This is a genomic window from Pseudomonas triticifolii, assembly GCF_014358015.1.
GTDB classification, from domain to species: Bacteria; Pseudomonadota; Gammaproteobacteria; order Pseudomonadales; family Pseudomonadaceae; genus Aquipseudomonas; species Aquipseudomonas triticifolii.
Genome location: NZ_JACONV010000005.1, coordinates 171,831 through 229,501, shown reverse-complemented (window position 1 = coordinate 229,501; position 57,671 = coordinate 171,831). Strand labels below are relative to the sequence as shown.

Genomic DNA, 57,671 nt, shown 5'->3' with positions numbered 1-57,671 from the left:
CTGGAACAGCTTGACCCGCAGCAGCGTGTCGCTCAGCAGGTCAAATGGCGTTTGTAGCTCCGCATGCACCTGCGCGTCGATCTGTTCTGCCTCGACGCTGACACACGCCAGGGCAACGCTGCCCTGCGCCAGGATTTGCTGATGATATTCGCCGTCTTCGCAGACAAAACGGGTACGCAGGGTTTCGTGGCGCTGCACCAGCTGGTCGAGCGCTTCGGCAAGTGCTTGCGGGTTCAGCGGACCGTTGAGGCGCACCGCCAGCGGCACGTTGTAAGCGATGCTGTGTGGCTCCAGTTGCCAGAGAAACACCATGCGTTGCTGCGCATACGACAGCGGAATGCGAGCCAGGTCATGGCGGGTCACGGCAATCGGCAGTAACCGGAAGCTCTGCCCGGTCTCGTTCATCTTGCCGAGGATCTGGCGACGCTGTTCGACGGGCAAACCGACGAAACGCTGGGCGATACGCGCTGCTGCAGACTTGTCCATGTCAGATACCCGCCATTTCGTTCATCATTTTCTCGATATCGGACAAGCCGTCCTCGGTCAGCGACAGACCGCTGTGGGCCAAGGCCTGGATAAATTCGTTCAATTGCGGTTTCTCGAAAATCAGGCGCAACGGGATGTCGATACCCAGGCCGGTGTGGATTCTGGAAATAAGCTGGGTGGCCAACAGTGAATGACCGCCCAGTTCGAAAAAGTCGTCAGTCAGACCCACACGCTTGACGCTCAGAACCTCGGCCCAGATCGCCGCCAGTTGCTGTTCCTGCTCGGTGACCGGTGCCACGTAAAGGCGCTGCAACTGGCTCGCATCCGGCTTCGGCAACACCTTGCGGTCCAGCTTGCCGTTGGGGGTCAGCGGCAGTTGCGCCAGCCAGATGAAATGGCTGGGCACCATGTAGTCCGGCATGCCTTGCTTGAGAAGCGCCTTGAGTTCGTCGCGCAGCGTGTGGGTGTCGCGGGCCGGATCGCTGGCCACCAGGTAGGCGACCAGTTGCTGGCCGGAAGGCCCGTCGATGTCGATGACCACCGCGTCCTGGACACTGTCCTGTGCCAGCAGCACCGCTTCGATTTCGCCCGGTTCGATACGGAAACCGCGAATCTTCACCTGATGATCGAGACGGCCTGCGTATTCGATCACCCCGTCGGCGTGATAGCGCGCCAGGTCGCCGGTGCGATACAGGCGGCTGCCATCGGCGGCAAACGGATCAGGAATGAAGCGCTCGGCGGTCAAGGCTGCGCGGTTGTGATAACCCCGTGCCAGCCCGTCGCCGCCGATCAGCAATTCACCCCGCACGCCCACAGGCAGCAGATCGATGGCGTCGCTGACAATGTGCAGACGGGTGTTGGCCAGTGGACGTCCCAGCCAAATGTCGTCGCTGTCGGTCAGGTAATGACGGGCCGACCAGACCGTGGTTTCGGTCGGTCCGTAGACATTCCACACGTGCCCGGCCTGCGCGATCAGGCGTTGCGCCAGCTCGACGCTCAACGCCTCACCGCCGCACAGCACGGTCTTGCCGCGCAACGCGTTGGCCGGTGCGATGTCCAGCAACATGCGCCAGGTCGAGGGCGTGGCCTGAATGACACTCACCGCCTGCTGTTCGATGACCTTGAGCAACGCCTGGGGGTCCTTGTTCTGGTCGGGTTGCAACAGCACCACCGTGGCACCGCGCATCAGCGGCAGGTACAGCTCAAGCCCCGCGATGTCGAACGACAGCGAGGTTAGCGACAACACCTTGTCATCCGCGCTCAGGCCGGGCTTTTCGGCCATGCTGGACAGGAAGTTCACCAGCGCGTCATGACGAACCGTAACCCCCTTGGGCTGCCCGGTGGAGCCCGAGGTGTAGATGACGTACGCCAGGTTTTGCGGGTGCAGATTGCCCGGCAGATTGTCCTCGTTGTAGTCGGTGAGCCAGTCATCGGCGCGGTCCACGCACAGGCTCTGCACATTGGCTGGAATCGGCAGGCTGAGCAGCAGATCGGTGCGGGTCAGCAACAGGCTCAGGCCACTGTCCTGAATCATGTAGGCCAGCCGGTCCTGCGGGAAATCCGGATCCAGCGGGACGTAGGCACCACCGGCCTTGAGGATCGCCAACAGCGCGACGACCATGTCCAGGCTGCGCGGCACGGCGACACCGACCAGCACGTCCGGGCCGACACCCAGTTCGCGTAGGCGATGAGCCAGCTGATTGGCGCGGGCGTTAAGCTGGTGGTAGGTCAGGTGTTCACGCTCCAGCACCAGCGCTGTGGCGTGCGGCGTGGCCTGCACCTGCGCCTCGATCAGCGCGGGCAGGCACTGGGTCGGGTAAGCCGACGGCGCAGGGTTCCACTCATGGACAATCTGCTGACGCTCGGCAGCGTTGAGCATCGGCAACTGCGCCACACGGCACTCGGCATTGACACAGATCGCTCGCAACAGCGCTTGCCATTGCTGCGCGATGCGCTCGATGGTGCTGCGTTCGAACAACGCGGTGGCGTAGGTCATCCCTGCACTCAGTCCGCCGGCGTGCTCAGCGGTGTTAAGGGTCAGGTCGAACTGCGCCGGATGGCTGTCGAATTCCACGGGCTCAACCTGCAGACCGGACACCGCACGCACCTCTGCGCTGGCTTGACTCTGGTGGTTGAACATCACCTGAAACAACGGGCTGTGACTCAGGCTGCGCTGCGGTTGCAGGGCTTCGACCAGTTGTTCGAACGGCAGCTCCTGATGCGCCTGGGCCTGCAACGCTGTGTGTTTGACCTGTTGCAGCAGTTCGCTGAAGGTCGTATGCAGATCGAACTCGGCGCGCAGCACCTGGGTGTTGACGAAGAACCCGATCAGCCCTTCGGTTTGCGTGCGGGTGCGGTTGGCAATCGGCACGCCGACGCGAATGTCAGGCTGCCCGCTGTGGCGATGCAACAGGCTCTGGAACGAGGCCAGCAACAGCATGAACAGGGTCACGCCCTGCTGACGTGCGACGTTTTTGAGGTTGTCGATCAGCGCCGCGTCCAGTTCGATGGCGAGGCGCGCACCGGCATGGCTTTGCAGCGCCGGACGTGGTCGATCGGCGGGCAGCTCCAGAATCGGCTGCTCGTCACCCAGTTGCTGTTTCCAGTAAGCCAGTTGCCGCGCCTGCTCACCCGCTTCCATCCATTTGCGCTGCCACAGTGCGTAATCGGCGTACTGCATGCTTAATTCCGCCAGTTGCACGTCACGGCCCTGGCTGAAGCCTTCGTACAGGCGTACCAGCTCATCGACCATGATCGGCATCGACCAGCCATCGGAGACGATGTGATGCTGAGTCAACACCAGCACATGCTCGTCGCGGCCCGGATTCAACAGCCTGACGCGCAGCAACGGCCCTTGCTCCAGATCGAACGGACGCTGCACGTCCTGCTGCACGATGGCCTCAAGACGTTGCTCGCCTGACACCTGTTCGACCGTCAGGGTAAAGGCGCGCGGCGGATGAATGATCTGCACAGCCTGCTCGCCGTCCTGGCGGAAGGTGGTACGCAGGGTCTCATGACGGGCGATCAGTGCACTGAAGCTGCTTTCCAGCGCGGCGATGTCCAGCGCGCCGCTCAGGCGCAACACGGCAGGCATGGTGTAAGCGGTACTGTGCGGGTCGAGTTGCCAGAGGAACCATTGCCGTTGCTGGGCGTAGGACAGGCCCAACGGCTGACTGCGGTCGGCTTTGACGAACGAGGGCTCGCTCTCGGTCTGGCCCTGATCTGCAAGCTGCGCGAATGCGGCCAGATCTGCGGCTTCGAACAGGTGACGCAGGGACAGCTCCACGCTGAGCTGCTGACGAATGCGCGAAATGACCTGTGTGGCCAGCAACGAGTGCCCGCCCAGCTCGAAGAAATTGTCGGTGCGACCGACCTGCTCGACCTTAAGCACTTCCGCCCAGATCGACGCCAGTTGCTGCTCCAATTCGCCTTCGGGCGCAACGTACCGGTTCTGCAATTGACTGGCGTGCGGCGCAGGCAGGGCCTTGCGGTCCAGCTTGCCGTTGGCGGTCAGCGGCAGGGCGTCCAGCAACACGAAATGGGTCGGGACCATGTAATCCGGCAGTTGGGCTTTCAGCTCGGCTTTGAGCGTTTCACGCAGGGCCTGCTGATCCTGCGCAGGGTCGCTCGGCACCAGATACGCCGCCAGTTGCCCGTCCAGGGCGAGCACCACCGCTTCGCGCACCTGGGGCTGAGCCAGCAAACGCGCCTCGATCTCGCCCAGTTCGATGCGGTGGCCACGGATTTTCACCTGATGGTCGATCCGCCCGGCGTACTCAATTACACCGGCAGCGCGATACCGGGCCAGGTCGCCGGTGCGGTACAGACGCCCGCCGTTCGTTGAAAACGGATCGGGCACAAAGCGCTCGGCGGTCAGCGCCGCGCGGTTGTGATAACCCCGCGCCAGACCGGCATGGCCGATGTGCAACTCGCCGCTGCAACCCTGGGCAACGGGGTTGAAATCAGCGTCCAGCACGTACCACGACAGGTCCGGTATCGCCTCGCCAATCGGGCTGGCCAGGCTCTGCGTGTCGGCCTGGGTGATCGGCCGGTAGGTCACGTGAACCGTGGTTTCGGTGATGCCGTACATGTTGGTCAGTTGCGGTGATTGATCGCCGAAACGTTCGAACCACGGCGTCAGGCTGGTCACGTCCAGCGCCTCTCCGCCGAAGATCACCGAACGCAGCGCCAGCGGTTGCGGGCTGTCGCAGGCAACGTGCATCAATTGCTTGAAGGCCGAAGGCGTCTGGTTGAGTACCGTGACCTGTTGCTCGATCAGCAAGGCGTGGAAATCTTCCGGCGAGCGGCTGGTGTCACGTGGCACGATTACCAGTCGGCCGCCGTGCAGCAACGCGCCGAAGATTTCCCAGACCGAAAAGTCGAACGCGAAGGAATGAAACAGCGTCCAGACGTCCTGTTCGTCGAAGGCGAACCACTCATCGGTGGCCGCAAACAGGCGCATCAGGTTGTGGTGGGCGAGCAACGCGCCCTTGGGCTTGCCGGTCGAGCCCGAGGTGTAGATGACGTACGCCAGGTTGTCCGGCGTGGTGTGGTTGATCGGGTTTTCCGTGCTGTAGCCGTCCAGCGACGTGTCGAGCAGCAGGCACTGTACGTGCGCTGGAACCGGCAGCCTGTCCAGTACAGCGGCTTGAGTCAGCAGCAGCTCAATGCCGCTGTCCTGCATCAGAAAACTCAACCGGTCCTGTGGGTAATCCGGGTCCAGCGGCACATAAGCGCCACCGGCTTTCAGAATCGCCAGCAGGCCGACGATCATGTCCAGACTGCGCTCGGCCGCCAGACCCACACGCACGTCCGGGCCGACACCCTGCTCACGCAGTTTATGGGCCAGTGGGTTGGCGCGACGATTGAGGTGCTCGTAGCTCAGTTGCTCAGCACCCAGACTCAGGGCGATGGCCTGAGGGGTTTGGGCAGCCTGGGCCTCGAAGCGTTGATGAGCGCATTGCCCGGTCGGGTAAGCTTTCAGACCGGCATTCCAGCCCTGCACTGTCGCCTCTCGCTCATCGGCGCTCAGCAACGGTAGATCGGCAATGCGTTGCTGGACATTGCCCTTCATGGCGTGCAGCAGGTTGCGCCAATGGCCAGCCATGCGCTCGATGGTCGAGGCGTCGAACAGGTCGGTGGCGTAGATCAGGGATGCACCCAGCCCGTTCTGGCGCTCGCAGGTGTCCAGCGTCAGGTCGAACTGTGCGGTGTGTTTGTCGGACAGCTGATATTCAAGACGCAGACCGGCCAGCTCGCGAGCTTCATTGCGGGCTTCGGTCTGATGGTTGTAGGCGACCTGGAACAGCGGGCTGCGACTCGGATCACGCGCCGGCTGCAAGGCCTCGACCAATTGCTCGAACGGCAGGTCCTGATGGGCCTGGGCCTGCACAGCGGTGTGTTTGATCTGTTGCAGCAGGTCGGCCACGGTGGTCTGCGCCGAGAACTCGGCCTTGAGCACCTGGGTGTTGACGAAGAAGCCGATCAAGCCTTCGGTTTCGCTGCGGTTACGGTTGGCAATCGGCACGCCGACGCGCACATCGTCCTGGCCGCTGTAGCGATGCAACAGGGTCTGGAACGAGGCCAGCAACAGCATGAACAGGGTGATGCCCTGCTGACGCGCCAGCGCTTTCAGGCTGTCCAGCAGCGCGGCGTCCAGTTCGATATTCAAGCGTGCGCCATGAGGGTTGCGCGTAGCCGGACGTGGCCGGTCGGTGGGCAGTTCCAGCACTGGCGACTGATCGCCGAGCTGGTGTTTCCAGTACTCCAGCTGCCGCGCCTGCTCGCCCATTTCCAGCCAGTTGCGCTGCCAGAGGGCGTAGTCGGCGTATTGAATCGGCAACGGTTCACGTTCGATGTCGCGACCCTGGCTGATCGCCTGATAACCCTGCAGCAATTCCTCGACCATGATCGGCATCGACCAGCCATCGGAGACGATGTGGTGCTGGGTCAACACCAGCACATGTTCATCATCGGCAACGTTAAGCAGCCTGACGCGCAGCAGTGGCCCGTGTTGCAGATCGAACGGCTGCTGCACTTCGTGATCGACGCAGGCCTGAACCGACTGGCCGTCGGCGAGCCGTTCCACATTCAGCACAAAGGGCGATGCCGGATGCACGACCTGAAGCGCCTCGTCACCCTGTTGCTCGAAGGTCGTGCGCAGGGTTTCGTGACGCTCGATCAACGCCTCGATGCTGCGACGCAGCGCTTCGATGTTCAAAGAACCATGCAGCCGCAACGCCAGCGGAATGTTGTACGCCGCGCTGTGCGGTTCCAGTTGCCAGAGAATCCATTGCCGCTGCTGCGCGAAGGACAATACGGACGGCGCCTGCGTCTCCCTTGGGAAGATCGGCGTGACCCCGTAAAGATTCACCCCCTGACGCTTGAGCAGAACCGCCAGGGCCTTGCGTTCACGGGCGGACAGCGATTTAACGGAGTCAAGCAACTGTTGCACGGGTGTTTCTCCTAAACAACTGAAATGAAGCAGTCCTGAGGGAACCGGCGCTGTGCCTGACACAACGCTATCTCGCGGCAGATAGATAATCGGTGGGAGATAATCCGTGGGAGCGGACTTGTCCGCGAATACCGCGCTTCAGTCGCTGAATATTCGTCGAACTTACTGGCCTTTTCGCGGACAAGTCCGCTCCCACAAGTGTGCTGCGCGACAGCGCTGTGTCAGGGGCGAAAAATGCCCCTCCACCCTGCAAAACCATCACGCCAGCAAATTATCAATTTCCTCCGCTGATAAACGTTTGAGTGCCTCCAGTGATTTAGTCAATTCGTCCTGTGCGTGGTCACTTTCGCCGTTTTTCTGCTGAATCGTGGCGCTGAAGTCGGCCAGTGTGGGTTGTTCGAACAGGTCCTTGAGACTGGCCTCATGCTGCAGTTGCTCGCGAACGCGCACCAGCATCTGCACCGCCAGCAGCGAGTGCCCGCCCAGTTCGAAGAAATTGTCGGTACGACCGACCCGTTCGACCTTGAGTACGTCGGCCCAGATCGACGCCAGTTGCTGCTCCAATTCGCCTTCGGGCGCAACGTATTGGCTCTGCAATTGACTGGCGTGCGGCGCAGGCAGGGCCTTGCGGTCCAGCTTGCCGTTGGCGGTCAGCGGCAGGGCGTCCAGCAGCACGAAATGGGTCGGGACCATGTAGTCCGGCAACTGGGCTTTCAGCTGTGCTTTCAAGGCGTCGCGCAGGGTCTGCGGGTCGTGCGCGGGGTCGGTCGGCATCAGATACGCCGCCAGTTGCCCGTCCAGGGCGAGCACCACCGCTTCGCGCACCTCGGCCTGAGCCTGCAACCGCGCTTCGATCTCGCCCAATTCGATGCGGTGGCCACGGATTTTCACCTGATGGTCGATCCGCCCGGCGTACTCAATTACACCGGCAGCGCGATAACGGGCCAGGTCGCCGGTGCGGTACAGACGCCCGCCGTCCGTTGAAAACGGATCGGGCACGAAACGCTCGGCGGTCAGCGCCGCGCGGTTGTGATAACCCCGCGCCAGACCGGCATGGCCGATGTGCAACTCGCCGCTGCAACCCTGGGCAACGGGGTTGAAATCAGCGTCCAGCACGTACCACGACAGGTCCGGTATCGCCTCGCCAATCGGGCTGGCCAGGCTCTGCGTGTCGGCCTGGGTGATCGGCCGGTAGGTCACGTGAACCGTGGTTTCGGTGATGCCGTACATGTTGGTCAGTTGCGGTGATTGATCGCCGAAACGTTCGAACCACGGCGTCAGGCTGGTCACGTCCAGCGCCTCTCCGCCGAAGATCACCGAACGCAGCGCCAGCGGTTGCGGGCTGTCGCAGGCAACGTGCATCAATTGCTTGAAGGCCGAAGGCGTCTGGTTGAGTACCGTGACCTGTTGCTCGATCAGCAAGGCGTGGAAATCTTCCGGCGAGCGGCTGGTGTCACGTGGCACGATTACCAGTCGGCCGCCGTGCAGCAACGCGCCGAAGATTTCCCAGACCGAAAAGTCGAACGCGAAGGAATGAAACAGCGTCCAGACGTCCTGTTCGTCGAAGGCGAACCACTCATCGGTGGCCGCAAACAGGCGCATCAGGTTGTGGTGGGCGAGCAACGCGCCCTTGGGCTTGCCGGTCGAGCCCGAGGTGTAGATGACGTACGCCAGGTTGTCCGGCGTGGTGTGGTTGATCGGGTTTTCCGTGCTGTAGCCGTCCAGCGACGTGTCGAGCAGCAGGCACTGTACGTGCGCTGGAACCGGCAGCCTGTCCAGTACAGCGGCTTGAGTCAGCAGCAGCTCAATGCCGCTGTCCTGCATCAGAAAACTCAACCGGTCCTGTGGGTAATCCGGGTCCAGCGGCACATAAGCGCCACCGGCTTTCAGAATCGCCAGCAGGCCGACGATCATGTCCAGACTGCGCTCGGCCGCCAGACCCACACGCACGTCCGGGCCGACACCCTGCTCGCGCAGTTTATGGGCCAGTGAGTTGGCGCGACGATTGAGGTGCTCGTAGCTCAGTTGCTCAGCGCCCAGACTCAGGGCGATGGCCTGAGGGGTTCGGGCAGCCTGGGCCTCGAAGCGTTGATGCGCGCATTGCTCCGTCGGCCAGACCTGTACGGCCTGAGTCCAGCCTACCGGCAACGACAACTGCCCCAGACAGGCCAAAGGTTCGGCACTCAGGCTGTGCAGCAGGTAATCGAAGTGTGCGGCCAGTTGCGCGACCGCTTCGGCGTTGAAGTGCTGACGGTCGTAACTGAAGCGCACCGACAGCACGTCGGCAGCCTCGACCACCAGGGTCAGCGGGTAATGCGCCTGTTCCTGATTGCGCAGCTCGCTGAAGGTCAGGCCGTCCGGCGCACGTTGCAGCGCTTCGGACATCGGGTAGTTCTCGAACACCAGAATGTTGTCGAACAGCGCTTCGCCGCCGGTACGCGCCCAACGCTGAATGTCGTACAGCGGCGTGTGTTCATGCTCACGCAGGGCAAGGTTTTTCGCCTGAACCTGCTGCACCCAGTCAGCCACCGTCTGCTCCGGACGCGGGCTGGCGATGACCGGCAAGGTATTGATGAACAGACCAAGTTGCTCCTCGACACCCGGCAGATCCGCCGGACGTCCGGCCACGGTCGCGCCAAAAGTCACGCTGGACTGGCCGGTGTAGCGTTGCAGCACCAGCAGCCACGCCGACTGCACCAGTGTGTTGAGGGTCACGCGTTGCTCGCGGGCGAATTCGCTCAGGCGTCGTGTGCCGTCGGCATCGATCAAATGCATATAATCGGCGTGGCCCTGCCCGCTCGCTGACGACTTGAGCGCGTGCACCAGCCGGGTGGGTTCGTCCAGCCCGGCCAGTTGCGCGGTCCAGAAACGCTCACTGAGGTCGGCATCCTGAGCGCTCAGCCACTCGATGTAGTCGCGATAACGCCCGGCCTGTTTCGCCTGCGTCTGGCCGCTGTAGCTTTGCAGCACTTCACCCAGCAGGCGCGAGCTGCTCCAGCCGTCCATGAGGATGTGATGGCTGGTGTAGATCAGTTGGTAAGCGTCTTCACCCGTCTGCAACAACGCCACCCGCAACAGCGGACCCTTTGCCAGATCAAAGCCCTGCTGCCGGTCGTCGTTGGCCCAATCATCCAGCCAGTGATCCGGTTTGCCGCGCGCATCCAGTACCAGGAAAGGCACATCAGCCTGGCGCTGCACCACTTGCAGCGACTGCTCGGCGTGGCTGACAAAATGGCTGCGCAGCACATCGTGCGCATCCACGGCAGACTGCCAGGCAGCCTTGAAGCGCGGCACGTCCAGCCCATTCACGGTCACGCGAAGCTGATTGATGTAGTTGCCCGCCTCCTGCTCGAACAAGGAGTGAAACAGCATGCCCTGCTGCATCGGCGCCAGCGGGTAGATGTCTTGAATCTTTCCGGCAGGGATCGGCAACCGGTCGAGCTGCGGCTGACTCAGGCGCGCCAGCGGGAAGTCCGATGGCGTCACGCCCTGATGCCCGGCCAGGCAATGCTCGATCAGCGTGGTCAAGGCCTGCTCGTAACGCCGCGCCAGGGCATCGATGGTCGAAGGCAGGTATTGCTCGCGGCTGAAGGTCCAGTTCATCTGCAACTGGCCGTCGAACACCTGACCGTTAAGACTCAACGCGCTGGCCAGCGGACCGTCTTCATCCAGTGCGACACCGGCGCTGTCTGCGCTCGGCAGCCACAAGGCGCTCTGGCTGTCAAAACTGCCGTCGAACTGCCCCAGATAGTTGAACGTAACCTGCGCCTCGGGCAACGCGGCCAGTTGACGGGCGAACGACGGCTCGCCCAGGTAACGCAGCACGCCATAACCGATGCCTTTGTTCGGCACGGCGCGCAGTTGCTCCTTGATACCGCACAGGCTTGCTCCCAGCGCCGTTTGCGGCGTAAGCCGGACCGGAAACAGGCTGCTGAACCAGCCGACCGTGCGGCTGAGGTCCATGTCGTCGAACAGGTCTTCGCGGCCGTGGCCTTCCAGCTGGATCAGCACCGAAGGCTGTCGGCTCCACTCGCAGAGCACTTGCGCCAGCGCCGTCAGCAGCAGGTCATTGACCTGGGTGCGATAGGCCGCAGGCGCGACCTTGAGCAACTGATGCGTCAGGTCCTTGCTCAGCCAGGACGAGGCGTGAGCGGCATCGCGGTTGCGCTGCGTGCCTTTCGGGTTATCGAGTGGCAGCGGTTGCGCGCCGGTCTGCAACGTGCTCAGCCAGTAGTCGCGCTCGGCAGCCAGAGCATCGCTGGTCGCGTAACGCTGCAACTGCTCGGCCCAGCGCTGCAGCGCGGTGGTTTTCGCAGGCAGCGCCAAGGGCTGACCGGCCGCCAGCGCTTGATAGAGGTGTTGCAAGTCTTCCAGCAGCACACGCCACGATACGCCGTCGACGACCAGGTGATGAATGATCAGCAGCAGGCGTTGCTCGCCTTGCGGCAGGTTGACCAGCACAGCGCGCAGCAGTGGGCCGTTCTGCACATCCAGGCTGCGCTGGGTTTTGTCCGCCAGTGCCGTCAACTGCTCGCGATCGTCCAGTTCATGGACCGACAGCAGAGTGCGCGTATCAGATACGGCGAAGCTCGCCTGCCACTGACCGTTATGCTGAGCGAAGCGTGCGCGCAGTGCATCGTGCTGTTCGATCAGCGCATCCAGTGCGCCTTGCAGCAGCGTCGCATCAAGTGCCGTTTGCGGCGTGAGCATCACGGACTGATTCCAGTGCTGACGCTCGGCAATCGCCAGTTCAAAGAAACGTGCCTGAATCGGCAGCAGGGGCAACGAGCCGCTGCTCTGCTCCACCGTCGCCACGGGCTTTTTCTGAATCAGCTTTGCCACCGAAGCCAACTGGCCAATGGTCTGCTTTTCGAACAATTGCTTGGGGCTGAGCTTGATGCCCTGGCGTTTGGCGCGGGCGATAATTTGCAGACTAAGGATTGAGTCGCCGCCCAGCTCGAAGAAGTTGTCGGTGCTGCCGACCTGTTCCAGCTTGAGCACGTCAGCCCAGACAGCGGCGAGCGTTTCCTCGATCTCGCCGACCGGCGCGGTGTAGCACTGCTGGACCACGCCCGGTTTGGGCAAGGCGCGTTTATCGAGTTTGCCGTTGGCGGTCAGCGGCAAACGGTCGATCAGCACAATCTGCGCGGGCACCATGTAGTCCGGCAGCCTTGTCGCCAGCTGTTCGCGCAACGCTTCTGCGCCGACAGACGCCACGCAGTACGCCACCAGTTGCAGGCGCGACGCGTCGCCTTCCATCGGCAGCGGCAGCACGCAGGCCTCGTTCACCGACTCAAGCGCCAGCAGCACCCGTGCCACTTCGGCAGGCTCGACCCGATAGCCGCGCACCTTGACCTGATCGTCGGCGCGGCCGATAAACTCCAGCAAGCCTTGGTGACTGCGACGCATGCGGTCGCCGCTGCGATAAACCCGAGCGCCATTCTGCGCAAACGGATCCGGTACAAAGCGTTCGGCGGTCAGCCCGGGCTGGCCGAGGTAGCCCAGCGCCACGCTGTCGCCACCGATGTACAGCTCGCCCGCCACCTGCGTACCCGCCAGGTTCAGCACATCATCCAGCACATACGCCTGCGCGCCCGGCAACGGCGCACCCACCGGCACACAGCGGACCGGATCGACCGCCAGCACTTCGTGGGTCAGCACCCCGACCGTGGTTTCGCTCGGGCCATAGTGGTTGATCACCCGGCAACCCGGTTTGAGCTGACGAACCTGCTCGACCAGCGCCGGCGAACAAGCTTCGCCACCGACGATCAACGCCTGCTGCGGCAATGCATCGGCAGGTCGGCTGGCCTGCATCAGGGCCGTCAGATGACCGGGGACGATCTTCAGCACGCCGACCTGATGCTCGGCCATGTAACGGGCAAAACCGTCCGGGTCGAAACCCAGGGTTTCAGGCAACACGTGCAAGGTACGCCCGGAACACAGCGCGCCGAACAGCACGGTGTGGCCCAGATCGGCGGCGATGGTCGAGATCAGCGCCATGCTCGCATCAGGCGTCAGTTGCAGTTGATCCAGCAAACCGCGCACGTAACTGGCGAGCGCGCCATGACTCACCAGCACACCCTTGGGCTGGCCAGTGGAGCCCGAGGTGTGAATGACGTAGGCAGGCGCTTCGGCGACCAGGGTCGGTTCGACGACGCTGGTTGGCAGGTCCTGCCACAGCGCAGGCGTCCAGGTGACGCCCTGACAGCCTTCGACCGCGAGCGATTCAGCCCGCGTGTCGCCTTCAGCACACAACAGTACGCTGGCCTGTGCGTTGGACAGCATCTGGTGCAGGCGCGCATCCGGCGCTTTGACGTCCAGCGGCATGTACACGCCGCCCGATTTGAGAATGGCCAGGACCGAGGTCAGCCATTCCAGCGAGCGCTCCATCAGCACCGCGACGGGCTGACCTTGCTTTACACCCAGGCGGGTCAGATGACGGGCCAGTTGATTGGCCGCCTGATCCAGCGCCAGGGTGCTCAACGCACTGTCAAGATATCGGGCCGCCAGCGCGTGGGGCTGCTGCGCAACCTGATGATTCCACTGTTGCAGAACGCCGCGCGCAGGCTCAAGCGGGCGCGGTGGCGGCTCGACCGCCAGCGCGCCGAGGCTGAACAACGGCGCGTCGGGTGCCGCCAGCAAGGTCTGGAACAGGGCCAGTAATTCAGGCACGAAGCGCTCGACGGTCGAACGGCGATAAAGGTCGCTGGCAAAGGCCATGTCGCCATGAATCAGCGTGCCGTCGTCGGTGATGTCCAGCGCCAGATCAAAGTGCGCACCCTGCTTGTCGAAAGCGTATTCGCTGACTTCCAGACCCGGCAGTCTGAGCGCGGTCTTCTGCTTGAGCACCACGTTCTGGTTGAACTTGGCCTGGAACAGCGGGTTGTGACCCAGATTGCGTTCCGGTGCCAGATGATCGACCAGTTGCTCGAACGGCACGTCCTGATGCGCCTGCGCGCCAAAGGAGGTGTCGCGAATCTGTGCCAGGAGATCGAGGTAGCTCAGGCGTTCGTCCACCTGACAACGCAGCACCTGGGTGTTGATGAAGAAGCCGATCAGCCCTTCCGTCTCGGCCCTGCCCCGATTGGCGTTCGGTACACCGATGCGGATATCGCGCTGTCCGGCCTTGCGTGACAGAAACAGCGAGAACCCGGCCAGCACCAGCATGAACAGGCTCATGCCCTGACTGCGGGCGAAGGCGTTGAGCTGCTGTGAGAGGTCCGCACCGAAATCGAAGCGCAGGTGCTCGCCCTGATAGCTCTGCACGGCAGGGCGCGGGAAGTCTTGCGCGGCATTGAGCAGCGGCTGTTCGTCGCCCAACTGGTCGCGCCAGTAAGCCAACTGACGCTCGCCCTCGCCCGCCTCCAGCCAGCTGCGCTGCCAGATCGCATAGTCGGCGTATTGCAGCGGCAGTTCCGGCAGACTCGGCTCGCGGCCTTCGCTGTAAGCCTGATAGGCATGCACGAATTCCTGAATCATCACGTCCATCGACCAGCCGTCGGACACGATGTGGTGCATGCACACCACCAGCACATGCTCATCGTCGGCAAGGCGCAACAGGTGAGCACGCAGCAATGGACCGCTGCGCAGGTCGAACGGCTGATCGGTGACGGTCGCCACCAGCAAGGCCAGTTCAGCCTCGCGCTGTTCGGTGCCCAGCGCGGACAGATCAATACGTGTCAGTGCCACGTGCTGATCGTGCAGCACCACTTGCAGCGGCTGGTCGCCGTCGGTCTGGAACACGGTGCGCAGCACTTCGTGACGCTCGATCAGGCAGTCGAATGCGCGGGTCAACGCCACCTCATTCAGTGTGCCGTTCAGACGCAAGCCGGTGGTCATCTTGTAGGCATCGCTCGATGGGTCGAGCTGCCAGAGGAACAACAGGCGCTGCTGAGCGAAGGACAGCGGGATCGCGGTGAAGTCATGACGACTGACCGGCACGGGCAGCAGGCTAAAGTCCTTGCCGTCCTGGCGCAGCCGGGCGAGAAACTGTTGGCGCTGTTCCAGCGACAGGCCGACAAAACGTTTCGCGATACGTGCAGCTGTGGTCCCGGTCATGCTTCAAATTCCTCCAGCGAATCCATGAACTGGTCCATATCGCTCCAGTCGTTGTCAGGGGTGTTGGCGGTCAGCAGCGTCACCTCAGCCGCAAGATCGCCCAGCACCGGCTTTTCGAACAGCACGCGCAACGGCAGGCTGACGCCCAGTTGCGTCTTGATCCGGGCAATGACCTGCGCGGCCAGCAGTGAATGGCCGCCCAGCTCGAAGAAGTGATCGTCCAGCCCGACCCGAGGCGCGTGCAGCACGTCCTGCCAGATGGCGGCGAGGCAGGTTTCGACCTCGCTGTGCGGCGCGCGATAACGCGCCTGTAACTGGCCGGGATCCGGCGCGGGCAAGGCCTTGCGGTCCAGCTTGCCGCTGGGCGTAAGCGGCAGGTTTGGCAGCAACAAAAGATGCGTCGGCACCATGTAGTCCGGCAGGTCGGCTTGCAGCTCGGCCTTGATCCGTTGGCGCACAGCCAGTTGCTCGGCGTCGCCTGGGGTTGCGGCGCGCGGCATAACGTAAGCCACCAGTTGCGTGCTGCCGGCCAAAGCAAGGGCCAGCACGACCGCTTCGCGCACGTCGCGGCACTGCTGCAGGCGCGATTCGATTTCACCCAGTTCGATACGGAAGCCGCGAATCTTGACCTGATGATCGACCCGGCCGATGTACTCGATGGCACCGTCCAGACGCTGTCGGGCGCGGTCGCCCGTGCGGTACAGGCGCTCGCCCGCGACGAACGGATCGGCGACGAAGCGCTCGGCACTCAGGCCCGGCTGGCCGTGATACCCCCGCGCCAGACCCGGCCCGCCAATGAACAACTCCCCCACTGCGCCTTGCGGCAACAGGTTGAGGTCATCGTCGAGCACGTACAGACGTCGCCCGGCGAGCGCATGGCCTATCGGCACGCCACGCCAGGACACCGCCTGTGGTGTCAACGCGCTGCAATCGTAAAGGCTCGACACCACCGTGGCCTCGGTCGGGCCGTAGGTGTTGAGCAGGCGAACATGGTCCAACCCCGCATCGCGCCACAAACGCAGGCCTTCGATGGCCATGGCCTCGCCGCCCACATGAATCTGTCGCAGCGCGCCGTAATGCGCAGGCCGGTGGGCGGCGAAGTCCTGAACCAGCGTGAGCCAATAGGCGGCGGGCAAATCGGCAAGGGTCACGCCGTGTTCGACAACCGCCTGATGGAAGGTGGCGCTGTCCCACAAACGCTCGTCACGCAGCACCACGGCGGCACCCCGGCACAGCGGCGGGTAGAACTGTTCGACGAAGCCGTCGAAGCTGTGGGTTGCGAACTGCAACACCCGGTCACCGTCGCGCAGATCGCTGTAATCGGCACCCAGGATCACGAACTCGGCCAGCGCGCCATGACTGATCGCCACACCCTTGGGCCGCCCGGTGGAGCCCGAGGTATAGATGACGTAAGCGAGGCTGGATGCATCGACCGCAACATCCAGATCCTGCTGATCGGCAGTCATGCTGTCGGGCTGATCGATACACAGACACTCGATATCAGCCAGCCCTTGCAACGCGTTCACACGGTCGCTGTGGGTCAGCAGCAGTGTGAGGCCGCTGTCGTGCAGCACGTGGCGCAAACGCTCGCTCGGCACCGACAGGTCGAGCGGTACGTAAGCGCCACCGGCCTTGAGCACCGCCAGCAGCGCGACGGGCATGTCCAGCGACCGGCCCAGTGCCACGCCGACCAGCACGTCCGGCCCAACGCCCCGCTCGCGCAGGCGATGGGCCCATTCGTTGCTGCGTGCGTTCAACTCGGCGTAAGTCAGACTTGGCGAATCGCTGGCCTGGGCGAGGATCACTGCGATGGCATTGGGCGTGTGCCTGGCCTGCGCCTCGAACTGTCGGTGTGCGGGCGTGCTGCTATCAGCCTTGATGACGTTGTCGACATCCAGCAACTGAGCGCGCTCATCCGCCGCCAGCATGGACAGTTGCGACACCGTTTGCAGCGGGTCGGCGCAGACCGAAGCCAACAGGTTGCGCCAGTGCGCGGCCAGTCGGGCGATGGTCGGCTCGTCGAAAATGTCGGTGGCGTAGGTGAAGGCGGCGTGCAACTGCTCGCCTTCGCCGCTGGTCGCCAGCATCAGGTCACTGGCCGCAGCGTGGGAACGCTGCGCCAGCGCCTGCTGTTCGGCAGGCAGGTTGGCCACACGCAGGCCGCAGGCCAGTTGCTTGTCGAGCAGATCGGCGACTACCGGCTGGTGATTGAACATCACCTGAAACAGTGGGTTATGGCTCTGGCTACGCTCGGGTTGCAGGGCGTCAATCACCGCATCGAAGGGCAGCTCCTGATGCGATTGTGCGCCGGTCGAGGCTTTGGCGACGCTTTGCAACAGATCGGCAAAACGCGTCTGCGCGGTCACTTCGCTGCGCAACACCTGGGTATTGATGAAGCAGCCGATCAACCCTTCGGTTTCACTGCGCGTGCGGTTGGCGATCAGCCCGCCGACGCGAATGTCGGTCTGCCCGCTGTAGCGATGCAGCAGGCTTTTGAAGGTCGCCAGCAGCACCACGAACAGGGTCACGCCCTGACCATGGGCCAGGGCTTTCAGGTTGCGCAACAGCGCCGGCTCCAGCGCCAGTTCCAGGCGTGCGCCTTCATGGCTGGGCAAGGCCGGGTACGGACGGTCTGTCGGCAGTTCAAGCACCGGATGTTCATCGCCCAGATGCGCGCGCCAGTAATCCAGCTGCCGCTCCTGCTCGCCCGCTTCCAGCCAGCTGCGCTGCCACACGGCGTAGTCGCGGTACTGCACGACCAGCGGTTGAAACGGCATCGGCTGATCGGCCACCAGCGCGTCGTAACCGCGCAGCCATTCATCGATCAGTACGTTCATCGACCAGCCGTCGGTGATCATGTGATGCAGGTTGAGCAGCAGCAGGTGCTCCTGCTCGGTCAGGCGCAGAACACGCACCGTGAACAGCGGCCCTTGCTGCAAATCGAACGCCTGCACCGCCTGCTCGGCCATCGCCTGACGCGCAGCGGCCCAGCGCTGATCGACCGGCAGCGGGCTCAGGTCAGTCCGCTCGATGCTGATGGGCGCTGGCGGTGCGACCTGCTGGAACGCCCGATCACCGTCCTGACCGAAGGTCGTACGCAGGCTCTCGTGACGCTCGACCAGCGCGCTGAAGGCCTGCTCCAGCAGCGGCAGATCCAGTAAGCCGTTCAGGCACACCGACATCGGCAGGTTGTAGGCCGCGCTGCCTGGGTCCAGTTGCCAGAGAAACCACATGCGCTGCTGCGCGTAAGACAGCCCGTCACGCTCGGCCAGCCCTTCGCACGACGGGATCGGGAACAGAGAGAAATCCATGTCTTCGCGACGCATGCCGTCGAGAAACAGGCGACGTTTTTCAAGGGGTAACTCGACAAACCGGCGAGCGAGTTTCTGGGCGTGTTCGGGGTTCATGGGGCAAGTCCTTGCTGAATGGGGCTGACCATGTGGCGCGGTCGTATCAACAAGAACGAATTGGCGGGGAAATATTTAGAAAGGTTTGTGGGAAACGACAGGGCTGATGAATACAAGGAGGATTACTTGTTTCGTGGGCGTCATTCCACGCTCGTGTGATACGCAAACTCGTGCACATGATGCTCTGCATCACCACCGGCACAGCTTGCGGACTCAGTGAGCCGAATGCCTGGCTCAAGTCACCCTTGCGCCCTTACGGCGCCCTACTTTGAGGGACCAAATCAGGCAAAGTCCCAAGCTCCGGTTCCGGCCCCGGCTTCGCCGGGGTACCTTCGTCCTGTCACTGATTCGGGGGTCGCCGCAAATGGGCCATCCATGGCCCAGTGCGGCTCAATCGGCATCCCTGCCGATTGCCCCCCGAATCAGCGCCAGAACTCAGCCTTCACCCGCGTCGCAATCGTCGGTGTGCCCACTGTCGCGCAAGAAAAGCGCTTCAGTGCTGCGGCCTTATCTGGAGAGCCGGATGATTGCGAATCAAGATAAGAATATAACTATTTGTCCGAATGCCCCTGCGCCATGGCCACGACCACTTTGCGCTTGCCGGTGAATGGCGCGCGGGAGTGGGCGGTGAGCATGTTGTCGAGCATCAGCACGTCGTTTTCCAGCCACGGGAAGCTGATAGTGCAGTCGTCGAGTACCCCGCGAATCTCGTCCAGCAGGCTCTCTTCGAGAGGCGAGCCGTCGCCGTAGTAGACGTTGCGCGGCAGGTCTTCTTCGTCCACCACGTCCAGCAGGGTTTCGCGCACTTCCGGCTGAAGGTTGGAGATGTGGAACAGGTGCGCCTGGTTGAACCAGACCGTGTCCTGAGTGACCGGATGGCGCGACACGGCCTGGCAGATTTGCCGGGTGCGCAGTTCGCCGTCGTCCTTCCACTCGCACTCGATGGCGTGGGCACGGCAGTAGGCTTCAACGACGCGTTCGTCCTCGGTGTTGAATACCTGGCTCCACTCGACGTCCAGCCCGTTGCCGTAGTTGCGTACGTACATCAGTTTCTTTTCGATGAATCGATCACGAATGCGCGCAGGGATCCGGCGATAGATTTCCCGGCTGTCGGCAATCGGCGTTTCACCGCCGGTCTGTGCAGCAATCATGCTGTAGAACCAGATTTTCATCGGCCATTCCAGCGTGTAAGCCTGTTCGTTGTGCAGCGGTATGCTCTGGTGCGCGGGGTATTCGGTGGAGGTGTACACCCCCTTGGTCACGTTGCTGCGCGGCGTGGAACCGAACTCGTAGTTGAGCAGCGGATCGCCGAAGCCTGCGGCGAATTCGCGAAACGCCTCAGGGCCACCCACCTCAAAGCCCCGAAACAGAATGCCGCCTGCGCGATACAGGTGTTCGGCGACCAGCGGCTTGAATTCGCCCAGCGCTTCCATCAAGTCCAGACCGGGCTCGGGTGCCTGTACCAGCATCGGCAATGTACCCGCTCCTGCCAGCAATGGCCGGATCTGCAAACTCAACGCATGACTCATGATGACTCTCCCTTGATGGCCAAAGCGCCCGATCCCCTGCGGCCCGACGCAACACCAATGTCCAGATTGAACGTTGCCGGCGAATGGAAAATTAGCCGGTTCATGTCAATCGACGACTCACGCCCACCAAGCTGAAACATTTCCTTTCATTTAGGCGCAAAAAAAACCTACATCTTTTGCATTCTCATTCGTCTTTAACTGGATACGGGGTCTGTCGGTATAACCGCGCCCGTTTTTCAGAAGATCCCGGAAACGCCCAATTGCCCCAACGAGCATCAGTGCCTGCCTGAAGGCCGCTCAATCCCGTGAATCGAGACCGTTTACCCATGTCGAAGAAATCCCGCTCGAAAATCTGGTTTCTCGTCCACAGCTGGCTGGCCCTGCCCATCTGGTTTTTCGTGCTGATCGTCTGCGTGACCGGCACGCTGGCGGTGGTCAGCAAGGAAATCATGTGGCTGGCCATGCCGGAAATACGCGACAACCCGCCTTCGGACACTGCCGAACGGATGAGTTTCGAGCAGATACGCGCCACACTCGAACGCAATGAACCGGACCTGATTGTCGGCACGATCATGCAGCCGGATGGCGATTACTTTGCCCTCAGTGTGTTCGTGACCTACCCCGACGGCCGCTCGGTGCCCGCTTACGTCAACCCGTACACCGGGGTGATTCAGGGCCTGACGCCGTCGTTCGATTTCCGCCGCTTCACCCGCGCCCTGCACGGCTGGTGGCTGGTGCCGTTCACCAACGGTTATTCGTGGGGCTGGTATCTGGTGTCGATTCTCGGCCTGCCGCTGCTGGCTTCGCTGGTCACCGGGCTGGTGGTCTACAAGAAATTCTGGAAAGGCTTTTTCAAGCCATTGCGCTTCAGCCAGGGCCCACGGATTTTCTGGGGCGACCTGCACCGGCTCAGTGGTGTCTGGTCAATCTGGTTCATTGCGGTGATTTCCATCACCGGCACCTGGTTTCTGATTCAGGCGATTCTGGGCGACAACCAGATCAGCATTTCCAGCCGCTCCCAAGTGGCGTCGATCATTCCCCACAGCGCCGTGCCGCTGACCGCTGACGGCAGTCCTGCGCCCACCATCAGCCTGGAAAAGGCCGTGGAGATCGCCAAGGAGCGGATTCCGGGCCTGGAAGCGAGTTTCATCACACCGCCGTTCAACGCCTACAGCAACATGCAGGTTGGCGGCCGCAGCTGGTATCCGCTGATGTACCAGACCGCCGAGATCAATCCTTACAGCGGTGAAATCGCCGCCTCGCACCTGCTATCGGACCGCAACAAACTGGAGTTCGTGACCGAGTCGATGCGCCCGCTGCACACCGGCGACTTCGGCGGTATCTGGATCAAGCTGATCTGGGCGTTCTTCGGTCTGGTGCTGAGCATGATGGTGCTCAGCGGCCTGCTGATCTGGAGCAAACGCACCGCACTGGCCACCCTCAATGCCCTCAAGCGCGAGGCGAAGATAAGCCCGATGTCCAACCGGCAACCCCCACGGCCGCCGCTGGCGACCGGCACCCCGGAGAACAACCTGTGAGCAAGGCCGCCGTTGCGCAACCCGCTTCGTCACTGAGCCGTTTCTGGCATAAATGGCGTTTCCACATCAACGTCCTGCTGATCCTGATTCCGCTGGGCTTCATGCCCAAGTACTTCGCTGACAACTCGCTGGATCGTGGCGACAAGGGCCTGGGACAACGGGAGATCGGCGAGTTCAAGGTCGGTCCTTGGAGCCTGCGACTGGCCGAGGACCGTAACGAAGCGCCGCGTCTGTCCGGCGCGTCGGGCTACATGAAAGGGTTCAATGCCGCGCTGTGCAACGCCTGTATCGACCGGGTCAAGGCCACTTACCTGCGCATCGGCAAGCCCCGCAGCCTGCGTACCGCCGGGGTGATTTTCTTCGGCGGCGGCTATCGCATGGGTGCCTTCATGCAGATCCCGGAAACCACCAGCGCCGATTCCGAGCTGTGGATCACCATGGAAGGCTGGGACGGTTCCGTGCACCAGACTTCCATTCCCCTGCAACAGGCCTCACCGACCACGGTGGCCTGGCTGAAAAAACAAGGAGCCAAACCATGAATGCACGCTTCTCCCTGCGGCAGCTGACGGCCGCTGCGCTCTGTCTGATCGGCATGGGCCTGAGCAACACGGCGCTGGCGCACAACCCGATGTGCGAGTGCAAACAGATCGACAACGAACAGATCCGCTGCACCGGCGGTTTCTCCGACGGCAGCGGCGCGCCGGGCGTGACGCTGGATGTGATTGGCTATGACGAAACCATTCTGGTACCCGGCAAGCTGGGTGAAGATTCGACCGTCATGTTCAAGCGCCCCGCCTCGGAGTTCTACGTGCTGTTCGATGCCGGTCCCGGTCACGTCGTGGAAATCGACCAGGCGGACATCCAGACCCCATGAGTGCGCCGACCCGACAGATCGTGCGCCCGGCCGGGGCCGGGCACGAAACCCTCTACGTCCTGCTGTTGTGCCTGTTGATTCTGGCAGTTGCTGCTGGCGTCGTCAGCCTGCATGGCGAACGTCAGGACGACCACAGCGTGGCCAGCCATCAGCTCGATGCACGCCGCGACCTGACCGCCGCCGAACAGGGGATCTATGCCGACCTGCGCGTGACGCTGGATGAAATCCGCCTGCTGACTCAGGAACAGCAGACGCCGGTCACGGCGCAGCAACTGGGTGAAGAAGGCTTTGCGCCGTTCGCCGAAGACGCCAGTTCCGTCAGCCGTGGCGGCCATGCCTGGCAAATGCTGGAGCAGTCCTACCTGGGCCTGAGCCAGTCGCCAGGCGTGGCAGGCTCGTTTCTGATGCGGGTCGGCTCGTCGGCTGACGATCAGCCCGATATCTGGATCAACCGCAAGGCCACGTCTGCGCCCGCCGATCTCAGCGACAAGACCCTGATCGGCGTGGGCTGGCAACAGGTTGTCGCGCAATTCGACGCTGGTGTTACCCGCCAGCATCAGCACTGAAATCACCCGAGAAGACCGCTTGCCCATGCCTATTTTCTTCAAACGCCGTCCCTTGCTGCGCGTCCTGCTGATCGGCCTCTGCGCCACGCTGCTGGCACCGCTGAGCCACGCTGCCGATCCAGCCAAGCGCCTGCGCATCGGCATCACCCTGCATCCGTATTACAGCTACGTGGCCAATATCGTCGGTGACAAGGCCGAGGTCGTGCCGCTGATTCCGGCGGGCTTCAACCCCCATGCCTACGAGCCCCGTGCCGAGGACATCAAGCGCATAGGCTCGCTCGACGTGATCGTGCTCAACGGCGTCGGCCATGACGACTTTGCCGACCGCATGATCGCCGCCAGCGAAACGCCGAACATCAAGACCATCGAAGCCAACGCCGACGTGCCGCTGCTGGCCGCAACCGGCGTGGCAGCGCGTGGCGCGGGCAAGGTGGTCAACCCGCATACCTTTCTGTCGATCAGCGCGTCCATCGCGCAGGTCAACAACATCGCCCGCGAGTTGGGCAAGCTGGACCCGGACAACGCCAAGACCTACACCGCCAACGCTCGGGCCTACGGCAAGCGCCTGCGCCAGATGCGTGCCGACGCCCTGGCCAGGCTGACCAAGGCACCGAACGCCGACCTGCGCGTGGCCACGGTGCATGCTGCCTACGATTACCTGCTGCGTGAGTTCGGCCTGGAAGTCACGGCGGTGGTGGAACCGGCTCACGGCATCGAACCGAGCCCGAGCCAGTTGAAGAAAACCATCGATCAATTGCGTGAGCTGGACGTGAAGGTGATCTTCTCGGAGATGGATTTCCCGTCCACGTACGTCGAGACCATTCAGCGCGAGTCCGGGGTCAAGCTGTACCCGCTGTCGCACATTTCCTATGGCGAATACAGCGCCGACAAGTACGAAAAGGAAATGGCCGGCAACCTGGATACCGTGGTCCGGGCAATTCAGGAGGCAGGCGCATGACGGTTGCGCACAACCTCGATATCACTCAACAAGGGCCGGGCATCGAATTCGGTGAGGTGAGCCTGACGCTGGGCCGCACCACCATTCTCGACCGCATCAGCTTCCACGTTCGGGCGGGCAGCGTGCACGCACTGGTCGGCCCCAACGGCGGCGGCAAGAGTTCGCTGATCAAGACCCTGCTTGGGCAAACCCCGCATCAGGGCCAGCTCAGCCTGCAATGGCCCGGTTCGCCCGGCCTGATCGGCTACGTGCCGCAGGCGCTGGAGTTCGACCGGGGGCTGCCGATGACCGTGGATGATTTCATGGCTGCCATGTGCCAGCGACGTCCGGCGTTTCTGGGCCTGTCGAAGCATTGCGCTGCCGCCATCGGCGAAGCGCTGGAGCGGGTTGGCATGCAGGACAAGCGCAAACGCCGCATGGGCGCGCTGTCCGGCGGTGAACGCCAGCGCGTGCTGCTGGCACAGGGCTTGATTCCGGCCCCGCAGTTGCTGGTGCTGGATGAACCGATGTCGGCGCTGGATGAGGCCGGTATTCAGGTTTTCGAACGCCTGCTGGGCGACTGGCGTCGGGCCGGCATCACGGTGCTGTGGATCGAGCACGATCTGGAAGCCGTAAAGCGGCTTGCCGATCAGGTGACGGGGCTCAATCGCCGGGTGCTGTTTGATGAACCGGCACACACCGCGCTGACGCCAGAGCGGCTGTTGACCCTGTTTTCGGCGCATCCGCGTGCTGCAAACGTCAAAAACGGGAGCGATGCGTAATGGACTACGAGAGCTTTCGGCTTTTCATTCAAGGCCTGGCATCGTCCGGCTATTTGCCTGAAGCATTGGCCTACGGCTTCGTGGTCAATGCCCTGCTTGCCGGGTTGCTGATCGGCCCGGTATTGGGCGGTCTGGGCACGCTGGTGGTGGTCAAGCGCTTCGCGTTTTTCTCCGAAGCAGTGGGTCACGCGGCGCTGACCGGTGTGGCCATCGGCATTCTGCTCGGCGAACCCTACACCGGCCCGTATGGCAGCCTGTTCGGCTACTGCCTGCTGTTCGGCATCGTGCTCAACTACCTGCGCAACCGTACCGGCCTTGCACCCGACACGCTGATCGGCGTGTTCCTGTCGGTCTCGCTGGCGCTGGGTGCAAGCCTGCTGCTGGTGCTGGCGGGCAAGATCAATGTGCACATTCTGGAAAACGTCCTGTTCGGCTCGGTACTGACCGTCAACGGCAACGACCTGCTGGTGCTGCTGATCGTCGGTTCGCTGGTGATGGGCCTGAGCCTGCCGCTGTACAACCGGATCATGCTGGCCAGCTTCAACCCGCAACTGGCTGCCGTACGGGGTGTGGCGGTGAAGACGCTGGACTACCTGTTCGTGATTCTGGTGACGCTGATCACGGTGGCCGCCGTGAAAGTCATCGGCGCAATTCTGGTCGGCGCACTGTTGGTGATTCCGGCCGCAGCCGCCCGGTTGCTGAGCCAGTCACTCAAAGGCTTCTTCTGGATCTCGGTGGCGATTGCGACCGTCAGTACCTTGTGCGGCATTCTGCTGCCTATCGTTTTTGACCTGCCTGTGCCATCCGGCGCGGCGATCATTCTGGTGGCCGGTATCGCGTTCGCCCTTGCCGCCGTTGCGCGCGGCACTGTGCCCAGCCTCAAAGGAAATATCGGATAAATGTTTACTCTGCGACGTATGACCCTGGCGCTGGCGCTTTCTGGCCTGCTGTGTAATTCCCTGTCCGCGGCTGAAGCAACAGCGCCGAGCGCCCAACCCGTGCGCGTGCTGGCCAGCCTGCCGATTACTTATGGTCTGGGGCAGATTCTGCTCAAGGACAGCGGCGTGGTGCTGGAACGTGCCGCAGCGGCCAACCTGCCCGGCTCGCGCCAGACGGCCTACTTCACCGGGCGCGGTGCCGAGGCGCTGCGCGGCCTGGCGGCGGACGCTGATGCGGTCATCGGCCTACGCTCGATCTGGGCCGATGACCCGCTTTACCCCAATGCGCGCCGCAGCAACATCCGCATCGTCGAAATCGACGCAGCACGCCCGGTGGACGGCAGCCTGCCGGGCATCGCGGTACAGCCGGGACAAGGTATCGATGGCCTGAACAGTCAGCCGTGGCTGGTAAGCAACAACATGGGGCGTATGGCCGACGTGATGGCTGCGGACCTGGTGCGACTGGCTCCGGCCGCCAAACCCAGGATCGAAACCAATCTGGCCGCCCTCAAGCAACAACTGCTCAAGCTCAGCGCCAGCAGCGAAGCGAGTCTGGCCAGTGCCGACAACCTGAGCGTGGTGAGTGTGTCAGACCGGTTCGGTTACCTGATCAGCGGATTGAATCTGGAATTGATCGACACCCAGCCACTGACCGATGAGCAATGGACGCCCGAAGCGATACAGAAACTGTCGGCGACCCTCAAGGACAACGACGTGGCCCTGGTACTCGACCACCGCCAGCCACCCGAGCCGGTCAAGGCCGCCATTACGGCCGCGGGAAGCACGTTACTGGTACTGGGGATTGACGGCGCGGATCCGCTGGCTGAGCTGCAGCGGGATATCGAGCAGATTATCGGGGCGCTGAAGGCTGGCTGAATGCAGATACCGTGGGAGGCGGCATGCCGGCGATAGCGTCAGTACAGTCAATGAAAGGCGAACTGAAAAACGCATCGCCGGCAAGCCGCCTCCCGCAGGGCCTGCGTCTATCCAGTGAAATTTCTGCGCCTATCGAGTCAGGCCAGTCAATGAAAGGCGAACTCAAAAACCACATCGCCGGCAAGCCTCCTTCCACCTGTCCGTTTTTGAAGCCAGACAGCGCTGTGTCAGAAACATAAAGGCTGGCTGAATGCAGATACCGTGGGAGGCGGCTTGCCGGCGATAGCGTCAGTCCAGTCAATGAAGGGCGAACTCAAAAACCACATCGCCGGCAAGCCGCCTCCCACCTATCCGTGTTTGCCGCCAGACAGCGCTGTGTCAGAAACATAGAGGCTGGTTGAATGCAGATACCGTGGGAGGCGGCTTGCCGGCGATAGCGTCAGGCCAGCCAATGAAAGGCGAACTGAAAAACCACATCGCCGGCAAGCCTCCTTCCACCTGTCCGTTTTTGAAGCCAGACAGCGCTGTGTCAGAAACATAGAGGCTGGTTGAATGCAGATACCGTGGGAGGCGGCTTGCCAGCGATAGCGTCAGTCCAGCCAATGAAAGGCGAACTCAAAAACCACATCGCCGGAAAGCCGGCGATAGCGTCAGTCCAGTCAATGAAGGGTGAACTGAAAAACGCCTCGCCGGCAAGCCGCCTTCCACAAGGCCTGTGCCTATCCAGTGAGATGTGTGCCTGTCAATGGCTAAGAGCGGTCTGCGCTTCCATCTTCTGGCGCAGGCTCAATGGGCGCATGTCGGTCCAGACTTCTTCGATGTAAGCCAGGCATTCTTTCTTGAAGCCGCTCTTGCCCACGGTGCGCCAGCCGTTGGGGATGGCTTTGTAGTCGGGCCAGATCGAGTACTGCTCTTCGTGGTTGACCACTACTTGAAAGACGATGTCTTCCCGGTCGAATACTGAAGTCATTGTTGCTCTCCATGAGGGTTCAGCGCCGCCGTGCCAATTCATGGCGGCTATAGGGATTGAACGTCTCGCGACGTCGAAAAATTAAAGCTGAGCGACCGCAGCGTTCAGTGCGCGGCCAAAGATGCCGGCCACTTCGTCGATCTGCTCGGCGGTGATCACCAGCGGCGGCAGGAAACGCACCACGCTGCCATGCCGCCCGCCCAGCTCCAGAATCAGCCCGCGCTTGAGGCATTCGCGCTGGATCAGCGGTGCCAGCCGCGCAAACACGGGTGGATGGCCCTGCGCGTCACGTGCGCCAGCGGGGTCAACCAGCTCGACGCCGAGCATCAGGCCGCGCCCGCGGATGTCGCCCAGTTGCGGAAAATCACGCTGCAATTCGCGCAGGTGCGAAACCAGTCGCGCGCCCATCGCCGTGGCGTGCTCGCAGATGTTGTGGTCCTTGAGATAGCGCATCACCGCAGACCCTGTGGCCATGGCCATCTGGTTGCCACGGAAAGTCCCTGCGTGCGCGCCCGGCAGCCAGGTGTCGAGCCACTGGCGATAGACGACGACCGCCAGCGGCAGGCTGCCGCCAATGGCTTTGGACATGACGACGACATCAGGGATGATCCCGGCGTGCTCGAACGCAAACATCTTGCCGGTGCGGGCAAAACCGCTCTGGATTTCGTCGACGATCAATGCCACGCCCGCCTTCTCGGTGATACGGCGTACGCCGCGCAGCCAGTCCAGGTCGGCCGGAATCACGCCGCCCTCACCCTGCACCACTTCGACGATAACCGCGGCGGGCAATTGCACACCGGCTTCAGGGTCGTTGAGCAGGTTTTCCAGATAATGCAGATTGGCGTTCACACCCTGCGCGCCGCCCAATCCGAATGGGCAACGATAGTCGTAGGGATACGGCAGAAACTGCACGCCAGCGCTGAGCAACGCCCCCAGCGGTTTTTTCGGCCCCAGACTGCCCATCAGGCTCAGTGCGCCCTGGCTCATGCCGTGGTAACCGCCCTGAAACGACAGCACGGTGCTGCGCCCGGTGGCGGTGCGCACCAGCTTCAATGCCGCTTCCACAGCGTCAGTACCCGTGGGTCCACAGAACTGAATCTTTGCTTCGCGAGCCAGTTCTTCCGGCAGCAGGCCGAACAGGTCCTGCACGAACTGGTCCTTGACCGGCGTGGTGAGGTCCAGCGTGTGCAGCGGCAGTTCGTCGCTGATGACCTGCTGAATCGCCGCGATCACCACCGGGTGGTTATGCCCAAGCGCCAGGGTGCCAGCACCCGCCAGGCAATCGATGAAACGCCGCCCCTCAACGTCTTCGACGTGAATACCCTTGGCGCGCTTGAGCACCAACGGAATACGCCGTGGGTAACTGCGGGCATTGGATTCCTGGCGACTCTGCCGCGCCAGCAAGGGCGACTCGTCGAACTGGTAGAGCGTCTCGACCGGCGCCGGGGCAACCCGTGTCGGCTGATCGTCGATAAACCTGGTAGCGACTGACATCTGTGCAACCCTCAATACGCTGTTTGATGAGCGAAACCGTTGAATGGCCCGAGTCGGCCGAGTACCAGGACCCGACAGACTCAGGCGTGTATTCCTTCCATTGAAAACGCGCCAGCGGCCTGCGGATTTAACCCGGTAACGAGTTTTTCTTCCGCAGCGCCGACGGCCCGACGACAGGCTGCTCAGAGCCCTTCCAGCTCCGCCATCAGGTCGGCCAGCCGGTCGAATTTCTGCTCGTCAACCTTCGTTGCGCCCAGACCTTCCAGATGTTGCGCCAGCGCCTGCACGGTGTTGAACTCGAACATCGCCCGCAACGGCACAGTGCGCTGCAACTGCTTTTGCGCACGCGTCACCACTTGGGTCGCAAGCAACGAATGCCCGCCCAGTTCGAAGAAATTATCGGTGATGCCGACCCGCTCGACCTTCAGCACATCGGCCCAGATCGCCGCCAGTTGCTGCTCCATTTCACTGCGCGGCGCGACGTAATCCTGCTGCGCCAGGCTCACGTCCGGCGTCGGCAGGGCCTTGCGGTCCAGCTTGCCGTTCGGGGTCAGCGGCATCCGCTCCAACAGCACCAGATGCGAGGGCACCATATAGTCCGGCAGACTGGCCTTCAGCCGGGTCTTGAGGTCATCGCGCAAGGCGTCCGGGTCTTGCACCACACCCTTGGGCACCAGGTAGGCAGCAAGCACTTTGCCCAGCGGGCCGTCGATGTCCAGCACCACCGACTCGCGTATTTCGGCATGCTCTAGCAAGCGGGTTTCGATCTCCCCCAGTTCGATGCGATAGCCACGAATCTTGACCTGATAATCGACCCGGCCGACGTACTCCAGTACGCCATCGCTGCGGCGGCGTGCCAGATCGCCGGTGCGGTACAGACGTTCGCCCGGCACGCCGAACGGGTTGGGCACGAACACCGGCACGGTACGCCGCGGATCGCAAACATAACCGCGACCGACACCGGTGCCCGCCACGCACAGTTCACCCACCGCACCCAGCGGCACCAGGTTCAGTGCCTCATCCAGCACGTATAAACGGTTGTTGTCGGTGGGCAAGCCGATGGGCAGATACGTGCTTTGTGTGGACGCGGCATCGACCCGAAAGAACGCCACGTCATCCGAACACTCGGCCGGGCCATAGGCATTGACCAGCCCGATATCGGGGTAGCGTTGCAGCCATTGGCTGGCCAGTTCAGGCGGCATGGCTTCGCCGGTCGGCAGCATCCAGCGCAGGCCATCGAGCGTTATCTGTTCTTCGGCCAGCAGGCCGGTGATCAGCGACGGCACGCTTTCCAGCACGCTGATGCCCTGCGCCTGCACATGCCTGAGCAGCGCCTGGGGATCGCGAGCGATGTCGTTGGGCACGATATCGACCCGTGCGCCAAACAGCAGCGCCGCAAGGAACTGCCACACCGAAATGTCGAAACTTTGCGAAGCGGTCTGGGCAATCACGTCGGTGGCGTCGAGGTGCAGGTAAGGCACCTTGCTCAACTGGTTATTGAGCATGCCACGCTGCTCGACCATCACCCCTTTCGGCAGCCCGGTGGAGCCCGAGGTGAAGATCACGTAGGCCAGGTTGTCCGGCGCACTGTAGCGACCGGGGTTGTGCCGTGCGGTTTCGTGCTGCTGAACGGTTTCCCATACCAGCAAGCGCGGACGATCGGCTTCGGGCAACACGTCCAGCAGCGCCCGACCCTGCTCCAGACACTGCTCAGTGCACACCAGCACCGGCGTAAGGCTCTGGCCGATGATGCCGCTCAGGCGTGAATTGGGCAGCGCCGGGTCCAATGGCAGGTAACCGGCACCGGCCTTGAAACTGCCGATGATCATGCCGGGCAGTTCAGGCCCGCGTTCGGCCAGCAGCGCAATCGGCTGATCAAAACCGACCCCGGCCTTGATCAACGCATGCCCCAGTCGGTTGGCCGCGTCATTCAGTTCGGCATAGCTGGAGATATGCTCCAGACAGCTCACGGCGATGCGCTCGGGATGCTCGTCAACCTGCGCCTCGAACAGTTCGACATAGCTGCGCTCCAGCGGATAGGCCCGCTCACTCTGGTTGCAGCCATCGAGCAGAAATTCGCGCTCCTGTTCGCTGAGCAGCGCCAGTTCGGCCATGTCGCCGTGGAAGCCTTCGACCAGCGCCAGCAGCAGGCGCTTGAACTCGCCGAGCATGTTCTGCACGGTCGTTTCGTCGAAGTAACGCTGGTCGTAGGACAGGTGCAGGCCCAGGTCATCGCCGGGGTAACAGACGGCAGTCAGCGGGTAATTGGTGTGGGTACGGCCGGAATCGGAGGTGGCATTCAGGCTTTGTGCGCGGTCCAGCACCGAAACCTCCACCGGCGCGTTCTCGAACACGAACAGGCTGTCGAACAGAGGCTGGCCCTTGGGCAGTTCGCTGTTTTCCTGAATCGTCACCAGTGGCAGGTATTCGTACTCGCGCAATTGCATGTTGCTATCGAGCAACTGACTCAGCCACTGACGCACGCTGCAACGCTGGTCCTCACCGGGGATGCCGATGCGCAGCGCGATGGTGTTGATGAACAGCCCGACGGTGCGCTGCATCTGCGGCAACTCCACCGGACGGCCTGCCACGGTGACACCGAACACCACATCGCGATCACCGCTCAGACGCCTCAGGGTCAACGCCCACGCGGCCTGGGCAAAGGTGTTGACGGTCAGTTGGTGCTGCTGCGCCAATTCGCGCAGCCGTGCGCCATCCGCCACATCGAGACGGGTGTAACAGTCGCCGACCACCATGCCGCCACTGTCTCCGGCGTGCTCGCGCAGGAACGGACGGTCGCTCGGAATCGGGGTCGGCCGCTCGAAGCCCGCCAGGTTCTGTCGCCACCAGTCACGCGCCTGCGTCAGACCTCGACGCTGCAGCCAACCGATATAGTCGCGATAGCGTGGCGCGGGGGCCAGTTGCGCGTCGCGGCCTTCACCCAGCGCGGTGTAGATGTCGAAGAAATCGTTCATCAGCAGCGAGCGGCACCAGGCATCGATGAGGATGTGGTGGTTGCTCATCATGAACCAGTAACGCGCCTCGTCCACGCGGATCAGGCGCAGGTGGAATGGCGGCTGACGCAGCAGATCGAACCCGGCCTCGCGCTCGGACTTGAGCAGCGCCTGCAAGCGTGGTTCCTGCTGGTCGCTGGCCACATCGCGCCAGTCCAGGTAATCGATGGGCGTGCTGCCCGGTTTGTGAATCACCTGCAGCATGGTTTCGCCGATGTCCCAGCAGAACGAGGCACGCAGCGCTTCATGACGGGCGATCACCGCCTGCCAGGCCTGGGCGAAACGTTGCGGGTCCAGCGCGCTGTTGATGCGGTAGCGATCCTGCATGTAATACAGGCCTGTGCCCGGTTCCAGCAGGGTGTGCAAAAGCATGCCCTCCTGCATCGGGGTCAGCGGGTAGACGTCTTCGATGTGGACGGCCGGAACTGGCAGCGCGTCGAGCTGCGCCTGTTCCAGTTCGGCCAGCGGGAAGTCCGACGGCGTCAGTCCGCCGCTGCCTTCGGTCAGGCAATGGGTGATCAAGGCCTGTAACTGATTCAGATAGTCCTGGGCCAAGGCTTCGATGGCCTCCGGCTGAAAGCGCTCGGCACTGAAGGTCCAGCGCAGCACCAGCTCACCGCCATACACTTGACTGTCAATGCTCAGCTCGTTGGGCAACGGCGCATGCGGATCATGGGCCGCACCGGCTGACGTCTCCAGCGGCCGGAACAACGCATCGCCGTCGAAGCTCTGATCGAACTGGCCCAGGTAGTTGAAGGTAATCGGGGCGACGGGCAAGGCCTGCATGGCAAAGCGGCTGCTGTCATCGGCGAGGTAACGCAGCACGCCGTAACCCAGCCCCTTGTGCGGGACCTGACGCAGTTGTTCCTTGATCGCCTTGATCGATTCGCCCGGCTCCGCGTGGTCGAGGACCGGCGTCAGGCGTAACGGATATGCACTGGTGAACCAGCCCACGGTGCGGGTCAAGTCAATGTCGTCGAACAGGGTTTCGCGGCCGTGGCCTTCGAGTTGAATCAGGGTCGAGGCCTGACCGCTCCAGCGACACACTACTCGCGCCAATGCGGTCAGCAGCAAGTCGTTAACCTGGGTCCGGTAGGCGCTCGGCGCCTGTTGCAGCAGGTGCCGGGTACTACGGGAGTCCAATCGTACGCTGACGGTTCGGGCGTGACGATTCTGCTGACCGCCCTGCAGGGCATGGCCCGGCAACGCGGCGCTCGGACCGCTGAGCTGGCGCTGCCACCATTGAAGCTCTTCACGCAACGACTCGCTGCCGGCGTAGGCCTGCAGGCGACTCGCCCAGTCCCGGAAGGCACTGGTCTTGGCCGGCAGGCGAACCGGCACGGCCTCATTGAGCTGCCGATACGCCGTCTGCACGTCATCGAGCAACACGCGCCACGACACGCCATCGACAACCAGGTGGTGAATAACCACCAACAGGCGTTGCTGACCTTGCGGCCCATCCACCAGCACGGCACGCAACAGCGGACCGTTCTGTAAATCCAGGCTGCGCTGAGCCTGCTCGAACAACTCGACGCACTCACCCAGGTCCGCCACCTGCGCCTGAACCACCAACGCATCCTGCGGGTTCGAGGCACGATGCACGGCTGTCCAGCGACCGTCTTGCTCCGCAAATCCCAACCTGAGTGCGTCATGCTGTTCCAGCACGGCGCGCAGCGCGAGTTCCAGCGTTGGTGCATCCAGCCGGGTAACAGGCTCCAGCACCAACGCCTGATTCCAGTGCTGACGCGTAGGAATCGGTGTGTCAAAGAACCAGTGCTGAATCGGCGTGAAGCCCGATTCGCCGGTCACCAGACCCTGTTCGGCCTTGATCAATTCCTGAGTCGTTGCCACAGCTGCGAGGGTATATACGGTCTGATGCTGAAACAGATCACGTGGTGTGAAATAAATACCGGCCTGACGCGCCCGACTGACCACCTGGATGGACAGGATCGAATCCCCGCCCAGCTCGAAGAAGTTGTCGTTGAGCCCCACCTGCGTCACGTTCAGCACCGCGCACCAGATGGCTGCCAGTTGCTGCTCAAGGTCGCTGACCGGAGCCACGTACTGCTGGCGGTTGAGTTCCGGGTCAGGCGCGGGCAAGGCGCGGCGGTCGAGCTTTCCGTTAGCCGTCAGCGGCATGCTGTCCAGCAGGATCAGGTGCGCAGGCACCATGTAGTCTGGCAATTGCGCCTTGAGGTGCGACTTGAGCGATTCGCGCAGATGCGTCTGCTGCTCGTCACCCTGCGCGGCCACTTCGCTGACCACATAGCCAGCCAGTTGCTTGCCGGACGGCGTGTCCAGCGCCAGCACCACGGCCTCGCGCACACCTTCGTGTTCCAGCAGACGGGTCTCGATTTCGCCCAGTTCGATGCGGAAGCCACGGATTTTCACCTGATGGTCGATGCGCCCCAGGTATTCGACCAGACCATCGGCGCGCTGGCGCACCAGATCGCCGGTGCGATACAGACGCCCGCCCTGCCCGGCAAACGAATCAGCCACAAAGCGCTCGGCCGTCATGCCCGGACGCTGGTGATAACCCTGCGCCAGACCCGGACCACCGATGTACAACTCGCCACTCGCGCCCTGCGGCACCAGCGCCAGATCGGCATCGAGAATGTAAGCAACCCGCGCCCCGACCACGCGACCGATCGGCACGCTCGCTTCACCTTCCGGCAACTGCTGCGGGGCAAGACTGGCCAGCGGCATGACCACGGTTTCGGTCGGGCCGTAGGCGTTGAAGAACAGTTCAGGCTGGAACACCGCACGAATGCGATGCAGATGCTCGCCGGTCAGCGCCTCGCCGCCCGTGATGCACATGCGCACCGGCAGGGTCTGGCCCTGGGTCGCCAGCCATTGCGCCAACTGGCTGCCATAGCTGGGCGTGAAACCGAGAATGTTCACCTGCTGATCGCGGATCAGGGCGCAGATGTCTTCCGCGTCCCACTGCCCCTGAGCACGCAACACCACACGTGCGCCGCTGAGCAAAGGCACCAGCAGGCGCTCGGTGGCCGCATCGAAGTTGATCGAATAGAAATGCAGCTCGCAGTCGTCAGGCTGCATGTCGAAGCGGCGGATCACCGCCTGGCAATGCATGGCGATTTCGCCATGGGACACGACTACGCCTTTAGGCTTGCCCGTCGAGCCCGATGTGTAGATCAGGTATGCCTGATGCTGCGGCAGGCTGATGAACGGCAGTTCGCCTTGCGGATAAGCCGTCAGCAGCGGCACGTCGTCTTCCAGACACCAGCGTGCCACGCCTTCCGGCAACTCGCCGAGGGCAGCAAACAGCGCACGGTCGCTCAACAGCAAACCCACACCGCTGTCGTCGATCATGTACTGCAGGCGCTCCAGCGGATACTCAGGGTCCAGCGGCACGTAAGCGCCACCGGCCTTGAGGATCGCCAACAGGCCGACCACCATTTCCAGCGAACGCTCCAGCGCCAGGCCCACACGGACCTGCGGCCCGACCCCGCGCTCGCGCAGCATCCAGGCCAGTTGATTGGCCCGGCTGTCCAGCTCGGCGTAGCTCAGGGTTTCGCCGGCAAAGGTCAGGGCTGGCGCGTTCGGGCGCAGGCGTGCCTGCTCGGCGAACAGCTCATGAATGCACTGATCCAGACGTTGCTCGCCCGCTTCGACGCTGAGGTTGTCGAGCAATTGTTGACGCTCGGCCTCCTGCAACAGCGGCAGTTCGCTGAGGCGTTGCTGCGGATCCTCCAGCAGGGCTTGCAGCAGATTCAGCCAGTGCCCAGCCATTCGGGCGATGCGTGGCTCGTCGAACAGGTCGGTGCTGTAGGTCAGGCAGCAACCCAGACGATGATCCAGCTCGGTCACTTCCAGGTTGAGGTCGAACTTGGTCGCTCGCGCATCGTTGACCAGGTAGTCGACCGTCATTCCGGCCAGCTCACGGCTCTGCTGGAATTCCCAGCGCTGCACGTTGCACATCACCTGGAACAGCGGGTTGTAGGCCGCGCTGCGTGGCGGTTGCAGGGCTTCGACCAGATGGTCGAACGGCAAGTCCTGATGCGACTGGCCTTCGATGACGGTGTGCCTGACCTGTTCGAACAACTGCGCCACACTCATCTGCCCGTCGAGCTGTACGCGCAGCACCTGGGTATTAAGGAAGGCACCGATCAGGCCTTCGCTTTCCGGGCGAATCCGATTGGCCACCGGTGCGCCGATCCGCAGGTCGGTCTGGCCACTGTAGCGGTAGAGCAGCACCGCCAGCGTGGCGGTCATGGTCATGAACAGGGTCAGGCCGTTCTGCGCATTGAACGCGCGCACTTTTGCCGCCAGACCGGGCTGCAGATCAAAACGGTACAACTCGCCCTGATGGCTCTGCACCGGCGGACGTGGACGGTCACTGGGCAGCTCCAGCAACGGATGCTCGTTGCCCAGTTGCGCCGTCCAGTAATCCAGTTGGCGCTGGCGCTCGCCCGCTTCCATCCACTGACGCTGCCAGACGCTGTAATCCAGGTACTGGACCGCCAGCGGCTCCAGCGGCGAAGGTTTGCCTTCAAGGAACGCCTCGTACAGCAGCCCCAGTTCGCGCGCGAAAATGTCCATCGCCCAGCCTTCGGTGACGATGTGGTGCAGGGTCAGGACGAAGTAGTGCTCCAGCTCTCCGGCCCGGACCAGACAGGCCCGCAGCAGCGGTCCGCTTTCCAGATCGAAAGGCTGATGCGCCTCGCTGTCGGCCAACGCCTGGAGCCGCTGCTGACGAACATCGGCAGGCAGCGCAGACATGTCCTCCCAGCGCAGCTGCAGGCCGGTCTGTTGCGAAACTTTCTGACACGCCACGCCATAGACGCTCGGAAACGTGGTGCGCAGGGTTTCGTGGCGCAGGATCAGCGCTTGCAACGCGGCGTCGAAACGCTCGATATCCAGCACGCCGTTCAAGCGCGCCATGCCGCCGACGTTATAGGCCGGGCTGTCCGGCTCCATCTGCCAGAGGAACCACATGCGTTGCTGCGAATAGGACAACGGCACCGGCTGGCTGCGGTCGACAGGGGCGATCGGTTGCAAGCTGCCACGCACGCCGGATGCCTGAATGCGTTCAACCTGCTCGGCGAAAGCGCCCAGTTCACTGGATTCGAACAGCGTGCGCAGCGGCAGGTCGATGTCGCAGGCCTGACGCACGCGCGAGATGATCTGGGTGGCCAGCAAGGAGTGACCGCCCAGCGCGAAGAAGTCGTCACGCAGCCCCACACGCGGCACGCCCAGTACCTCGCGCCAAATAGCGGCGATCTGTTTTTGCAGCGCCGACTGCGGCTCGACATGCTCACGAGTCTGCCATTGTGGTTCGGGCAAGGCGCGACGATCCAGCTTGCCACTTGGGCTCAGGGGCATGCTGTCCAGGCACACCAACTGCGCGGGGACCATGTAATCCGGCAGCTCCAGCGCCAGAGCAGATTTGATGCGTTCAGCCTGTTCAGCTTCGCTTTCGTGTTGCAGCGCGGCGGTGTAATAGCCGATCAGTTGCGGACCGGCGATGGTTTCGCGCACCAGCACAGCGGCGTGACCAATGCCTGGTTGAGCCAGCAGACGCGCTTCGATTTCCTGAGGCTCGACCCTGAAGCCGCGCAGCTTCACCTGCTGATCGAGACGGCCCAGGTATTCGAGCGAACCGTCGGCGGCCCAGCGTACCCGGTCGCCCGTGCGATACAGCCGCTCGCCCGCCTCGCCCATGGGATCGGCCACAAAACGTTCAGCGGTCAGCGCCGGGCGCCCCAGATAACCCCGCGCCAGACCGATGCCGCCAATGCACAGCTCCCCGGCAACGCCTTGCGGTACTGGATTGAGCTCGCTGTCCAGCACCCGACACAACACGTTACCCAGAGGACGGCCAATCGGTGAGCGTTCACCGTCAGCCCGCTGACACTGCCAGTGGGTCACGTTGATAGCGGTTTCAGTCGGGCCATAGCGGTTGTGCAATTGCACGTTCGGCAGTTGCTCCAACACCCGGTCGCGCAGCTCGCCAGACAGCGCTTCGCCACCGGAGAACAGCCGACGCAAGCTGCTGCACTGCCGGGTGAGCGGCTCGTCGATGAACAGTTGCAACAGCGGCGGTACGAAATGCAGCGTGGTGACGCCGTAGTCCTTGACCAGCTGCGCAATGCGATGCGGGTCACGGTGTTCGCCGGGAGCGGCCAACAGCAGACGGCATCCGGTGATCAGTGGCCAGAAACACTCCCATACCGACACGTCGAAGCTGATCGGGGCTTTCTGCATCAGCACGTCGCTGTCATCCAGCGCGTAGGTCGCCTGCATCCATTGCAGACGCTCGGCCAACGCCGCGTGGGTGTTGCCGACGCCCTTGGGTTGCCCGGTGGAACCGGAGGTATAGATCACGTAGGCGAGGTTATCGCCCTGCACGTTCAGGCTCGGCGCGCTGACCGGCCAGCTTTCCAGATTCAGGGTGTCCATCGCCACGGTGCAAACGCCCTCGGCGCTCGGCAGATCCCCCAGCAGATGGCTCTGGGTCAACAGCAGATCGACGCCGCTGTCAGCAAGCATGTAGGCCAGACGCTCGGTCGGGTAATCCGGGTCCAGCGGCACGTAGGCGCCACCGGCCTTGAGAATCGCCAACAGCCCAATCATCAGTTGCGGCGAGCGCTCGGCGGCAATGGCGACCTTGATGTCCGGGCCGACACCCTTGTCGCGCAGGTAATGCGCCAGACGGTTGGCCTGGGTATGCAGGCCGGCGAAGTCGAGACTGCCACCCTCCCACATCAGCGCAATACGCTCCGGGGTCTGGCGCGCCTGTTGGTTGAGCTGTTCCGGCAACCAGCGGGTCGCCGGTGCACACGGCGCAGCGCTCCATTGAGCCTGTTGCATCTGCTCGTTCTCGTCGAGCAATTGCAGATCGCCCAGCGCGATTTGCGCCTGCTGGCTGACCTGAGTGAGCACGCTCACATAGTGCCGGGCCATGCGCAGGATGGTGTCGCGCTCGAACAACTCGTCGGCGTAGTCGAACGACAAGGTCAGGCGACCGTTCTTGTCTTCTTCGCTGTGCAGTTGCAGGTCGAATTTGGCCTCACGGCTGTGCCACGGCAACTCGTCGGCCAACAATCCCGGCAAGCGGCGCAAGGCACTCAGGTCGCGCTGTTGATGGTTGAACATGACCTGAAACAAACCATGCTCGCGAGACTGCGGGAAGGCTTCGACCAACTGATTGAAAGGCACGTCCTGGTGGGCCTGGGCACCCAGCGCTGTCTGACGGGTCTGGGCCAGCAGCGCCGAGAACGGCTGGCGCGAATCGAGCTGTGCGCGCAACACCAGCGTGTTGATGAAGAAGCCGATCATGCCTTGGGTTTCATGACGCGGACGGTTTGCACCGGGCACGCCGATGCGAATGTCAGTGTGTCCGCTGTAGCGATGCAGCAGGGTCTGGAAACTGGCCAGCAACAGCATGAACGGCGTCGCTTGCCAGGCTTGCGCGGTGTTGCGCACGGCGGCGCTCAATTCGGCACTCAGGCGCAGGCTGTAGCGCTCAGCACTGTGCCGCTGGCGCGAGGAGCGCGGATGATCCGTGTTCAGCGCAAGCACTGGCTGTTCGTCGCCCAGTTGCTGCTTCCAGTAATCGAGCTGGCGCTCGGCCTCGCCACGCGCCAGCCACTCGCGCTGCCACTGACCATAGTCGGCATAACGCAGCGCCAGCGGAGCCAGTTCAATCGACTGCCCGTGCACAGCGGCAGCGTACAGACGCGAGAACTCGTCGATCAGCACATTCAGCGACCAGCCGTCGGCGATGATGTGGTGTAACGTCACCAGCAGTTGATGTTCTTCGTCATCCAGTTGCACCAGCGTCACGCGCAGCAGCGGGCCGTTTTGCAGGTCGAACGGCAAGCGTGCCTGCTCTTCGCGAATCGCCCGCGCACGGGTCTGACGCTCGTCGCCAGACAGGTCACTGACGTCCACGACCTGTAACTGAAACTCGCCGGCCGGGTCGATGCGTTGCAACGCAACCCCGTCCTGTTCATAGAAGTGGGTACGCAGCGACTCATGGCGCTCGACGAGACGCTGGAAACTGTCGCGCACCGCCGTACGGTCCAGCTCGCCACGCAAATGCAGACCGCCGGGAATGGTGTAAGCGCTGCTGTGCGGGTCCAGTTGCCAGACAAACCACAAACGGTTCTGTGCCAGCGACTGCGGCAACTGTTCGTTGCCCGGCAGGCGGGTGATGACGTTTTCGCTGGACGCGTCGCCCTGCTGTGCAGCGAGTTGCAGCGCTTCGACCTGCGCAACAAAAGCACCCAGGGTTGGCGCTTCGAACAGCAGGCGCAGGCTCAGGTCGATGCCCAGCACCTCACGCAGCCTCGCCACCACCTGAGTCGCGGCAATCGAGTTGCCGCCCAGCAGGAAGAAGTGGTCATCTGCGCTGATGTGCTCGCGCTGCAACTGCTCGCACCAGACACTCGACACGTTCGCCAGCAGTTCGGAGCCGGTAGCTTGAACCCGCGCCGGTTGATTCGAGCTGCTGTCAGGAAACACGGCGTAGCTGTCGAGGCTGCCATCGACCAGACGCGTACGGCAGGCGGAGCGTTGCAGTTTGCCGCTGGAGGTCTTGGGCAACGCGCCCGGGTTAAGCAGCACCACGACACTCGGCGCTTCCTGAAACGCCTCGGCCACGGCCTGGCGAATCACCTTGATCAACGCTTCGGGCGACAGGATTTTCTGTACGCTGCGACTTACCTCTGCCGCAATGCCGATGCCTTCGATGCCCGCCTGGGCGACGGCAAACGCAGCAACACGCCCTTTGCGCACCACATCGACGTCACGTTCGACGACTTTCTCGATGTCCTGCGGATACAGGTTCTGACCACGCACGATCAGCATGTCTTTCAAGCGGCCGGTGATGTACAGCTCGCCGTGGCGTTGAAAACCCAGGTCGCCTGTGCGCAGCCAGGTCTCGCCATCATGTTCGACGAACGTTTTCGCCGTCGCTTGCGGGTTGCGCCAGTAGCCATGGGCGATACTCGGACCTTTGGCCCAGACTTCACCGACGAGGTTTTCGCCCAGCACCTGCAAGGTATTCGGATCTGCGATCAGCACGCCATGCCCCGGCTGCCCCGTGCCGCAACTCATCACCGGACTGCCCTCGCCCAACTCCACGACATTGCAGGCCAGCGCCGCTTCGTCCAGGCGCAGGGAAGGAATACCGTTGCCGCGCTTGCCACCGGCCACGTAGAGGGTCGCCTCGGCCAGCCCGTAGGACGCCATGAAGCTGTCAGGCGTGAAGCCGCAACGAGCGAACGTGTCAGCGAACGCGTCGAGGCTGTCCTGACGGATCGGCTCGGAGCCGGAATACGCGACGCGCCAGCGGCTCAGGTCCAGACGTTCCAGCGCCGAATCGCTGACCCGTGCGCTGCACAACTGGTAGGCAAAGTCCGGCCCGCCGCTGATGGTGCCGCCGTACTCGCTGATTGCTTGCAGCCAGCGCAACGGACGCGTCAAAAAATACGCCGGGGCCATCAGCACGCAAGGTACGCCACTGAAAATCGGTTGCAGCAGGCCGCCGATCAGGCCCATGTCGTGGTAGAGCGGCAGCCAGCTGACGATGACATCGTCAGGGTTGAGGTCGATACCGAAGCCGTGGCGAATCAGCAGTTCGTTGGCCACCAGATTGCCGTGGGTCACCTGCACGCCCTTGGGCAAGGCGGTCGAGCCGGAGGTGTACTGCAGAAACGCGATATCGTTGCCCTGCAACTCGGGCCCTTGCCAGCCTTCGGCCAGGGTGCTGTCCAGAGTGTCGACACACAGCAGGTGCGGCGCATCGACCGCCGCCAGTTCATCCATTTGCAGCAAGGCCGATTGCAGGTCGGAACCGGTCAGCAGCACACGCGGCTCGGCGTCGGCGATGATCGACAGCAGACGCTCCTGATGATGACGGCGATTGGATTCCGGCGGGTAAGCCGGCACCGCAATGACACCGGCATACAGGCAACCGAAGAACGCCGCCACGTAGTCCGGCCCGCTGTGGAACAGCAGAACAGCGCGATCTCCCGGCGTTGCCTCGCGCTTGAGGGCTGCTGCGATGGTGCGTGCACGCAGGTCCAGATCACGGTAGGTCAACACCAGACCCTGACTGTTTTCGTCGATGAGAAAACGCAGCGCCAGTTGGTCAGGCGTTTTTGCGGCGCGACGTTGCAGCGCCTGGGCCAGAGTGTCGGGGAGTTCGAACGCGTCCATGATGAGGTTCCTGCTGGATTCGGCTTGCCAGAGCGGGTCTGGGTGTCAAAAGAAAGCGCGTCGCAGGGTCAGCGACGCGTCGGGCGAGCGAGCTTCAACCGGCTGCGCGGGCCCGGAACCGCGCAGCGCTGTTGCGCCATCGGGTCAGGTGCTGTTCGGCGTAACGCCGCAGATGGCGGAGCAATTGAGCCTGTTCATCGATCAGGTAAAAGTGGTGGCCCTCGAACATGTCCAGCGAAAAACCCGTCGCGGCGTCGTCTTGCCAGTCGAGCAGCTCCTCGACGCTGACACTGTCCTGCTTGCCGCCGAACACGTGAACAGGAATGTCCAGCGGCTCGCGCTCGCCATAGACAAAGCTGCCGCACAGCAGAAAGTCGGCGCGCAGGATCGGCAGCATCAACTGCATGAGCTCGTCATTGGCGATGACGCTTTCGCTGGTGCCGTTGAGCGTACGTAGCCGGTCGACCAACTGCGCATCCGTCTTGGCAACGGCATAGTCGCTCACGTCGCGCCGCACCGGCCCTGCCGTGGCTGACGTAAACAGGGCCAGCGGCGCAGGCAGCCCGCGAGCGCGCAAGGCATGCGCCAGTTCGAAGGCCAGCAAGCCGCCCAGGCTGTGCCCGAACAGCGCATACGGCGTGTCCAGTTCAGCCGCGATTTCATCGGCCAGACAACCGGCCAGTTGTGCAATATCGGTCTGCAGCGGCTCGCCCATGCGCATTCCCCGGCCCGGAAGCTCCAGAGGACGCACGCTCAACCATTCAGGCAGCTTGCGCCGCCAGGGGCTGTAGAACATGGCGCTGGCGCCGGAATACGGTAGGCAAAACAGCTTCATGGTGACGGTGCTGCTCATATCAGGACCGTCCGTCCACTGGATCCGGGGTAAACGCTGCGATGCGCGCGATGGAAACGCATGGTGTTCTCCTGATGCATTGCATGGCCGCAATCGTGGGCGAGCCTGTCATCAAGGAGAACGGATGGTCTCAGGAAATAATTAGTCGCATCTGGGCGCCTTGCACGGTCGGCGAGCGCGTTGATCACCGCCGCCCCCTTTAAGTGCGCTGATGCGCTTTCGCATTTGACAATAATTATCATTAAGACTAATTTATCGCCCCACGTGATGGCGCGACTCACAAAGCCGCCCCCTTCAATGAATGTGTAGCAAGGTGAATTCCATGACGGAACAAGTGTTCACAAGCAAGTGCGACTCACCTTTACTCCAGGTTTTTGTCGACAACTATCTGCTGCTGGTCAAGATCGCAGCACGCATCGTGGGTTGCCGGTCGCGTGCCGAAGACGTGGTTCAGGACGCCTTTTTCAGGCTGCGTTCCGCGCCCCAGACGAGCTTGACGTTCAAGGCTCAGCTCAGCTATCTGTTTCAGATCGTGCGCAATCTGGCCATCGATCACTACCGCAAGCAGGCGCTGGAGCAGAAATACACCGGCCCCGAGGCCGAAGGGTTGAATGTGGTGATTCAGGGGGCCTCACCGGAAACGTCGCACATCAATTTCTCAAGCCTTGAGAAGATCGCCGACGCCCTGTCCGAACTGCCAGCGCGCACGCGCTATGCCTTCGAGATGTACCGGTTGCACGGTGTGCCGCAAAAGGACATTGCCAAGGAACTGGGCGTTTCGCCGACGCTGGTCAATTTCATGATTCGCGATGCATTGATCCACTGCCGCAAGGTAAACGGCGTGCGAACCGAAGCCTGAGCGTTTCAGGACAAAAAAAATCCGGAGCCAGGGCTCCGGATTTTTCGTTTCAGCGCAACACGTTTTTATCAGCGGCTGACCTGATACTCAGGCTGCACTTCCGGCATGGCCGAAGAGTGGTGGTTGAGGATCTTCCACTCATTACCGACGCGGTGGTACAGGAAGGTGTACCGCGCCTGGACCTTGCTTTGTTTACCATCGGCAGCCGTCAGGGTGAAGGTGTAGACACCGCTGTCCACGGCTGCATCCGGACCCAGGCGGCGGATTTCCCGGTAGTTGATCTCACCGACCGGCTTGAGGGTCAGGAAGTGATCGAAATAGTCCTTGATCTCGGCCGGGGTGGCCCGCACCTTGTTCGAGACGGTAGGCTGCAACACCGCATCCTTTGTGTACATGGACAATACCGTCTGCGAGTTACCGGTCTTCAGGGCCTTGTTCCAGCGGTCGAACAGGCCTGCAATTTCCTTGTCGTTCACGTTGCTTGGCTGCTCGGCCACCATACGGTACGTGTAGCCGCCCGCAGGCTCGGCAGCGGCCTGAACCATGGGGGCACTCACTGCAAACAACATGGCCAGGGCGGTCAATTTCACTTTCATCGCAACTCTCCTACGGGGTGATCTGTTCAGGGATTCAGTGGTTGCCAATTTGCCGTGAATCCCTGAGTGCGCCATCGGCCGAACGGGGCTATTTATGTATGCCAATCGGCAGATAGGCGCTGACTCACCATCCGCGCTTTAATAGCGTCACTTCTGATGTGCTCGCGCGCGCATTATTTCCCGCTGGAGCTCTACGCATGCAAAGCCCACCTCATGATCCGGCAAGCGCCCTGGCGATCCGTACGCAGTATCGCCAGTCGCAAAGCCGCGCCGCGCGCCTGCGACTGTTGGTGGACACCGGTCAGGAGCTGACCCAGTTACCGCCCGAAGCCATGCGCAAGCGCGTACTGCAACGGGCCTGCGCTTTCGTGGCCATGGACCACGGCCTGTTGCTGGAATGGAACGCCGACAGCGTGGTGCGTATCACCGCCAGCCATGGCAGCAAGGAACGCCTGAGCTCGATGGACAAGGTCGCCGACGCGCTGGCCGTCGGTCCACAGTGGCTGGACCTGTCGGACGCCCTGCTGCCCAGCGTTCTGATGCTGCCGCTGCGCGGTGCCGACGAAGGTGCGTTCGGAACGCTGCTGCTGGCCAACAGCGTAGGGATCAACGCCCCGGACAACGAGGACATCGAGTCGCTGCAACTGCTGGCGACGCTGCTGGCCGCGCATCTGGAGAACAATCGGTTGCTCGAAGCGCTGGTCGCGCGCGAGCGGACGATGTCCGAGCTGGTGCATCAGTTGTTCACCGCGCAGGAAGACGAGCGCAAGCGCATGGCCTATGACCTGCACGACGGTCTGGCCCAGACGCTCGCCGGTCTGCACCAGCGCCTGCAGGGTTTTGCAGGTCGTTGCCCGGAGCTGCCCGAATCGCTGAACGTTGATCTGCAGGCCATTCTGACCCTGGCCCAGCACTGCGTGGGCGAAGGCCGACAATTGATCAGTGGCCTGCGACCGACCGTACTGGATGATTTCGGCCTGCTTCAGGCCGTCGACAAAGAGGCGGACCGGCTGCGCGAAGGCGGGATTGCCGTGCACTGGAGCACCCGCTCGATGGCTCGCCTGCCCAGTCACCTGGAGATCGGTCTGTTCCGTATTGCCCAGGAAGGCATCAACAATGTGCTCAAGCATTCAGGCGCAGGTAGCGTAGAACTGGCGCTGGAAATCAGTGACAGCACGGTTTCGCTGTTGCTCGAAGACAATGGCCGGGGTTTTGCGGCCGATCAGAGACCCGACGGCACCGGTATTCAGAAACTGGGACTGGTCGCGATGCAGGAACGTGCCAGCCTGCTGGGAGGTCGCCTGACTTGCGTCAGCCGCCCCGATTGCGGTACACGACTGCGCGCCACCGTCCCTTTCACTGCTGACAAGGCAACCTCATGACTGACACCCTGCGACTGGTCCTGGCGGACGATCATGAAGTGACCCGTACCGGGTTCGTCTCGCTGCTGGCGGGCCATCCTGAGTTCGAGGTGGTCGGCCAGGCGGCCGACGGCCAGAGGGCTGTCGAACTGTGCGAGGCGTTGCAACCGGATATCGCGATCCTCGACATCCGCATGCCTGTACTCAACGGGCTGGGCGCAGCGCGGCTTCTGCAGCAGCGCATGCCGAAGCTCAAGGTGGTGATTTTCACCATGGACGACAGCACCGATCATCTGGAAGCCGCCATCAGCGCCGGTGCCGTAGGCTATCTGCTCAAAGACGCCAGCCGCGACGAAGTCATCGCCAGCCTGCAACGCGTGGCGCGTGGCGAAGAGGCCCTCAACAGCAGCGTCAGTGCGCGCCTGCTCAGACGCATGACCGAACGCAATACCAGTGGCAACGCCCTGCCCGAAGCCCTGACACCCCGTGAGCGGCAGGTTCTCGGGCTGGTCGCGGGAGGATTCAGCAACCGGGAGATCGGCGAAAAACTCGGCATCACCACCGGCACTGCCAAGGCTCACGTCGAAAAAGTGATCGGCAAGCTGGGCGCGTCCGACCGCACCCAGGCCGCCGTCAGAGGCGTGGCATTGGGTCTGGTCTCTCAGGCACCAGGCGACTGGCGATGAGCGAACTGACCACCAGCCGTTGGCAGGATCTGCCGTTGCGCGGCAAGGCACTTCTGGCGATTTCCATGCCGCTGGTGGTGCTGATGTCTTCATTGGCCCTGATCTACCATGCCGAACGCCAGACTGCGCAGGCCGAAGAGGATGTACGCCGTGTGCTGCTGGTCCAGGGCGATATCCAGACTGTGCACACCCAGATCGCCGAAGCGGCCGCCAGCGTGCGCGGCTACCTGCTGACCCGTCAGGCTGACTTCCTGCCCGCCTATCTGAATGCACAGCCGTTGATCGACGCCGCACTGGTGCGCCTGGACGCCAACATTCAGGACGAACAGATGCGCAGATACCTGATGGCGATAGACCCGCTGATCCATGCCAAGGCGGATGGTCTGGCAAAGCTGCAGACGCTCAGTCTTCAGGCACCGGAAACCATTACGCGCATCCTGATCGAGAACAAGTACGTCCTGGATCAATTGCGTGAACGGATCAGCATCATGCGCGAGCGCGAAGACACGCTGCTGGCCGAACGTACCGCCGCTGCCGCCGCCACTCGCGAACGACTGATGTTCTCTACCTTGCTGGCGGCCGCCTGCGGACTGTTCGGCGCCATTCTGGCCGTATTGATGCTCTCCAGAGGCATCGTGACCCGGGTTCAGCAAGTACAACGCAACGCGCAGCGCCTTGCGCTTGGCCAGCCGCTGCAGCCGCAACCCCCTGAAAAAGATGAAATCGGTCAGTTAAGCACCCGACTGGTCGAGGCCGGTCAGTTGCTCGCCGAGCGCGAGCGCGCCCTGCGTGAAAACGAGGAGCGCCTGCGCCTCATCATCGAAGGAGTAAAGGACTACGGCATTTTCGCGCTGGACAAGCATGGCTACATCACGTCGTGGAACACCGGTGCCGAGCGCATCAAGGGCTATACCGAGCAGGAAATCATCGGCCAGCACTTTTCGGTTTTCTATCAACCGCAGGAATGCCCGCAGCACCCGGACATGGCACTGCATCTAGCCACTGTCGAAGGGCATTACATGGAAGAAGGCTGGCGCTGCCGCAAGGACGGCAGCCGCTTCTGGGCCAGCGTGGTGATTACGGCACAGTACGACGGTAGCAACGCGTTGCGTGGTTTTTCCAAGATCACGCGTGACATCACCGACCGTCGCGCCGCCGAGATTGCTCTGGGCACCGCCCGCGAAGAAGCCGAACGTGCCAGCCGGGCCAAGAGCGAGTTTCTGTCGCGCATGAGCCACGAATTGCGCACGCCGCTGAACTCGATCCTGGGGTTCGCCCAGTTGCTGGACATGGACTCGCCGGCCAGCCAGAGACCCCAGGTCGGGCATATCCTGCGTGCCGGTCAGCATTTGCTGAAGCTGATCAACGAAGTGCTGGACATTGCCCGGATCGAAGCGGGACATCTGTCTCTGAGCCTTGAACCGGTGCGCCTTTCAGCTGTTCTTCAAGAAGCGCTGGTGCTGGTTTCGCCGATGGCGGCCGATGGCAGCATCCGCCTGGTCGAACTGCCGCCTCTGTCCGATGAACTCGGCGTGGTCGCTGACCGCCAGCGCTTGATCCAGGTGTTGCTGAACCTGCTGTCCAATGCCATCAAGTACAACACGCCTGGCGGGCAGGTCCATCTGGAGGTCGAACAGCGGGAAGATCAAATCGCCGTAACCGTCGTGGACACCGGGCATGGCATCGCCCCTGAGCGTATCGATCAACTGTTCAAACCGTTCGAGCGCCTGGGCGCGGATCCGAATGTCGAAGGGACCGGGTTGGGTCTGGCCCTGAGCAAAAGCATGCTGGAAATGATGCAGGGCCAGCTTCTGGTGAAAACCGCGCCCGGACAGGGCAGCCGCTTTACCCTGATGCTGCCTCGGGCACAGGTCCAGGCAACGCCTGCGCCCCTGCCGCGACAAACCGACAGGCTGCCCACCCTCAAATCCCCTGCCCGACCGGATTATCATGGCAAGGTGCTGTGCATCGAAGACAACCTGTCGAGCATGGCCCTGATCGAAACACTGCTGCAACGCAGGCCCGGCATTCAGCTGCTGTCCAGCATGCAGGGGCAACTGGGCCTGGACCTGGCCAGGCAACATTCCCCTCAACTGATCCTGCTGGACATGAACCTGCCGGACCTTCAGGGACTGGAGGTGCTGCAGCGGCTACGTCGTCTGCCCGCAACGGCTCGCACGCCCATTCTGATGATCACCGCCGATGCCAGCGACACCGTTCAAAGAGCGCTGCAAGAGGCCGGTGCGACCGCCATTCTGACCAAACCCATTCAGGTGCCTGCCTTTCTGGCGTATCTGGATCAATACTTACCGGAGCCGACATGACTGGAGACTTTCGCATCCTGATCATCGATGACCAGCGTCCCAATCTTGAACTGATGGAGCAACTGCTCGCTCGTGAAGGCCTGAACAACGTGCTGAGCAGCACCGAACCCTTGCGCACGCTGGATCTGTTCAACAGTTTCGAACCGGACCTGGTCATTCTCGATCTGCACATGCCTGAGTTCGACGGGTTTGCCGTGCTGGAACAACTGGGCCGACGCATTCCGGCCAACGACTACGTACCGATTATGGTGCTGACTGCCGATGCCACCCGCGATACGCGTCTGCGCGCACTGGCACTGGGCGCACGTGACTTCATCAGCAAGCCGCTGGACGCTCTGGAAACCATGCTGCGTATCTGGAATCTGCTGGAGACGCGAGCGCTGTACAAAACGCTGCGCAAACTGGTGCCGCCAGAACATATCGAATTACTGCGCCAGCCGCGTTCGCTGGCACAGCAATAAGCGGCTGTTTACTTGATCAGCGTCACGGGCACTGACGCTTCATGAATGACTCGCGTGGCGACTGACCCCAGCAACAGGCCTGTCATGCTGCCCAGCCCGCGAGTGCCCATGACCACGGCGTCGCAACCGAGCTTCTGCACCTGCACCTCGACCTGCTCGGCGACATTGCCAAGGTCCACATGAGCCTGAAATCGTGTTCCGGCAGCGGTCAGCAGTTCGATGGCGTCGTCCAGCACGCGTTTGCCCTCATTGTTCAGACCCGCCTTGACCCCCTCGATCATGTCCGGTGCCAGATAGTCGCTGTAATCGATCGGGCTGGCCTGAACGTTCAACAGGTGCACCTCAAGCGGCTTCTTGAGGTCGGCAGACAGCTCAATGACATATCCGAGGGCCCGCACGGCGTGCTCGGAACCGTCGAAAGGAACCAGAACTTTATGCATGACAGCTTTCCTTGTTGGGTTATGCCGTCAACATAGCCCGAGCCGCGCGGCGCAGCCACTGGAAAGAGTGGTTGTTTTGATCCAGAGCAGATGAGCGACGCCTGAACTGACAGGCGTACCTCTGCTGATGCCCGTTATCGGCCCCGATCAACGACCTTCAAGAAACGCAGCCGCCTGATCCAGCAGCATCAGCGGGTTCTCATGCTTGTGGATATCGACCGAGAGCAACTGACGGAAACGCCGCGCGCCCGGGAAGCCCTGAGCCAGTCCAAGCACATGCCGGGTCACATGATGCATGTTGCCGCCACTGGCGATGTGCGCCTCGATGTAAGGACGCAACGCTTCCAGCGCCTCAGCCCGGCTGATGACGGGCGCGGTGCTGCCGAACAACTGTTGATCCACTTCTGCCAGCAGATACGGGTTGTGATAGGCCTCTCGTCCCAGCATTACGCCATCGAACGTGCTCAAATGTTCGTGACACTGCTCAAGCGTCTTGATACCGCCATTGAGGACGATTTCCAGATTCGGAAAGTCCTTTTTCAACTGCGCGACCACGTCGTAACGAAGCGGCGGAATATCCCGATTCTCCTTCGGCGAAAGGCCTTCCAGAATCGCAATTCGCGCATGCACCGTGAAACTCCCACAACCGGCCTCATGCACCTTGCCGACGAAATCACACAGCTGCTCATAACTGTCACGCCCGTTGATCCCGATACGGTGCTTGACCGTGACCGGAATACTCACCGCATCGCGCATAGCCTTCACACAATCGGCCACCAGCTCCGGATGCCCCATCAGGCAGGCACCAATCATGTTGTTCTGCACCCGATCACTCGGGCAACCGACATTCAGATTGACCTCGTCATACCCCACCCCTTCAGCCATCCGCGCACACGCCGCCAGATCTGCCGCCGTGCTGCCGCCCAATTGCAGCGCCAGTGGATGCTCAGTCTCGTCATGCTTGAGAAAGCGCGCACTGTCGCCATGCAACAAGGCACCGGTGGTGACCATTTCGGTGTAGAGCAAGGCATGCTTTGAGAGCAGCCGCAGGAAGAAGCGGCAATGGTGGTCGGTCCAGTCCATCATCGGCGCAACGGAGAAGCGGCGGGACAGCGTGGGCCTTGTGGGGCGGGGGTTTTGGGCGATATCTGGTTGCATAATCATCAGTCGATTTTTAGCACTTTTGGGCTGTTTTGGCCGTTTTTTAGCCTCAGTGCTGACACTTAGCACCGCAAAAAAACTTTTAGCACCGAAGGAACAAGATGGGGGCGATCACCCAACGGAAGAACAAAAAGGGTGGAATCGAGTACACCGCACAAATCAGGCTCAAGCGCGCAGGGGGCGTAGTTTATCAGGAAGCGCAGAGATTTGACCGCAAGCAGATCGCTCAGTCATGGCTCAAGCGTCGGGAAAACGAGCGGGCAGAATCTGGGGCGATTGATCTTGCCGACTAATAAGAGCGCAACCATCACTCAGATGATCGCAGAAGATGGATTTTCGGAAGTCCACGGGTTTGGAGTAGAGGTAGATCGTGTCCCCCGGGCACCGGCTACCGCGACCGCCTGTGGCAAATCCGTGCGGGCGACGATGATCTGAAGATCCCAAACTGCGCCAAGGAAGCTACTTCCCAGGCTTCCTCGAACCACGCAGAACGGCTGAGAAGGCGATGGCGGCAGTCATTCAGCGAGCCTATATCCAGGGCGTTTCCAAGCGCTCGGTCGACGAGTTGGTCAAAACCATGGACATGACTGGTATCTCGAAAAGCCAGGTATCCAGACTCGCGACCGAGATCAACTAAACGGCAAACTCAGCGGCCAGAGCCATTGATGAGTTACAGCACTTCCGGAGACACGATTCACTCTCCATTTTCTAACGAAATATCCTGTGTGATGCCCATAGCCAGGACGACTTAGTGCATTCACAAACAACGTGACGCAGGCGGACTCCGCTCAATAACATCCCACTGCTTGTTGCCGCTGCCCCTCCCCGACACTCAGAAATAAGCTCGCCCCTTCCTAAAGCTTTTCAGTCTCTCGTCGATAAAAGTACTGCGCACAGGCAAAAGCTCTTGTCGCCGGCGAAGGCCAGGCAACGCAAAAACAGGCGAGGAACGGCCGGGGTCGCTTTCGACTTCAGGTGTTCTAAATAAGCACTCCGAGCCTGTTTTAACGCAGCATCACCACGCTCAGCCACTTTTCGTACAGCGCCGACTTCCAACGGAGAGAGAGTGCCTGCGTTTCGAACTGTGGCAACGGATAGGACTTGCTTCACCATCGATCCTGTAGCAAACGCTGCTTTTGCATGAATCTCACCGGGTTAGCCACGATGACAAATTATCCCACTCCCGCCCGTGAGGCCGAGCGCATTCAGGAGCTGGACACTTTCAACCTGATGGACAGTCCCGCAGAGCACGAATACGACCACATCGTTAAGATAGCGTCGAACATATTCGACGTGCCCATCGTCTTGATTTCGTTAGTCCACGCTGACCGGCAGTTCTTCAAGTCCAGTGTAGGTCTTGATGTGTGTGGGACAGATCGCGAAGTTTCCTTTTGCACCCACGCAATTATGGGGAATGATGTATTTGTTGTTCTCGATAGCCTGCAGGATGAACGTTTTTACCTCAACCCGCTTGTGCTGAACGCCCCCCATATACGGTTTTATGCAGGCGCCCCGTTAATCAGCTCCAGTGGTCATGCGCTGGGGACCTTGTGCTTGATCGATCAGCGTCCAAGAAGCGAATTTTCACAGCGCGATCGGCTGATACTCAGCGAATTGGCAACGGTGGTCCTTGAGCGCATGGAGGCGCGTCGCTCGGCGTCCGAGAGTCATAGAAGCCGCATGCGCTTTATGAACATAACGTCTACCTCGCCTGACGCGATCATCTGCTCCGATAGCAAAAACAAAATCATTTCGTGGAATACCTCTGCGCAGAAAATGTTTGGCTATAAGGCTGAGGAGGCTTTAGGCCAGGCCCTGGACCTGATCATACCTAAACGTATGCGTCCCGATCACGCTGCGGGCTTCAGTCGAGTGGTGTCAGGTGGGGCGCCGCATATCATTGGTACCTCTGTAAATTTGATGGCGCTGCACCGTGACGGCCATGAGTTGCCCATCGAACTGTCCCTGTCACGCTGGACCGATGCAGGCGAACAACAATTCGGCGCGATCATTCGCGATATCACCAATCGTGTAGAAGCAGAGAAGCGGCTTAAGCATGCAGCCGAGCATGATCAACTCACGGGCTTGGTCAATCGCTCTGCGCTAATGCTGCGGTTGCACGAGGTCTATGAATCCAAGGCGGCCGCAACGATTCTGTTGATTGATCTGGATGGCTTCAAGGACGTCAATGATACCTTGGGACATGCCACTGGAGATGGTGTGCTTCAAGTGATCTCACAACGTATTAGTGACCACGTACCTGCATGCCATTTGGTGGCGAGGCTCGGCGGTGATGAGTTCGTCGTGCTGATGTTCGATACAGCAGACAAGGCCAGCGCGGTCGCCTTTGGCCTTGAACTGATTACACTTATCGAAGAGCCGATAGAGGTCAAAGATGAGGCAATCTATATCGGCGCCAGCATAGGCGTATCGGTAGCTGAATGTGCTGAAGATCAAATGCTTGAAAATGCAGACCTGGCACTTTATCAGGCCAAAGCAGATGGCAGACGACTGGTAAGAGTGTTCACTCCCGAACTACGGCAGACGGCGTCTAGAAATGTAGCACTGAGTTCATCAATGCGTCAGGCGTGGGAAAATAAAGAGTTTGAACTGTACTACCAACCTCAAGTTGATTTGAGCGATGGTCGTATTTCAGGGGCAGAGGCTTTGATTCGCTGGAATCATCCGACTCAAGGCGTTATGCCGCCATCGGTGTTCTTACGCGCACTGGAGTCGAGCTTGCTGGCCGCCCCGGTCGGCGAGTGGATATTAAGAACAGCGTGTCAGCAGGCGGCCCTGTGGCAACGCACTCATGCGAAGTTTAGAATGGGGGTCAACTTATTTGCCGCCCAGTTTCGCATGCGCGACTTCTCGGACGTGGTGGAGCGGGCGCTGAGCGATTTCGGCCTGCCCGCCAGTTCGCTGGAGTTGGAAATCACCGAAAACACCATTTTGCGTAATGAGCAGCGAATCATGAAGCCGCTGCATTACCTACGGTCCATGGGCGTGGGTATTGCATTTGACGATTTTGGCACTGGCTACGCCTCCCTAAGTCTGTTGAAGGATTACCCTGTCACCCGCTTGAAGATCGACCGTTCCTTCGTCAGTGGCTCGGAGTTCTGCAATAAAAACGAACTCATTATAGAAACGGTCGTCAAGCTGGCGTCTGGCTTCAATCTTAAGGTTACGGCAGAGGGTATTGAAACCCAGACACAGGCAGACTTGATGCGCCACTTTGCCTGCGATGAAGGGCAAGGTTATCTCTATGGTCGCCCCATGACGGCAAGTGAATTTACCGCGCGGTACATATAAACATTGGCGCCTTCGTGGTCTGGACGGCGCTACACCGTCTTTTCCAAAGCAAGGGGTCCATGAATACTGCACGGCGTTTGTTGCACTCGAACACCTGCCAACGGCGACATCCGTTGAAGACGTACGAAGCCTTGCTGCCATGAGACTGATCCCGCACCGCCTCGCCTGGCCGAGCGCGCCAACCGGTTCAAGATCGGTGGGGTTTATAGCATGCTTACTATGCAAGACATATGGATATGCGTATATTCGACTGCGCATATCCATAGGTACCCACGATGATTGCCCCTCCTGACTTTTTCAAATGCATGGCCGATGAGACTCGCACCCGAGCCACGCTGCTCATTGCCAGCCATGGCGAGCTTTGTGTCTGCGAGCTGATGTGCGCCATGGATGACAGCCAGCCCAAAATCAGCCGGCACCTCGCTCAGTTGCGCAGCAGTGGGTTGCTTCTGGATCGGCGACAGGGGCAATGGGTGTACTACCGCCTCAACCCGAATCTTCCTTCGTGGGTCAATGAAGTTCTACAGGTGGCCCTGCGGGGAAATGCCGAGTGGCTTGAGGTCAACTCTGCCCGTTTGCAGAACATGGACGGACGGCCTGTGCGAGAAACTGCCTGCTGCTGACCCTCCCGGTGTTACTGATCACCCTATCGACCTGGCATTGCGCCCGGCCTCTAAAGCCCGCATCGAGCGCGGCAGGAGCTATTCATGCGAGTTCTATTCATGTGTACGGCTAACAGTTGCCGGAGCATTCTTTCCGAAGCCTTGTTCAACCATTTGGCACCGGCGGGTTTCGAAGCTGTGAGTTCCGGAAGTTTTCCCAAGGGGACGGTGCTGCCGCGCAGTCTGACAACCCTGGAGCGCGCCGGAATCTCAACCGTGGGACTCAGCAGCAAGGGCAACGACGCGTTCGAGGGCTGCCCTCCAGATATCGTCATCACCGTCTGTGACAAGGCCGCGGGTGAGTCTTGCCCGGTCTGGTTTGGCCCAGCCATCAAGTGCCATTGGGGCCTTGAAGATCCATCAGACGTTCAGGGCGATGAAGCGCAGGTCGATGCAGCCTTTACTGAAACCCTGGCTCGTATCCAGCAACGCTGCCAAGCGTTTTTCAGCCTCCCTTTCGACAACTTCACACGCGATGAAATCAAGCGAGAGCTTGACCGTATCGGCACCCTTTAAGCAGGAAGACCTATGACAAACTCGCTGCCCAATCTTGACCTTGGATTGTTCGACTCCAATCCGGCCACCACTGACTCGGGTGTCCATAAACCCCGTATTCTGCTGCTCTACGGATCAACCCGTGAGCGCTCTTTCAGCCGTCTTGTGGTGGAAGAAGCCGCTCGCCTGCTGGAGCACTTTGGCGCGGATACACGGATATTCAACCCAACCGGTTTACCTCTGCCGGACGACGCGCCAGTTGACCATCCCAAGGTGCAGGAGCTTCGGGATCTGATGCAATGGTCGGAAGGTCAGGTCTGGTGCTCCCCGGAACGCCATGGAGCGATGTCGGGTGTGTTCAAGGCGCAGATCGACTGGATACCGCTGGCGCTGGGTGCGGTTCGTCCCACCCAAGGCAAGACGCTCGCAGTGATGCAGGTCTGCGGTGGTTCTCAGTCATTCAATGTGGTCAACCAGCTACGCGTACTGGGCCGCTGGATGCGCATGTTCACCATCCCGAACCAGTCCTCGGTGCCCAAGGCCTACATGGAATTCGACGACAACAACCGGATGAAGCCCTCACCCTACTACGACCGGATCGTCGATGTGATGGAGGAGTTGATGAAGTTCACAGTGCTGCTGCGCGACCAGAAAGATTATCTGGTAGACCGCTATTCAGAACGTAAAGAGTCCGCCGAACAACTCTCTTCCCGAGTCAATCAGCGGTCGATTTGAGGCAGTAACGTTCAAGGAAACAGGGTCACACCTCTGTTTATCGGCGATACGAAGGCGTACTCAACGGCATTGGCTGCGGGTTGGCGATGACCCAGCACACGGCCAGTTCACAGAGGCGATCGCTGTGCTCGGCAGGATCGGTCCCACTTTTTAGTGCAGCAGCGAGCCTGCGGGCTTCGGCCAGCTCCAGGTCACTCAATGCCACGGCATCGCCGAAATGCCCTACAAGCGCAGTTAGCATTTTTTTGAAATCGGCATCCCAGTTGGCCGAGCCGTTGCCGTTGATCTCTCTCGATATGCGACCACTGATGCGGATGACTTCACCCTGCACCGTCGTTGCGGCTCCAGAGGATGGCACCAGCAGTTCCCACAATTGCTGATGCTGGGCAGGCCAGTCACCTGCTGTCACGACTATCGCAGCCCGACCGTCGTGGAGGGTGCGTGCGGCAACTGGTGTGACATTGAAAAGACGATAGAGCGTGGCAAGTCCTGCGTCGGTTGCCTCCAGGTAATCAGGGTTGAACCCAGCCCGGCTAAATTCGAATCCACGGCCAATACGCTGCACTTCGGAGCGCATGGCATCCTCGATTTGCGAACCTGCATCCAATAAAATCTGAGCAACCTTCGCAGTGGCCGCAATGTCGGCGTTGGACGTCGTGAGCAGTGCGAGGTGCAACAGGCTGTGCCCCTGCCGGGTTCTGATCTCTGTATTGGCGCCTCGGCGGATCAGGACAGCCAGTGCGTCGGCCTTGTGGCTCTTGACCGCAGCGTGCAGCGGTGTTTCGCCCTGATAATCCTGAGCCTCGATATCGGCCCCTAGATCCAGCAGCAAATCGACACCGCCTTTCCAGCTCGAACTGCGATGGTGCAAGGCCGTTCGCTGATAGTGATCACGGGCATCAACGTCCGCGCCCCGCTCCACCAGCCAACGAACCAGCTCATCAGGGCAATTATAGAAACCCAGCGCGGTGCTTTTGCTGTAACCACCGGTGGCTTCGAGCTCGCACACATCGAACACTGCGATCAACTCGGCAAACGGAGCGTTGTCCAGCAGTTGACCGAAATCCTTCGGAAGTGTCTTTCTTTTACGCTTACCCATCGCGGCGGCCATCATCCTGATCAAGAGGTTTTTCATCATAGGACCAATAAGTCTTTGATAACAGCAACCTTGAAAGGATGTGATTCACTGAGCGAAGTATCAATGGACTTTTTGATGTCCCGGACAACCACCTATAAGACTGTGCTCATGTTGCGTCGCATCACGTTTTATTGAAAAGCGCAGCGTTGGTCAACGATGGACTCCTCGGGCCAACAGGAAAGTCTGTCGCGAGCTCAGGACGTTTACGATCCAGACCCGAGCCCGGGTTGCATCATCCCCACAGCCTTGAATATCCGTGAACAGCCCAGCCTTGCTTACACGTCCCGCACAGCCGGCTCCTGGCCGGAAAGGCGTTCACGTCGCCATTTAAACTGGCCGGGGCATAATGGGTTGCCAGTTTGAGCTATTACTTCTAATGCCATACGCCCCACCCAATAAAGACTCGCTTGCAGTTCTGCCAGCCTGTCTTCGCTCTTGTGCGATTCTGGATTGCAAGATCTCAAATCTTGATAAAGA

The 57,671-nt window shown here is 61.6% G+C and carries 32 protein-coding genes and 1 pseudogene (2 of these 33 cut by a window edge); 19 read left to right on the top strand and 14 right to left on the bottom strand.

Translation table 11 applies throughout. The features are described 5' to 3' along the window. The 5 genes from H8S56_RS11155 to H8S56_RS11135 all read right to left on the bottom strand — a co-directional run. On the bottom strand, positions 1–486 hold the start of the coding sequence (locus H8S56_RS11155) for a non-ribosomal peptide synthetase (RefSeq protein WP_187518662.1). The gene continues 8,154 nt to the left of window position 1, outside the view; only the first 486 of its 8,640 coding nucleotides appear in the window; its start codon is at positions 484–486; its stop codon lies beyond the left edge, outside the window. A 1-nt stretch (position 487) separates the two neighbouring features. After that, the gene (locus H8S56_RS11150; protein ID WP_187518661.1) at positions 488–6,940 is read right to left on the bottom strand and encodes a non-ribosomal peptide synthetase; all 6,453 of its coding nucleotides are present in this window, start codon (positions 6,938–6,940) and stop codon (positions 488–490) included. Between the two features lie 258 nt (positions 6,941–7,198). Next, a complete protein-coding gene (locus tag H8S56_RS11145) occupies positions 7,199–14,998 on the bottom strand; it encodes a non-ribosomal peptide synthetase (protein ID WP_187518660.1) in 7,800 nt (2,599 codons plus the stop codon). Further along, positions 14,995–18,405, bottom strand: a complete 3,411-nt coding sequence (locus H8S56_RS11140) for a non-ribosomal peptide synthetase (protein ID WP_187518659.1) — start codon at positions 18,403–18,405, stop codon at positions 14,995–14,997. The genes H8S56_RS11145 and H8S56_RS11140 overlap by 4 nt, the downstream gene beginning before the upstream one ends. Before the next feature lie 551 nt (positions 18,406–18,956). Then, the gene (locus tag H8S56_RS11135; RefSeq protein WP_187518658.1) at positions 18,957–19,934 is read right to left on the bottom strand and encodes a TauD/TfdA family dioxygenase; all 978 of its coding nucleotides are present in this window, start codon (positions 19,932–19,934) and stop codon (positions 18,957–18,959) included. A 326-nt stretch (positions 19,935–20,260) separates the two neighbouring features. On the opposite strand from H8S56_RS11135, the gene H8S56_RS11130 reads away from it, so the two are divergent. The 8 genes from H8S56_RS11130 to H8S56_RS11095 are packed head-to-tail and all read left to right on the top strand — an operon-like array spanning position 20,261 to position 26,445. Beyond that, positions 20,261–21,472 (top strand): PepSY-associated TM helix domain-containing protein, encoded by a 1,212-nt coding sequence (locus H8S56_RS11130; protein ID WP_187518657.1) that lies wholly within the window; start codon positions 20,261–20,263, stop codon positions 21,470–21,472. Continuing rightward, positions 21,469–22,011 carry a thiamine pyrophosphate-binding protein gene (locus H8S56_RS11125; protein ID WP_073173490.1) on the top strand — a complete coding sequence of 181 codons (543 nt, stop codon included), beginning with the start codon at positions 21,469–21,471 and terminating at the stop codon, positions 22,009–22,011. Before H8S56_RS11130 ends, H8S56_RS11125 begins: the two co-directional genes overlap by 4 nt. Further along, positions 22,008–22,346: a hypothetical protein gene (locus H8S56_RS11120; protein ID WP_187518656.1), complete on the top strand. Its 339-nt coding sequence runs from the start codon at positions 22,008–22,010 to the stop codon at positions 22,344–22,346. The genes H8S56_RS11125 and H8S56_RS11120 overlap by 4 nt, the downstream gene beginning before the upstream one ends. Further along, positions 22,343–22,912, top strand: a complete 570-nt coding sequence (locus H8S56_RS11115; protein WP_187518655.1) for a DUF6162 family protein — start codon at positions 22,343–22,345, stop codon at positions 22,910–22,912. Before H8S56_RS11120 ends, H8S56_RS11115 begins: the two co-directional genes overlap by 4 nt. 25 nt (positions 22,913–22,937) lie before the next feature. Next, a complete protein-coding gene (locus tag H8S56_RS11110) occupies positions 22,938–23,870 on the top strand; it encodes a metal ABC transporter substrate-binding protein (protein WP_187518682.1) in 933 nt (310 codons plus the stop codon). Then, positions 23,867–24,631 carry a metal ABC transporter ATP-binding protein gene (locus H8S56_RS11105; RefSeq protein ID WP_187518654.1) on the top strand — a complete coding sequence of 255 codons (765 nt, stop codon included), beginning with the start codon at positions 23,867–23,869 and terminating at the stop codon, positions 24,629–24,631. Before H8S56_RS11110 ends, H8S56_RS11105 begins: the two co-directional genes overlap by 4 nt. After that, on the top strand, positions 24,631–25,530 hold the full coding sequence (locus H8S56_RS11100) for a metal ABC transporter permease (RefSeq protein WP_187518653.1): 900 nt from the start codon (positions 24,631–24,633) through the stop codon (positions 25,528–25,530). The genes H8S56_RS11105 and H8S56_RS11100 overlap by 1 nt, the downstream gene beginning before the upstream one ends. Further along, positions 25,531–26,445, top strand: a complete 915-nt coding sequence (locus H8S56_RS11095) for a metal ABC transporter solute-binding protein, Zn/Mn family (RefSeq protein WP_187518652.1) — start codon at positions 25,531–25,533, stop codon at positions 26,443–26,445. It begins immediately after the preceding gene. A 742-nt stretch (positions 26,446–27,187) separates the two neighbouring features. On the opposite strand, the gene H8S56_RS11090 is transcribed toward H8S56_RS11095, so the two are convergent. The 4 genes from H8S56_RS11090 to H8S56_RS11075 all read right to left on the bottom strand — a co-directional run bounded on the left by H8S56_RS11090 (position 27,188) and on the right by H8S56_RS11075 (position 42,964). Then, positions 27,188–27,415 carry an MbtH family protein gene (locus H8S56_RS11090; RefSeq protein WP_024685504.1) on the bottom strand — a complete coding sequence of 76 codons (228 nt, stop codon included), beginning with the start codon at positions 27,413–27,415 and terminating at the stop codon, positions 27,188–27,190. Positions 27,416–27,496: 81 nt separating this feature from the next. After that, on the bottom strand, positions 27,497–28,909 hold the full coding sequence (locus H8S56_RS11085) for an aspartate aminotransferase family protein (RefSeq protein WP_187518651.1): 1,413 nt from the start codon (positions 28,907–28,909) through the stop codon (positions 27,497–27,499). Positions 28,910–29,091: 182 nt separating this feature from the next. Further along, positions 29,092–42,111 (bottom strand): non-ribosomal peptide synthetase, encoded by a 13,020-nt coding sequence (locus tag H8S56_RS11080; protein WP_214654055.1) that lies wholly within the window; start codon positions 42,109–42,111, stop codon positions 29,092–29,094. A gap of 94 nt (positions 42,112–42,205) precedes the next feature. Continuing rightward, entirely contained in the window at positions 42,206–42,964 is a 759-nt protein-coding gene (locus H8S56_RS11075) for a thioesterase II family protein (RefSeq protein ID WP_187518650.1), read from the bottom strand. A gap of 322 nt (positions 42,965–43,286) precedes the next feature. Here H8S56_RS11075 and H8S56_RS11070 point away from each other — a divergent pair, with 322 nt between their 5' ends. Next, positions 43,287–43,823 carry an RNA polymerase factor sigma-70 gene (locus tag H8S56_RS11070; RefSeq protein WP_024688805.1) on the top strand — a complete coding sequence of 179 codons (537 nt, stop codon included), beginning with the start codon at positions 43,287–43,289 and terminating at the stop codon, positions 43,821–43,823. 68 nt (positions 43,824–43,891) lie between these two features. Here the strand turns inward: H8S56_RS11070 and H8S56_RS11065 are convergent, their stop codons facing one another. Next, positions 43,892–44,419: an SgcJ/EcaC family oxidoreductase gene (locus H8S56_RS11065; RefSeq protein ID WP_024688806.1), complete on the bottom strand. Its 528-nt coding sequence runs from the start codon at positions 44,417–44,419 to the stop codon at positions 43,892–43,894. A gap of 197 nt (positions 44,420–44,616) precedes the next feature. Between H8S56_RS11065 and H8S56_RS11060 the strand changes: the two genes are divergently transcribed. The 4 genes from H8S56_RS11060 to H8S56_RS11045 are packed head-to-tail and all read left to right on the top strand — an operon-like array spanning position 44,617 to position 49,251. After that, positions 44,617–45,801 (top strand): sensor histidine kinase, encoded by a 1,185-nt coding sequence (locus H8S56_RS11060; RefSeq protein WP_187518649.1) that lies wholly within the window; start codon positions 44,617–44,619, stop codon positions 45,799–45,801. After that, positions 45,798–46,466, top strand: a complete 669-nt coding sequence (locus tag H8S56_RS11055) for a response regulator (RefSeq protein ID WP_187518648.1) — start codon at positions 45,798–45,800, stop codon at positions 46,464–46,466. The genes H8S56_RS11060 and H8S56_RS11055 overlap by 4 nt, the downstream gene beginning before the upstream one ends. After that, positions 46,463–48,790, top strand: coding sequence for an ATP-binding protein (locus H8S56_RS11050; RefSeq protein ID WP_187518647.1), 2,328 nt, complete (start codon positions 46,463–46,465; stop codon positions 48,788–48,790). The genes H8S56_RS11055 and H8S56_RS11050 overlap by 4 nt, the downstream gene beginning before the upstream one ends. Next, positions 48,787–49,251, top strand: a complete 465-nt coding sequence (locus H8S56_RS11045) for a response regulator (RefSeq protein WP_024688810.1) — start codon at positions 48,787–48,789, stop codon at positions 49,249–49,251. Before H8S56_RS11050 ends, H8S56_RS11045 begins: the two co-directional genes overlap by 4 nt. 8 nt (positions 49,252–49,259) lie before the next feature. Here H8S56_RS11045 and H8S56_RS11040 read toward each other — a convergent pair whose 3' ends face one another. Further along, the gene (locus H8S56_RS11040; RefSeq protein ID WP_187518646.1) at positions 49,260–49,691 is read right to left on the bottom strand and encodes a universal stress protein; all 432 of its coding nucleotides are present in this window, start codon (positions 49,689–49,691) and stop codon (positions 49,260–49,262) included. Between the two features lie 147 nt (positions 49,692–49,838). Next, positions 49,839–50,849 carry a tRNA dihydrouridine(20/20a) synthase DusA gene (gene dusA, locus H8S56_RS11035; RefSeq protein WP_187518645.1) on the bottom strand — a complete coding sequence of 337 codons (1,011 nt, stop codon included), beginning with the start codon at positions 50,847–50,849 and terminating at the stop codon, positions 49,839–49,841. Between the two features lie 104 nt (positions 50,850–50,953). On the opposite strand from dusA, the gene H8S56_RS11030 reads away from it, so the two are divergent. From H8S56_RS11030 to arsH, 6 genes and pseudogenes are all read left to right on the top strand, one after another. Then, complete coding sequence (locus tag H8S56_RS11030; RefSeq protein WP_187518644.1) at positions 50,954–51,145, top strand: hypothetical protein; 192 nt, start codon at positions 50,954–50,956, stop codon at positions 51,143–51,145. A gap of 93 nt (positions 51,146–51,238) precedes the next feature. Beyond that, positions 51,239–51,486 (top strand): annotated as a pseudogene (locus H8S56_RS11025) (transposase); the annotation flags it as partial. A gap of 530 nt (positions 51,487–52,016) precedes the next feature. Then, a complete protein-coding gene (locus tag H8S56_RS11020; protein WP_187518680.1) occupies positions 52,017–54,164 on the top strand; it encodes a putative bifunctional diguanylate cyclase/phosphodiesterase in 2,148 nt (715 codons plus the stop codon). 275 nt (positions 54,165–54,439) lie between these two features. Then, positions 54,440–54,787 carry a metalloregulator ArsR/SmtB family transcription factor gene (locus H8S56_RS11015; RefSeq protein ID WP_024687347.1) on the top strand — a complete coding sequence of 116 codons (348 nt, stop codon included), beginning with the start codon at positions 54,440–54,442 and terminating at the stop codon, positions 54,785–54,787. Positions 54,788–54,871: 84 nt separating this feature from the next. Further along, complete coding sequence (locus H8S56_RS11010; protein ID WP_187518643.1) at positions 54,872–55,342, top strand: arsenate reductase ArsC; 471 nt, start codon at positions 54,872–54,874, stop codon at positions 55,340–55,342. A gap of 12 nt (positions 55,343–55,354) precedes the next feature. Further along, positions 55,355–56,056, top strand: a complete 702-nt coding sequence (gene arsH / locus H8S56_RS11005) for an arsenical resistance protein ArsH (RefSeq protein ID WP_187518642.1) — start codon at positions 55,355–55,357, stop codon at positions 56,054–56,056. A gap of 37 nt (positions 56,057–56,093) precedes the next feature. Here the strand turns inward: arsH and H8S56_RS11000 are convergent, their stop codons facing one another. Then, positions 56,094–57,155, bottom strand: a complete 1,062-nt coding sequence (locus H8S56_RS11000) for an ankyrin repeat domain-containing protein (protein WP_235986769.1) — start codon at positions 57,153–57,155, stop codon at positions 56,094–56,096. Positions 57,156–57,521: 366 nt separating this feature from the next. Beyond that, positions 57,522–57,671, bottom strand: partial view of an RHS repeat-associated core domain-containing protein gene (locus H8S56_RS10995; protein WP_187518641.1) — the 3' end only. 921 nt of this gene lie beyond the right edge of the window; only the last 150 of its 1,071 coding nucleotides appear in the window; the start codon falls outside the window, past its right edge — the gene reads right to left on this strand; the stop codon is at positions 57,522–57,524.

Bases quoted from the DNA above. Each gene is read 5' to 3' on its own strand.
- H8S56_RS11145 (WP_187518660.1), bottom strand. From the start codon at position 14,998: ATGACCGGGACCACAGCTGCACGTATCGCGAAACGTTTTGTCGGCCTG.
- H8S56_RS11100 (WP_187518653.1), top strand. From the start codon at position 24,631: ATGGACTACGAGAGCTTTCGGCTTTTCATTCAAGGCCTGGCATCGTCC.
- H8S56_RS11070 (WP_024688805.1), top strand. From the start codon at position 43,287: ATGACGGAACAAGTGTTCACAAGCAAGTGCGACTCACCTTTACTCCAG.
- H8S56_RS11075 (WP_187518650.1), bottom strand. From the start codon at position 42,964: ATGAGCAGCACCGTCACCATGAAGCTGTTTTGCCTACCGTATTCCGGC.
- H8S56_RS11040 (WP_187518646.1), bottom strand. From the start codon at position 49,691: ATGCATAAAGTTCTGGTTCCTTTCGACGGTTCCGAGCACGCCGTGCGG.
- H8S56_RS11115 (WP_187518655.1), top strand. From the start codon at position 22,343: ATGAGTGCGCCGACCCGACAGATCGTGCGCCCGGCCGGGGCCGGGCAC.
- H8S56_RS11080 (WP_214654055.1), bottom strand. From the start codon at position 42,111: ATGGACGCGTTCGAACTCCCCGACACTCTGGCCCAGGCGCTGCAACGT.
- arsH (WP_187518642.1), top strand. From the start codon at position 55,355: ATGACAAACTCGCTGCCCAATCTTGACCTTGGATTGTTCGACTCCAAT.
- H8S56_RS11090 (WP_024685504.1), bottom strand. From the start codon at position 27,415: ATGACTTCAGTATTCGACCGGGAAGACATCGTCTTTCAAGTAGTGGTC.
- H8S56_RS11140 (WP_187518659.1), bottom strand. From the start codon at position 18,405: ATGAACCCCGAACACGCCCAGAAACTCGCTCGCCGGTTTGTCGAGTTA.
- H8S56_RS11045 (WP_024688810.1), top strand. From the start codon at position 48,787: ATGACTGGAGACTTTCGCATCCTGATCATCGATGACCAGCGTCCCAAT.
- H8S56_RS11030 (WP_187518644.1), top strand. From the start codon at position 50,954: ATGGGGGCGATCACCCAACGGAAGAACAAAAAGGGTGGAATCGAGTAC.
- H8S56_RS11095 (WP_187518652.1), top strand. From the start codon at position 25,531: ATGTTTACTCTGCGACGTATGACCCTGGCGCTGGCGCTTTCTGGCCTG.
- H8S56_RS11010 (WP_187518643.1), top strand. From the start codon at position 54,872: ATGCGAGTTCTATTCATGTGTACGGCTAACAGTTGCCGGAGCATTCTT.
- H8S56_RS11055 (WP_187518648.1), top strand. From the start codon at position 45,798: ATGACTGACACCCTGCGACTGGTCCTGGCGGACGATCATGAAGTGACC.
- H8S56_RS11120 (WP_187518656.1), top strand. From the start codon at position 22,008: ATGAATGCACGCTTCTCCCTGCGGCAGCTGACGGCCGCTGCGCTCTGT.
- H8S56_RS11015 (WP_024687347.1), top strand. From the start codon at position 54,440: ATGATTGCCCCTCCTGACTTTTTCAAATGCATGGCCGATGAGACTCGC.
- H8S56_RS11110 (WP_187518682.1), top strand. From the start codon at position 22,938: ATGCCTATTTTCTTCAAACGCCGTCCCTTGCTGCGCGTCCTGCTGATC.
- H8S56_RS11000 (WP_235986769.1), bottom strand. From the start codon at position 57,155: ATGGGTAAGCGTAAAAGAAAGACACTTCCGAAGGATTTCGGTCAACTG.
- H8S56_RS11135 (WP_187518658.1), bottom strand. From the start codon at position 19,934: ATGAGTCATGCGTTGAGTTTGCAGATCCGGCCATTGCTGGCAGGAGCG.
- dusA (WP_187518645.1), bottom strand. From the start codon at position 50,849: ATGCAACCAGATATCGCCCAAAACCCCCGCCCCACAAGGCCCACGCTG.
- H8S56_RS11050 (WP_187518647.1), top strand. From the start codon at position 46,463: ATGAGCGAACTGACCACCAGCCGTTGGCAGGATCTGCCGTTGCGCGGC.
- H8S56_RS11060 (WP_187518649.1), top strand. From the start codon at position 44,617: ATGCAAAGCCCACCTCATGATCCGGCAAGCGCCCTGGCGATCCGTACG.
- H8S56_RS11020 (WP_187518680.1), top strand. From the start codon at position 52,017: ATGACAAATTATCCCACTCCCGCCCGTGAGGCCGAGCGCATTCAGGAG.
- H8S56_RS11085 (WP_187518651.1), bottom strand. From the start codon at position 28,909: ATGTCAGTCGCTACCAGGTTTATCGACGATCAGCCGACACGGGTTGCC.
- H8S56_RS11065 (WP_024688806.1), bottom strand. From the start codon at position 44,419: ATGAAAGTGAAATTGACCGCCCTGGCCATGTTGTTTGCAGTGAGTGCC.
- H8S56_RS11105 (WP_187518654.1), top strand. From the start codon at position 23,867: ATGACGGTTGCGCACAACCTCGATATCACTCAACAAGGGCCGGGCATC.
- H8S56_RS11130 (WP_187518657.1), top strand. From the start codon at position 20,261: ATGTCGAAGAAATCCCGCTCGAAAATCTGGTTTCTCGTCCACAGCTGG.